Origin of the sequence: Promicromonospora alba, assembly GCF_042654905.1 — a bacterium.
Classification (GTDB): domain Bacteria; phylum Actinomycetota; class Actinomycetes; order Actinomycetales; family Cellulomonadaceae; genus Promicromonospora; species Promicromonospora alba.
This window is the reverse complement of record NZ_JBHSFI010000009.1, coordinates 56,078-112,169: the sequence shown is the minus strand read 5'-3', so window position 1 is coordinate 112,169 and position 56,092 is coordinate 56,078. Positions and strand designations below refer to the sequence as shown.

General features: G+C 71.6%; 51 protein-coding genes (2 of these 51 cut by a window edge). 31 read left to right on the top strand and 20 right to left on the bottom strand.

The annotated features are described in order from the left end of the window. Both ACFO6V_RS25960 and ACFO6V_RS25955 read left to right on the top strand, forming a co-directional pair. Window positions 1-419 carry the end of an ABC transporter substrate-binding protein gene (locus ACFO6V_RS25960; protein WP_377141465.1) on the top strand. 628 nt of this gene lie to the left of the window's left edge, so 419 of the gene's 1,047 nt are visible here — the last part of the coding sequence; its start codon lies beyond the left edge, outside the window; the stop codon is at window positions 417-419. Continuing rightward, on the top strand, window positions 416-1,141 hold the full coding sequence (locus ACFO6V_RS25955; protein WP_377141462.1) for an ABC transporter ATP-binding protein: 726 nt from the start codon (window positions 416-418) through the stop codon (window positions 1,139-1,141). The genes ACFO6V_RS25960 and ACFO6V_RS25955 overlap by 4 nt, the downstream gene beginning before the upstream one ends. 38 nt (window positions 1,142-1,179) lie before the next feature. Here the strand turns inward: ACFO6V_RS25955 and ACFO6V_RS25950 are convergent, their stop codons facing one another. The 5 genes from ACFO6V_RS25950 to ACFO6V_RS25930 form a co-directional block, all read right to left on the bottom strand. Then, window positions 1,180-2,010 (bottom strand): amino acid ABC transporter ATP-binding protein, encoded by an 831-nt coding sequence (locus tag ACFO6V_RS25950; RefSeq protein WP_377141459.1) that lies wholly within the window; start codon window positions 2,008-2,010, stop codon window positions 1,180-1,182. Further along, window positions 1,997-2,656, bottom strand: a complete 660-nt coding sequence (locus tag ACFO6V_RS25945) for an amino acid ABC transporter permease (protein ID WP_377141457.1) — start codon at window positions 2,654-2,656, stop codon at window positions 1,997-1,999. The genes ACFO6V_RS25950 and ACFO6V_RS25945 overlap by 14 nt, the downstream gene beginning before the upstream one ends. A 44-nt stretch (window positions 2,657-2,700) precedes the next feature. Next, window positions 2,701-3,498 carry an amino acid ABC transporter substrate-binding protein gene (locus tag ACFO6V_RS25940; protein ID WP_377141455.1) on the bottom strand — a complete coding sequence of 266 codons (798 nt, stop codon included), beginning with the start codon at window positions 3,496-3,498 and terminating at the stop codon, window positions 2,701-2,703. Window positions 3,499-3,578: 80 nt separating this feature from the next. Continuing rightward, window positions 3,579-4,562 carry an AraC family transcriptional regulator gene (locus tag ACFO6V_RS25935; protein ID WP_377141450.1) on the bottom strand — a complete coding sequence of 328 codons (984 nt, stop codon included), beginning with the start codon at window positions 4,560-4,562 and terminating at the stop codon, window positions 3,579-3,581. Continuing rightward, complete coding sequence (locus ACFO6V_RS25930) at window positions 4,559-5,482, bottom strand: cation diffusion facilitator family transporter (protein WP_377141446.1); 924 nt, start codon at window positions 5,480-5,482, stop codon at window positions 4,559-4,561. Before ACFO6V_RS25930 ends, ACFO6V_RS25935 begins: the two co-directional genes overlap by 4 nt. Window positions 5,483-5,708: 226 nt before the next feature. Here ACFO6V_RS25930 and ACFO6V_RS25925 point away from each other — a divergent pair, with 226 nt between their 5' ends. After that, a complete protein-coding gene (locus ACFO6V_RS25925) occupies window positions 5,709-6,449 on the top strand; it encodes a class I SAM-dependent methyltransferase (protein ID WP_377141443.1) in 741 nt (246 codons plus the stop codon). Window positions 6,450-6,472: 23 nt separating this feature from the next. Here the strand turns inward: ACFO6V_RS25925 and ACFO6V_RS25920 are convergent, their stop codons facing one another. After that, a complete protein-coding gene (locus ACFO6V_RS25920) occupies window positions 6,473-9,949 on the bottom strand; it encodes a S41 family peptidase (protein ID WP_377141440.1) in 3,477 nt (1,158 codons plus the stop codon). A gap of 104 nt (window positions 9,950-10,053) precedes the next feature. On the opposite strand from ACFO6V_RS25920, the gene ACFO6V_RS25915 reads away from it, so the two are divergent. Both ACFO6V_RS25915 and ACFO6V_RS25910 read left to right on the top strand, forming a co-directional pair. Beyond that, a complete protein-coding gene (locus ACFO6V_RS25915; RefSeq protein ID WP_377141437.1) occupies window positions 10,054-11,427 on the top strand; it encodes an O-acetylhomoserine aminocarboxypropyltransferase/cysteine synthase family protein in 1,374 nt (457 codons plus the stop codon). Beyond that, the gene (locus tag ACFO6V_RS25910; RefSeq protein WP_377141434.1) at window positions 11,424-11,906 is read left to right on the top strand and encodes a CoA-binding protein; all 483 of its coding nucleotides are present in this window, start codon (window positions 11,424-11,426) and stop codon (window positions 11,904-11,906) included. Before ACFO6V_RS25915 ends, ACFO6V_RS25910 begins: the two co-directional genes overlap by 4 nt. On the opposite strand, the gene ACFO6V_RS25905 is transcribed toward ACFO6V_RS25910, so the two are convergent. Further along, entirely contained in the window at window positions 11,903-12,532 is a 630-nt protein-coding gene (locus tag ACFO6V_RS25905; RefSeq protein ID WP_377141432.1) for a hypothetical protein, read from the bottom strand. The two genes, ACFO6V_RS25910 and ACFO6V_RS25905, sit on opposite strands and share 4 nt — an antisense overlap. Before the next feature lie 203 nt (window positions 12,533-12,735). Here ACFO6V_RS25905 and ACFO6V_RS25900 point away from each other — a divergent pair, with 203 nt between their 5' ends. After that, the gene (locus ACFO6V_RS25900; protein ID WP_377141430.1) at window positions 12,736-13,380 is read left to right on the top strand and encodes a nucleoside/nucleotide kinase family protein; all 645 of its coding nucleotides are present in this window, start codon (window positions 12,736-12,738) and stop codon (window positions 13,378-13,380) included. A gap of 27 nt (window positions 13,381-13,407) precedes the next feature. On the opposite strand, the gene ACFO6V_RS25895 is transcribed toward ACFO6V_RS25900, so the two are convergent. Continuing rightward, window positions 13,408-14,124 (bottom strand): VOC family protein, encoded by a 717-nt coding sequence (locus tag ACFO6V_RS25895; RefSeq protein ID WP_377141428.1) that lies wholly within the window; start codon window positions 14,122-14,124, stop codon window positions 13,408-13,410. A gap of 193 nt (window positions 14,125-14,317) precedes the next feature. Here ACFO6V_RS25895 and ACFO6V_RS25890 point away from each other — a divergent pair, with 193 nt between their 5' ends. Then, window positions 14,318-15,466, top strand: coding sequence for a hypothetical protein (locus tag ACFO6V_RS25890; RefSeq protein ID WP_377141426.1), 1,149 nt, complete (start codon window positions 14,318-14,320; stop codon window positions 15,464-15,466). On the opposite strand, the gene ACFO6V_RS25885 is transcribed toward ACFO6V_RS25890, so the two are convergent. From ACFO6V_RS25885 to ACFO6V_RS25875, 3 genes are all read right to left on the bottom strand, one after another. Beyond that, on the bottom strand, window positions 15,448-16,509 hold the full coding sequence (locus tag ACFO6V_RS25885; protein WP_377141424.1) for an arsenate-mycothiol transferase ArsC: 1,062 nt from the start codon (window positions 16,507-16,509) through the stop codon (window positions 15,448-15,450). The genes ACFO6V_RS25890 and ACFO6V_RS25885 overlap by 19 nt on opposite strands. A gap of 95 nt (window positions 16,510-16,604) precedes the next feature. After that, on the bottom strand, window positions 16,605-17,666 hold the full coding sequence (locus ACFO6V_RS25880) for a glycoside hydrolase family 5 protein (protein WP_377141422.1): 1,062 nt from the start codon (window positions 17,664-17,666) through the stop codon (window positions 16,605-16,607). Window positions 17,667-17,766: 100 nt separating this feature from the next. Continuing rightward, complete coding sequence (locus ACFO6V_RS25875; RefSeq protein WP_377141419.1) at window positions 17,767-19,155, bottom strand: NAD(P)/FAD-dependent oxidoreductase; 1,389 nt, start codon at window positions 19,153-19,155, stop codon at window positions 17,767-17,769. Between the two features lie 80 nt (window positions 19,156-19,235). Here ACFO6V_RS25875 and ACFO6V_RS25870 point away from each other — a divergent pair, with 80 nt between their 5' ends. From ACFO6V_RS25870 to ACFO6V_RS25860, 3 genes are all read left to right on the top strand, one after another. Further along, window positions 19,236-20,606, top strand: coding sequence for an amino acid permease (locus tag ACFO6V_RS25870; protein ID WP_377141416.1), 1,371 nt, complete (start codon window positions 19,236-19,238; stop codon window positions 20,604-20,606). Window positions 20,607-20,681: 75 nt separating this feature from the next. Further along, window positions 20,682-21,923 carry a metallophosphoesterase family protein gene (locus ACFO6V_RS25865; RefSeq protein ID WP_377141413.1) on the top strand — a complete coding sequence of 414 codons (1,242 nt, stop codon included), beginning with the start codon at window positions 20,682-20,684 and terminating at the stop codon, window positions 21,921-21,923. Window positions 21,924-22,023: 100 nt separating this feature from the next. After that, window positions 22,024-22,752 carry an MOSC domain-containing protein gene (locus ACFO6V_RS25860; RefSeq protein ID WP_377141410.1) on the top strand — a complete coding sequence of 243 codons (729 nt, stop codon included), beginning with the start codon at window positions 22,024-22,026 and terminating at the stop codon, window positions 22,750-22,752. 16 nt (window positions 22,753-22,768) lie between these two features. Here the strand turns inward: ACFO6V_RS25860 and ACFO6V_RS25855 are convergent, their stop codons facing one another. Then, window positions 22,769-23,263, bottom strand: a complete 495-nt coding sequence (locus ACFO6V_RS25855) for a DUF6194 family protein (RefSeq protein WP_377141407.1) — start codon at window positions 23,261-23,263, stop codon at window positions 22,769-22,771. A gap of 42 nt (window positions 23,264-23,305) precedes the next feature. On the opposite strand from ACFO6V_RS25855, the gene ACFO6V_RS25850 reads away from it, so the two are divergent. Then, window positions 23,306-24,169: a MerR family transcriptional regulator gene (locus ACFO6V_RS25850; RefSeq protein WP_377141404.1), complete on the top strand. Its 864-nt coding sequence runs from the start codon at window positions 23,306-23,308 to the stop codon at window positions 24,167-24,169. On the opposite strand, the gene ACFO6V_RS25845 is transcribed toward ACFO6V_RS25850, so the two are convergent. Then, a complete protein-coding gene (locus ACFO6V_RS25845) occupies window positions 24,156-24,647 on the bottom strand; it encodes a PH domain-containing protein (RefSeq protein WP_377141401.1) in 492 nt (163 codons plus the stop codon). The genes ACFO6V_RS25850 and ACFO6V_RS25845 overlap by 14 nt on opposite strands. 15 nt (window positions 24,648-24,662) lie before the next feature. After that, on the bottom strand, window positions 24,663-25,346 hold the full coding sequence (locus tag ACFO6V_RS25840; protein ID WP_377141398.1) for a histidine phosphatase family protein: 684 nt from the start codon (window positions 25,344-25,346) through the stop codon (window positions 24,663-24,665). 229 nt (window positions 25,347-25,575) lie between these two features. Here ACFO6V_RS25840 and ACFO6V_RS25835 point away from each other — a divergent pair, with 229 nt between their 5' ends. The 10 genes from ACFO6V_RS25835 (at window position 25,576) to ACFO6V_RS25790 (ending at window position 36,787) form a co-directional block, all read left to right on the top strand. Beyond that, on the top strand, window positions 25,576-26,616 hold the full coding sequence (locus tag ACFO6V_RS25835) for an AraC family transcriptional regulator (RefSeq protein WP_377141395.1): 1,041 nt from the start codon (window positions 25,576-25,578) through the stop codon (window positions 26,614-26,616). Window positions 26,617-26,680: 64 nt separating this feature from the next. Beyond that, entirely contained in the window at window positions 26,681-28,510 is a 1,830-nt protein-coding gene (locus ACFO6V_RS25830; RefSeq protein WP_377141392.1) for an FAD-dependent oxidoreductase, read from the top strand. Beyond that, window positions 28,503-29,399, top strand: coding sequence for an intradiol ring-cleavage dioxygenase (locus ACFO6V_RS25825; RefSeq protein ID WP_377141390.1), 897 nt, complete (start codon window positions 28,503-28,505; stop codon window positions 29,397-29,399). The genes ACFO6V_RS25830 and ACFO6V_RS25825 overlap by 8 nt, the downstream gene beginning before the upstream one ends. Window positions 29,400-29,523: 124 nt before the next feature. Beyond that, window positions 29,524-30,834 carry an ABC transporter substrate-binding protein gene (locus ACFO6V_RS25820; RefSeq protein WP_377141387.1) on the top strand — a complete coding sequence of 437 codons (1,311 nt, stop codon included), beginning with the start codon at window positions 29,524-29,526 and terminating at the stop codon, window positions 30,832-30,834. Between the two features lie 48 nt (window positions 30,835-30,882). Further along, window positions 30,883-31,692: an ABC transporter ATP-binding protein gene (locus ACFO6V_RS25815; RefSeq protein ID WP_377141384.1), complete on the top strand. Its 810-nt coding sequence runs from the start codon at window positions 30,883-30,885 to the stop codon at window positions 31,690-31,692. Continuing rightward, window positions 31,689-32,405 carry an ABC transporter ATP-binding protein gene (locus ACFO6V_RS25810; protein ID WP_377141381.1) on the top strand — a complete coding sequence of 239 codons (717 nt, stop codon included), beginning with the start codon at window positions 31,689-31,691 and terminating at the stop codon, window positions 32,403-32,405. Before ACFO6V_RS25815 ends, ACFO6V_RS25810 begins: the two co-directional genes overlap by 4 nt. Before the next feature lie 85 nt (window positions 32,406-32,490). Continuing rightward, window positions 32,491-33,390, top strand: a complete 900-nt coding sequence (locus ACFO6V_RS25805) for a branched-chain amino acid ABC transporter permease (protein ID WP_377141378.1) — start codon at window positions 32,491-32,493, stop codon at window positions 33,388-33,390. Next, window positions 33,387-34,472, top strand: coding sequence for a branched-chain amino acid ABC transporter permease (locus tag ACFO6V_RS25800; RefSeq protein ID WP_377141375.1), 1,086 nt, complete (start codon window positions 33,387-33,389; stop codon window positions 34,470-34,472). The genes ACFO6V_RS25805 and ACFO6V_RS25800 overlap by 4 nt, the downstream gene beginning before the upstream one ends. A gap of 163 nt (window positions 34,473-34,635) precedes the next feature. Next, a complete protein-coding gene (locus ACFO6V_RS25795; protein WP_377141372.1) occupies window positions 34,636-34,773 on the top strand; it encodes a hypothetical protein in 138 nt (45 codons plus the stop codon). Window positions 34,774-35,272: 499 nt separating this feature from the next. Beyond that, window positions 35,273-36,787, top strand: a complete 1,515-nt coding sequence (locus ACFO6V_RS25790; RefSeq protein ID WP_377141369.1) for a class-II fumarase/aspartase family protein — start codon at window positions 35,273-35,275, stop codon at window positions 36,785-36,787. A 121-nt stretch (window positions 36,788-36,908) separates the two neighbouring features. On the opposite strand, the gene ACFO6V_RS25785 is transcribed toward ACFO6V_RS25790, so the two are convergent. Continuing rightward, window positions 36,909-37,517 (bottom strand): ribonuclease H family protein, encoded by a 609-nt coding sequence (locus ACFO6V_RS25785; RefSeq protein ID WP_377141366.1) that lies wholly within the window; start codon window positions 37,515-37,517, stop codon window positions 36,909-36,911. A gap of 219 nt (window positions 37,518-37,736) precedes the next feature. Between ACFO6V_RS25785 and ACFO6V_RS25780 the strand changes: the two genes are divergently transcribed. The 4 genes from ACFO6V_RS25780 (at window position 37,737) to ACFO6V_RS25765 (ending at window position 43,243) form a co-directional block, all read left to right on the top strand. Continuing rightward, the gene (locus ACFO6V_RS25780; RefSeq protein WP_377141905.1) at window positions 37,737-38,867 is read left to right on the top strand and encodes a VIT1/CCC1 transporter family protein; all 1,131 of its coding nucleotides are present in this window, start codon (window positions 37,737-37,739) and stop codon (window positions 38,865-38,867) included. A gap of 226 nt (window positions 38,868-39,093) precedes the next feature. Then, window positions 39,094-40,470: a hypothetical protein gene (locus ACFO6V_RS25775; protein WP_377141363.1), complete on the top strand. Its 1,377-nt coding sequence runs from the start codon at window positions 39,094-39,096 to the stop codon at window positions 40,468-40,470. Window positions 40,471-40,551: 81 nt separating this feature from the next. Then, the gene (locus tag ACFO6V_RS25770) at window positions 40,552-41,676 is read left to right on the top strand and encodes an ICP22 family protein (RefSeq protein WP_377141361.1); all 1,125 of its coding nucleotides are present in this window, start codon (window positions 40,552-40,554) and stop codon (window positions 41,674-41,676) included. Between the two features lie 259 nt (window positions 41,677-41,935). Beyond that, complete coding sequence (locus ACFO6V_RS25765; RefSeq protein WP_377141358.1) at window positions 41,936-43,243, top strand: MFS transporter; 1,308 nt, start codon at window positions 41,936-41,938, stop codon at window positions 43,241-43,243. Window positions 43,244-43,331: 88 nt separating this feature from the next. Here the strand turns inward: ACFO6V_RS25765 and ACFO6V_RS25760 are convergent, their stop codons facing one another. The 3 genes from ACFO6V_RS25760 to ACFO6V_RS25750 all read right to left on the bottom strand — a co-directional run bounded on the left by ACFO6V_RS25760 (window position 43,332) and on the right by ACFO6V_RS25750 (window position 46,676). Beyond that, a complete protein-coding gene (locus ACFO6V_RS25760; RefSeq protein WP_377141355.1) occupies window positions 43,332-44,786 on the bottom strand; it encodes a flotillin family protein in 1,455 nt (484 codons plus the stop codon). Window positions 44,787-44,886: 100 nt separating this feature from the next. Further along, the gene (locus ACFO6V_RS25755; RefSeq protein WP_377141352.1) at window positions 44,887-45,348 is read right to left on the bottom strand and encodes an NfeD family protein; all 462 of its coding nucleotides are present in this window, start codon (window positions 45,346-45,348) and stop codon (window positions 44,887-44,889) included. Between the two features lie 98 nt (window positions 45,349-45,446). Further along, entirely contained in the window at window positions 45,447-46,676 is a 1,230-nt protein-coding gene (locus ACFO6V_RS25750; RefSeq protein ID WP_377141349.1) for an MFS transporter, read from the bottom strand. 117 nt (window positions 46,677-46,793) lie between these two features. Here ACFO6V_RS25750 and ACFO6V_RS25745 point away from each other — a divergent pair, with 117 nt between their 5' ends. Together ACFO6V_RS25745 and ACFO6V_RS25740 are read left to right on the top strand one after the other, a co-directional pair. Next, a complete protein-coding gene (locus ACFO6V_RS25745; RefSeq protein WP_377141346.1) occupies window positions 46,794-47,102 on the top strand; it encodes a GNAT family N-acetyltransferase in 309 nt (102 codons plus the stop codon). Window positions 47,103-47,337: 235 nt separating this feature from the next. Next, window positions 47,338-49,038, top strand: a complete 1,701-nt coding sequence (locus ACFO6V_RS25740) for a glycoside hydrolase family 10-like protein (protein WP_377141343.1) — start codon at window positions 47,338-47,340, stop codon at window positions 49,036-49,038. 50 nt (window positions 49,039-49,088) lie between these two features. On the opposite strand, the gene ACFO6V_RS25735 is transcribed toward ACFO6V_RS25740, so the two are convergent. Then, on the bottom strand, window positions 49,089-49,424 hold the full coding sequence (locus ACFO6V_RS25735) for a rhodanese-like domain-containing protein (RefSeq protein ID WP_377141340.1): 336 nt from the start codon (window positions 49,422-49,424) through the stop codon (window positions 49,089-49,091). Between the two features lie 74 nt (window positions 49,425-49,498). On the opposite strand from ACFO6V_RS25735, the gene pgm reads away from it, so the two are divergent. Next, the gene (pgm, locus tag ACFO6V_RS25730) at window positions 49,499-51,190 is read left to right on the top strand and encodes a phosphoglucomutase (alpha-D-glucose-1,6-bisphosphate-dependent) (RefSeq protein WP_377141337.1); all 1,692 of its coding nucleotides are present in this window, start codon (window positions 49,499-49,501) and stop codon (window positions 51,188-51,190) included. A gap of 199 nt (window positions 51,191-51,389) precedes the next feature. Beyond that, entirely contained in the window at window positions 51,390-52,373 is a 984-nt protein-coding gene (locus ACFO6V_RS25725; RefSeq protein ID WP_377141334.1) for a glycoside hydrolase family 6 protein, read from the top strand. A gap of 9 nt (window positions 52,374-52,382) precedes the next feature. On the opposite strand, the gene ACFO6V_RS25720 is transcribed toward ACFO6V_RS25725, so the two are convergent. Then, entirely contained in the window at window positions 52,383-53,078 is a 696-nt protein-coding gene (locus tag ACFO6V_RS25720) for a TetR/AcrR family transcriptional regulator (protein WP_377141331.1), read from the bottom strand. A 125-nt stretch (window positions 53,079-53,203) separates the two neighbouring features. Here ACFO6V_RS25720 and ACFO6V_RS25715 point away from each other — a divergent pair, with 125 nt between their 5' ends. Together ACFO6V_RS25715 and ACFO6V_RS25710 are read left to right on the top strand one after the other, a co-directional pair. After that, entirely contained in the window at window positions 53,204-56,038 is a 2,835-nt protein-coding gene (locus ACFO6V_RS25715) for an MMPL family transporter (RefSeq protein WP_377141328.1), read from the top strand. Beyond that, window positions 56,035-56,092: the beginning of a hypothetical protein gene (locus ACFO6V_RS25710; protein ID WP_377141325.1), read on the top strand. It continues 2,249 nt past the right edge of the window; 58 of the gene's 2,307 nt are visible here — the first part of the coding sequence; it begins with the start codon at window positions 56,035-56,037; its stop codon lies off the right edge, out of view. Before ACFO6V_RS25715 ends, ACFO6V_RS25710 begins: the two co-directional genes overlap by 4 nt.

The following is a 56,092-nucleotide window of genomic DNA, read 5'->3' as shown; positions in this document are numbered from 1 at the left end:
GTGAGATCGACGGCCTCGACGTCGAGACCATCGCGTTCCGCGACCACTTCGACTGCATCCCCGACTGGTACACGCCCCTGGTCGCGACGTCCCGCTCCCTGCTCGACGACGAGCCCGACGTCGCGCGCGGGTTCCTCGCGGCGCTGTCGCGCGGGTACGACGAGGCGGCCTCCGACCCCGACCGTGCGGCACAGGCACTGCTGGAGGCGGCGCCCGAGCTCGACCCGGACCTGGTCGAGGCGAGCGCGCTGTGGCTGGGCCCGCAGTACGCGTCGGGCGACTGGGGCACGCAGCGGGCCGAGGTGTGGGACGGGTTCGTCTCGTTCCTCGAGGAGGAAGGGCTTACGGAGTCCGGGTTCGACACCGAGGCGGCCTGGACCGACGAGTTCCTCCCGGGCGGGGCGGGCGACCAGCCGTGAGCGTGCTCGCCGCACACGGGCTGAGCGTCCGGTTCGGTGACGTCGCCGCTCTCGAGGGCGTGGAGCTGGCGGTGGCCGACGGCGAGTTCGTCGCCGTCGTCGGGCCGTCGGGGTGCGGCAAGTCGACGCTCCTGCGTGCGCTCGGCGGCATGCTGCCGCCGGGCGCGGCGGTCTCCGGCACGCTGCGCGTCCCGAGCCTGCCCGACGGCGGAGCCGCTACCGCCTGGATGCCCCAGCGGGACGGGCTGCTGCCGTGGCGCCGGGCATGGTCCAACGCGCTGCTCGGCGCCCGGATCGCCAGGGTCCCGCGGCCCGACGCCGAGGCGCGCGCCGCCGAGCTCTTCGAGACGTTCGGCCTGAGCGGCTTCGAGCGGGCCTGGCCGCACGAGCTGTCGGGCGGCATGCGGCAGCGGCTCGCGCTGCTGCGGACGTGCCTGGCCGGGCGGCCGGTGCTGCTGCTCGACGAGCCGTTCGGCGCGCTCGACCCGATCACACGGCGGCGGATGAACGAGTGGCTCGCGGGGGTGGGGCTGGCGGGCGCCGCGGTCGGGAGCCCGGCTCCCGGCGTCGGGCAGCGGGCGGTGGTGCTCGTGACGCACGACGTCGACGAGGCGCTCGCCCTGGCCGACCGCGTAGTCGTGCTCAGCGCACGGCCGGGCCGGGTGGTGCTGGACGCGGCCGGCCCGAACCGGGCCGAGGTGCTGGCGGCGCTGGAGTACTGAGGCGCCGGGTCTCGACAGGCTCGACCAGCGCGGTGTGGCTAGTCGAGGGGGTGCAGGATCCGGTCGAGGAAGCGGCGGGTGCGCTCCTCGGCCGGCTGCGAGAAGATCTGCGCGGGTGCACCGCGCTCGACCACCACGCCGCCGTCGAGGAACAGCACCTCGTCCGCGACCTGGCGCGCGAACTGCAGCTCGTGCGTCACCACGACCATGGTCCAGCCCTCGTCCGCGAGTTCCTTCATCACGGTCAGCACCTCGCCCACGAGCTCGGGGTCGAGGGCCGACGTCGGCTCGTCGAACAGCAGGAGGTCCGGTTCGAGCGCCAGCGCGCGCACTATGCCGACGCGCTGCTGCTGCCCGCCGGACAGCTCGTGCGGGTAGGCGTCGCGCTTGTCCGCGAGCCCGACGCGGGCCAAGAGCTCCTCGGCACGGCCGACCGCCGTCGCGCGGGGGATCCGCTTGACCTGCGTCGGGCCTTCGATCACGTTCTCCAGGACCGTGCGGTGCGGGAACAGGTTGTGATGCTGGAACACCATGGCGGACCGGTCGCGCAGGGCCGCGCGGTTCGCCTTCGCCAGGCGGGCGCCGTCGCGCCGGGCACCCCAGCCGCCACCCGATGCGGCGGCCTGGGCGCCGAAGTCGATGGTGGGGCCGCCGTCCAGCTCCAGCAGCCCGGCGTCGGGTGTCTCGAGCCCGTTGAGCGAGCGCAGGACCGTCGTCTTGCCGCTGCCGGACGCGCCGATCAGTGCGACCACCTCGCCGCGCTGGACCTGCAGGTCCACCCCGCGCAGCACGTGGTTGGTGCCGAACGACTTCTGGATGCCGCGGGCGGTCAGGAGGTTCGTGATCGGGGCGTCCTCAGTGAGCGACATACCGGTCCAGCCTCTTCTCGATAGCGTTCTGGCCGGCGGCGAGCACTGTGCAGAACATCCAGTAGATCAGGGCCGCCTCGGCGTAGATCAGCAGGAACTCGTTGGAGGACGCGGCGATCTCCTGTGCCTTGCGGAACATCTCCGTCACCAGGATCACGACGGCCAGCGACGTGTCCTTGACGAGCGAGATGAACGTGTTCGACAGCGGCGGCACCGAGACGCGCGCGGCCTGCGGCAGGATGATCCGGCCCAGCGTCCTGGTGGGCGACATGCCGACCGTCCAGCCCGCCTCCCACTGCCCCTTGGGCACGGACAGGATCGCCGCGCGGATCACCTCGGCCGCGTAGCCACCGACGTTCATGGAGAACGCGATGATCGCGCTGGGCCAGGGTTCGAGCCGGATGCCGAGCTGCGGCAGGCCGTAGAAGATGATGAAGAGCTGCACCAGGAGCGGAGTGCCGCGGATGGCCGACACGTACGCGCGGCCGATCCACGACAGCACCCGGTTCGGTGACAACCGCAGCAGCGCCACGACGAGCGCGAGCACCAGCCCGAACGCGAACGACACGAGGGCGAGCGGGATGGTGCCGATGAGGGCGCCCCGCAGGAGCGGCCAGAACGAGTCGACGGCGAGCTGCCAGTCCATGTATCCCTCTCCCCGCGATCAGCGGAGACGCGTTGCGCGGAGCGTCACTCGGAGACGTCCTCGCCGAAGTACTTCTCGCCCAGCTCCGCGAGGGTGCCGTCGGCGCGCAGATCGTCCAGGGCGCCGTCGATCGCCGTGGCGAGAGCCTCGCGCTCGGGCGTCACGACGAACGCCGACTGCGACTCCTCCTCGGTCTCCGCGGCGACCTTGATGCCCGAGGCGTCCTCGGTGTTCGCGTAGTCGAGGTAGGTCAGGCTGTCGTTGATCGTGGCGTCCACGCGGCCCTCCTCCAGGAGCGCCACGGCCTGCGCCCAGCCCTCGACGGCCTCGACCTGTGCGCCGTTCTCCTTGGCGAGGTCGTTCCAGTTGCTCGTGAGTGACTGGGCGGTGGTCTTGCCGTCGAGGTCGGCGAAGCTCGCGATGTCGTTGTTGTCAGCGGTCACGACGAGCACGCCGGTGGAGACGGTGTACGGCGTCGAGAAGAGGTAGTCGGCCTCGCGCTCCGGGGTGATGGTCACCTGGTTCGCGATCGTGTCGAAGCGGCCCGCGTCGAGGCCCGCGAAGATCGCGTCCCACTGGGTCTCCTGGAACTTGATCTCCACGCCGAGCTTCTCGGCGACGGCCTCGGCGACCTCGACGTCGTACCCGACCAGCTTGTCCGACTCGTCGTGGTAGCTGAACGGCCGGTACGTGCCCTCGGTGGCGACGGTCAGCGTGTCGCCGGACACCAGTCCCAGCTCCTCGCCCGCGCCGCCGGGCTCGCCGGAGCTGCCGCAGCCGGTCAGGGCCAGGAGGGCAGCAGAGGCTGCGACGGCCGTGAGGAGGGTGCGGTTGCGAGACATGGTGGAGGCTCCGTTCGACGGTTGGCACACATCGACATTGCCGATGCGCGCCCCAAAACTAACTGATAGTCGGTGGGATCTCACACACGCTCGCTCCGACGCCACCGGTCGGGGGTGGTCCCGTACCGGCCCTTGAATCGCCGGACCAGGTAGGTGGCGTCACGCAGGCCGGTCCGGGCAGCCACGACACCCAGCGGCAGATCGGTGTCGCGGAGCATCCGGCGCACCTCGGTCATGCGGCGCTCGGTGATCCAGTCGAGCAGCGTGCGACCCGTCCGCTCGCGGACCACGGTGGTCAGGTGTCCGGGTGTGTAGCCCAGCGCCCGCGCGACGTCGGACGCCGACACCGGCTCCCGGAACGTCGCCTCGATCTCGTCGAAGACGCGCGTCACCAGCGGGTCCGGTGCCGCGGGGGCCGACGGCGCCAGCCGGGCCGCCGCGACGAGGATCCGGGTCAGCACGGCCGACGCCGCCTCGCGTGCCCCCAGCCGGCCCGGCTCCGACAGCTCCTCCTCGAGCTCCGTCAGCCACCCGGACCAGCGGGGGCGTTCGGTGTCCGGGACCCTGGCCCCGGCCCCGGCCCCGGCCCCGGCCCCGGCCCCGGCCCCGGCCCCGGCCCCGGCCCCGGCCCCGGCCCCGGCCGCGGCGGGCGGTGGCGCGAGCGCGAACAGCGCGAGGATCGGGTGGTGTGCCCAGGCGAGGGGCGAGACCGATGCGAGCGAGGGGACGGCGTCGGGCATGAACGCGACGCTCCAGGCCCGGCAGTGGTGCAGGTCGGTCAGCGTCGGGGAGCCGATCGCCTGCCCCGGCGGGATGGCGTGCACGTCGCCGTCGTGCAGCGGTGTGGGTCGGCCGCCCAACGCGATGGTGCCCCCGCCCCGCTCGACGTAGACGAGCACGAGGAAGTCGTGCGCGTGCCTGTGGTCCCGCGGGAGGTGCGGGTGATCGACGTCGAAGTCGATCCGGGTGACCTGAACCGGCAGCGTGCCCGGCCGCGTCGGGTGCCGGTACACCGGGGTGCCGTCCGGGCGGACGGTGCGCAGGCGAGCCTCGGCGCGTCTCACCGGTCGTCCGGCACTGCGGGCGTCAGGACCGCGTCGACGATCTGCGGGATGCGCTCGAGCTGCTCCTCGAGGTCACGCAGCCGGACCGCTACGCGCGACTCGGACTCGTCGCCGGGCAGGTCGATGCTGGCGACCAGCAGGATCTGCCGCGGTCCGACGAACTCGAGCCGCAGGCGGCCCACCCGGTGGACACCCGGCAGGGCCTCGATCCGCTCGCGGACCGCCTGATGGATCCGCCCGTCCGCCACCTCGCCGGTCAGGAACCGCCGGTTGCGGTCGAACAGCACCACCGCCACCACGCACAGCAGCACCCCGACGAGGATCGAACCGATCGCGTCGTACCGGCCGTCGCCGGTCACCTGGTGCAACGCCATACCGCCGGCCGCGATGACGAGGCCGACCAGAGCCGCGGCGTCCTCGGCGAGCACCGCGCGCAGCGTCGGGTCAGAGGTCGTCAGCGCATGGTCGAGCAGGTCCCGCCCGAGCGTCCGAGCCTCCTTCCGGGTGCGCCGGTACGCCTGCAGGAACGAGACCCCTTCGAGGCAGAAGGCGACGGCGAGGACTATGTACCCGACCGTGTAGGAGCCGGTCTCGCCCGTGGCATCGAACTCCTGGACGCCGTGATAGACGGACACCACACCGCCGGCGACGAAGAGGCCGAGTGCGGCGAGCATCGACCAGACGTAGGCCTCCCGGCCGTAGCCGAGCGGACGGTCCGTGTCCGGGGCGCGGCTCGACTTCCGCTCGGCGACCAGGAGGAACACCTCGTTGCCGGTGTCTGCCCAGGAGTGGGCGGCCTCCGCCACCATCGACGCCGATCCGGTCAGGACCGCCGCGATCGTCTTGGCCGTCGCCACCGCGAAGTTGGCGGCGAACGCGATCACCACGGTCAGCGCCGAGCCGCCCCTGTTCCGCGCCATGTGCTCCCCCTCCGTCGTGACGCGTTCGACGCTACCGCCGTCCGGGCCGGAGTGCCCGCCCTCCGCGGCAGCCCGATCCGACCGGCGAGACCGAGGATCGTGCTATCGCCACCGACTTCCGTGCTGCTCCCGGTCCGCAGAACATCCGATGCTGGTGTGTGGCGGGACCTGCGCTGTAGGTACCGGCGTCCCACCCGCGTCACCGCCGGACGGAAGGCACTCCCGGATGAACACGACCGTGCAGATCCTCGACCATCGCACCCCCGAGGAGCGTGAGCGCGAGTTCTTGCCCGGCATGGGCAAGCCGTGGCTGCTCCCGTTCTACGACCTGTTCTCGCGCCGCGTCGGAGCACGCGCGCTGCACGAGCGTGCGGTCGCGCTCGCGGACGTCACCCCCGGCCAGTCCGTGCTCGACGTCGGCTGCGGCACCGCGAACCTGGCGCTCACCGTGCTACGTGCGCAGCCGGCCGCGCGCGTCACCGGCCTCGACCCCGACGCGGGTGCGCTGCGCGTCGCCGCTCGCAAGGCGACCCGCCGCCGGGTGCCGATCACGCTCGTACAGGGCTTCGCCGACCGGCTCCCGAACGGGGACGGGTCGCTCGACCACATCGTGTCGGCGCTCGCGCTGCACCATGTGCCCGAGGAGGGCCGAGCGCTGTTCGCCCGCGAGGCCCTTCGGGCGCTCGGACCGGGCGGGAAGGTGACGATCGTGGACTTCGGGGGCGCGGGCGGGGCGGGTAGCTCGGACGGCTCGGACCACAGCGGGCACGAGCACGGTGGGCACGGGCACGGTGGGCACGACCGGCGCGGGCACGGCCACCGTGGTGGGCACGACAGGCCGCGCGGGCATGGAGCGGCCGACCTGGTGCGCCTCCTCACGGACGCCGGGTTCACCGACGTCCGTGAGGTGGAGCACGTGGAGCACCGCTTCGGGCCGATCGCGTTCGTCCAGGCGACGCGGCCCTGACCAGCGGAGGGCCGGCGTGCGGGTCAGCGGCGGCGGACCTGCGGCTCCGGCATCGCGGGCGGGGCAGCGGCGGGACGCTCCGCGAGCCGGCGGAACGCCTCGGCCATACCGGCCTCGAGCTGCGGGTCGACGTCGGAGAAGTAGTCCGCCGGCGTGTGCCGCACCTCGATGTCGGGGTCGACGCCGTGGTTCTCGACGTCGAAACCCTTGCCCTCGAGCCAGAAGGCGTACCGCGGCTGGGTGATCCCCGTGCCGTCCACCAGGTCGAAGCGACCGTCGATGCCGACCACGCCGCCCCAGGTCCGGACGCCGACCACCGGTCCGACGTCGAGCGCCTGCGCGGCCGCGTTCACTATGTCGCCGTCGGATCCGGCGTACTCGTTGGTGACCAGCACTACCGGCCCGCGCGGCGCGCGTTCCGGGTAGGAGCTGGGACGGTCGTAGTGCCGGTTCAGGCCCCAGCCGGCGACGCGCGCGGCGAGGCGTGCGATCACGAGCTGCGACGTGTGGCCACCGCCGTTGAACCGCACGTCCACGACTATGCCCTCGCAGTCGGTGGCGAGACGGAGGTCGCGGTGCAGCTGCGCCCAGCCAGTGCTCATCATGTCCGGGACGTGCACGTACCCGAGGCGGCCGCCGGACTTCTCGGCGACGTACTCGCGGCGCGACCGTACCCAGTCCTGGTAGCGCAGGTCGGCCTCGTTCGCGAGGGGCACGACGACGACACGACGGTCGGCGTTCCTCGCCGGGTTGCCTTCCGACGCAGCGCCGTCCGAAGCAGCGCCGTCCGGCTCGACGGCGGGTCGGCGCAGGGTCAGCTCGACCGGGATCTCGGCCGCTCCGACCAGGTTCGCCGACGGCCCTGCCGTCGGGTCCACCGGCCGCCCGTCGACCGCGACGATCAGGTCGCCGGGCTGGGCGTCGACCCCGGCGGCGCGCAGCGGCGACCGCGCGCCCGGGTCCGACGACTCGCTCGGCAGGACACGGTCGATCCGCCAGCCGTCGGCGGTCCGGGAGAGGTCCGCGCCGAGCAGGCCGAGCTTGCGGGACGTGTCGCCCGGCTCGTGCGGCTTGCGCACGTACGCGTGCGACGTGTTGAGCTCGGCGACGGTCTCCCAGAGCACGTCCACGAGGTCGTCCTGCGTGGCGACCCGGTCGACCAGCTGGCGCCAGCGCGCCACCACACCGTCCCAGTCGACGCCGTTCATGTCCGCCCGCCAGTAGTGGTCACGCATGATGCGGGCGTTCTCGTCGAACATCTGGCGCCACTGTGCGCGGGGGTCCACCTCGTAGCGGACGCGCGAGAGGTCGATGTCGAACGCACTGGGGTCGTCGTCGCCCGGCTTGCTCGTCGCGGATTGCGTGCTGAGCCCGTACCCGGTACGGATCACCACCCGCTCGCCGTCGCCCGACACCGCGTAGGCGCCGACCTTCTCCGCGACGTCCGTGGCCTTGCGTGCGTCGAACGACCAGAACTGCAGCACGTTGGGGACCGGGTCGGATTCCGAGCCCGCGTGGCGCGAGCCGAGCACACCGGCGTCGTCGGTCTCGTGGATCCAGAGCACCCCACCCTTGGCGGCGAGCAGGTCGCGATAGCGGCCCGACACGACCGGGAACGGCACCACGCGCTCCTCGGCGCCGTCGAAGTCGATGTCGGGCGAGGCGTTCTCGGACTTGTGCTTCTTGTCGGTCGCCTCGCCGGCGTCGCCCGGCTGGTCGCCGTCCTTACCGGTGTCCTTGTCGTGGTCCTTTTCATCGGACTTGTCGTCCGGCTTGGCCAGGCGCCATCCGTCGGCGCTGGGGCCGAACGGCGCGGGCTCGGTGGCAGCCAGCGGGATCAGCCACGGCCGGGTGGCGGCGCTGAACGAGAGGGCGAACTCGTGGGAGTCGTAGGACGGGTCGAACGTGCGGTCCGAGAGGAACACCACGTACTTGCCGTCATCGCTGAACGCGGGGGAGAAGTCGTGGAACCGGCCGGACGTCAGCGCCGTCGCCGCGGGGTTCTCGGCGTGCAGGTCCGCGACGAGGAGCTGGTGGTGGTCACCCTCGCTGCCCGTGGGGCTCGACCAGACGAGGTACCGCCCGTCCGGGGAGAACGTCGGCGACGCGGCCTCTCCGTTGCCCGACCGGCCGAGCGGGGTGATCGTGCCGGGTTCGACCCGGTCGGCGTTGTCGCTGCCGTCGCTGTCTGGGCCGTCCACGGCGGGCATGGCGACCAGGCTGATGCGACCGTCGTGCGAGATGGCAGCCACCTTGTCTCCCGCCGGGCTCGCGGCGAGGTGCAGCACCCGGCCGAGCTCGCCGGCCGCGAAGCGCTGGGGCTCGACGTCCGGGCTGTCGGTGGAGGCACCGGGCAGGGCGTGGACCTCGAGCGCGTCCTCCCTGCTCTCGCCGTGCGCGGTGCTGCGGGGTGCGTCCGTCACGACTACCGCGCGCCCGGTGCCGCCGAGCAGCACGGGCTCCCGCACACGGACCGACGGGTCGGCCACGAGCGCCCGGGCCGGACCCGCGCGATGGGTCACCCAGTACGCGGTGCCGAGCCAGCCGACGACGCTCGCGTCGCCGGTGCTGTCCACGGCCAGGCCGTCGACGTTGGCGTGGCTCGATTCCGGGTCGGCCCAGTACGGCTGCGGCAGCGCGCCGGTGAGCGTGATGTCGAGTCGGCGCGGGGTGCCGTCGAGGCCGTCGAGCAGCCAGAGGTCGCCGCGGCTGTGCCAGACGATGCGTGAGCCGTCCGACGTGGCGTCGCGGACGTAGCCCTCCGCTTCCGACTGTGTCGTGAGCTGTCGCGGTTCCGGGGTCTCCGTGCCGGTCGCGAGGCCGTCGAGCACCCACAGGTTCGCCTGCTCGTCGGCGTGGTCCGGGAACGTGGCCCCGCGGTCCGACGTGAACACCAGCGCGTCGCCGATCCAGTGCGGGTCGTAGATACCGGCCTCGTCGTCGGGCAGCGGGCGCTCCCAGTCGCCCGAACCACGGTCGATCCAGAGCACCGAGGCCGTGCCGCCCCGGTACCGCTTCCAGTAGGCGGGGGTCCGGTAGCCGGCGGAGACGAGGGCCGTCGTGCGCCTGCCGTTCGGGCCCTGGTGCTCGGCCACGCCCCACGACGGCCCGTAGCGCGGGGTCTCGACGGTGCCGTCGAGACCCACCGCGCGCACCACGGTCAGCGAGCGCTCGTGCGCTCCGGCGTTGGAGGCGACGAGCACGCGCCCGGCGTCGTCCCAGCCGAGCACCATGGTGGTGGTCCCGCCGAGCCAGGTGAGGCGCCGCGTGGCGCCGTCGGCGAGCTCGACCACGTAGGCCTCGGGGTGGCCGTCCTTGTGCGACACGTAGGCGAGACGGGTGCCGTCGGGGGAGAAGCGCGGGGTGGTCGCGGGGGCGTGATCGCTGGTCAGACGCCACGCACGGCCGCCGGAGACCGGGGCCAGCCAGACGTCGTCGTCGGCTACGAAGGCCACCTGGTCGCCATGGACATGAGGGAAGCGGAGATAGGGCTGGGTCACCGGTTCAACGTACTCGCGCGGTCCGACACCCGTCATCGGAAATCGCTCAGGGCAGTAGCGGGTGCTGATCCGCGGGCGGCTCGTGGGCCACTACGGTGAGGACGATGACCGAGCACACCTTCGGGTTCCGCACGCGGGCCCTGCACGCGGGGGGCATCCCCGACGCGGCGACCGGGGCACGAGCGGTGCCCATCTACCAGACCACGTCGTTCGTGTTCCGGGACACCGAGGACGCCGCGAACCTCTTCGCGCTGCAGAAGTACGGCAACATCTACTCGCGCATCGGCAACCCCACCGTCGCGGCGCTCGAGGAGCGCATCGCGTCGCTGGAGGGCGGCATCGGTGCCGTGGCTACGGCGTCGGGCATGTCCGCCGAGTTCATCACGTTCGCCGCGCTCGTCGGGGCGGGCGACCACGTCGTCGCGTCCGCGCAGCTGTACGGCGGGACCGTGACGCAGCTCGACGTGACGCTACGCCGATTCGGGGTAGTGACCACGTTCGTGCCGGGCACCGACCCCGCCGACTACGCGGCCGCGATCACGCCCGAGACGAAGGTGCTGTACACCGAGGTCGTCGCGAACCCGTCGGGCGAGGTCGCCGACCTCGAAGGGCTCGCCGAGGTGGCCCACGCCGCCGGCATCCCGCTCGTCGTGGACGCGACGCTCGCGACGCCCTACCTCGTGCGCCCGATCGAGCACGGCGCCGACATAGTGATCCACTCCGCGACGAAGTTCCTCGGCGGGCACGGCACCACGCTGGGCGGTGTGGTCGTGGAGTCCGGCCGGTTCAACTGGGGCAACGGGAAGTTCCCGCAGATGACCGAGCCCGTCCCGTCCTACGGGAACGTGAGCTGGTGGGCGAACTTCGGCGAGTACGGGTTCCTCACCAAGCTGCGGTCCGAGCAGCTGCGGGACATCGGTCCCGCGCTCTCGGCGCAGTCCGCGTTCCAGCTGCTGCAGGGGGTCGAGACGCTGCCGTACCGCCTGGACGCGCATCTGGCGAACGCCCGGGCCGTCGCCGAGTGGCTCGACACCGACCCGAGGGTCTCGTACGTGCTCTGGGCAGGTCTTCCGTCGCACCCGCACCACGAGCGGGCGCAGAAGTACCTGCCGCTCGGGCCGGGTTCGGTCTTCGCGTTCGGCCTGCGGGTCCCAGCGGCAACCGGCCTGCCCGACGGCGTGAGCGTGCCCGATGGCGTGAGCGTGCCCGACGCCGGTGGTGCGCCCGACGGCAGGGATGCGGGACGGCGGTTCATCGAGGCGCTGCAGCTGGCGTCGCACCTGGCGAACGTCGGTGACTCGCGCACCCTGGTGATCCATCCGGCGTCGACGACGCACCAGCAGCTGAGCGGCGAGCAGCTCGAGGCGGCGGGCGTGCCCGAGGATCTCATCCGCATCTCCGTAGGGCTGGAGGACGTCGAGGACATCCTCTGGGACCTCGACCAGGCCCTGACCAAGGCGACGGGAGCGAACCGATGAGCGAGACCTGGCAGGGCCCGAGCCTGCAGGACCGCATGCGGATCCTGCGTACGACCACCTCGGTCGCGATCGTCGGGGCGTCGGAGAACCCTGCGCGCGCGAGCTATTTCGTGGCGTCATACCTGCTCTCCTCCTCTTCGTACGACGTGTACTTCGTGAACCCGCGGGCGACCGAGATCCACGGCCACCCCGTGTACCCGAGCCTGGCCGACCTGCCCGTGGTGCCCGACCTCGTCGACGTCTTCCGGCGCCACGACGACCTGCCGAGCGTGCTGGACGAGACGGTGGCCGTCGGTGCCAAGACGCTCTGGCTGCAGCTCGGCCTGTGGCACGAGGACGTGGCACGCGGGGCTAAGGCCGCCGGGCTGGACGTCGTGATGAACCGGTGCCTCAAGATCGAGCACGCGCGATTCCACGGTGGGCTGCACCTGGCAGGGTTCGACACCGGCGTGATCAGCTCCCGGCGCGCGGACCACTAGAGCCGGACCCCGCCGTCCTGGGCGTGCGGCGTACGCGACGGACCCCACCGCAGACGCCACCAGCTGCCGGACTCCCGCACGTCCACGCTGTCCGCGGCGATCTCGTCGGGCTCGGGCCAGCGGGGTCGGGCACCGTCACGCCCCAGCCGGTCGGCCAGCCACGCCCAGAGCGCGGGATGCCGCGCGGCGCGCGCGTCGGCGTCGGTGCGGTCGCCCTCGAACCGCACGTAGACCGCAGCGACGCTGACGCCCTCGTCGGGTGTCCCGTAGCCGCCGACCCACACCCGTGCCTTGATCCGCCGCGGCTCACTGGTGATGGCGTGCGTGACCTGGTCGAGCGTGGGCCCGCCGCAGAAGCTGCGGGCCAGGGCCTGGGGCGGGAACGTGGTGCGGATCAGGTGCGCGTCGATCGGGTCGCCGAGCAGGGTGGCGAAGCTGCCGCCGTCGGCGAGCCCGGCCCACGGCACGAGGTTGTCCACCACCCGGAACGCGGGGGACCGCAGCAACCAGCCTGGTGCGTCCTCGTGAGCCGTGGTGGTCCCGAGCGCCTGACGGCGGTCGCGGTCCTGTCGGCGTGCGCTCAGGTCGATGACCGGTGCGTCCTGGACTTCCCGTGCTCCTGGCATGTGTCCCCCTGCTGGACGGCCTGCGGTCGGTGGTGCTCGGCACCTGTCTCGGCACGATCCTCGACCGGCAGGGAACGTCCGGGAGGCAGTCATCCGCAATCTGTGGACGAAGGGCCGCAAAGGCCACCTGTGGTCGGGCTCGTCCGCTTGGAAACCCGTCAGGAGGGTCTCCAGAGTGCCGGACGCCATAGAGTCAGACCTCGATGAGCACACGCGTAGAACCGGTCAGCGAGACGCTTCTCGTCGAGCGGGTCGTCCAGCTCGTCCTCGCGCGCGGAGAAGGCACGGGCGATCAGGACGCTGACGGGGCGCCGCTCCGTCTGCTCGTCGACGGGCACCCGTCCACGCAACCCGAGCTGCTGGCCGATGCGCTGGTCGTGCCGCTGGAGGCCGCCGGCCGTCCCGTGGCGCGGGTCAGCGTCAGAGACTTTCTCCGTCCACGGTCCCTCCGGCTCGAACGGGGGCGCGAGGACTCCGACAGCCTGCTCCACGACTGGATCGACGTCGGCGCGCTGAACCGTGAGGTGCTCACCCGTGTCGTCGACCGGCGGGAATACCTGCCCAGCCTGCGCGACCCCGCCACCGACCGCGCCACCCGGGTCGGCTACTCGTCCGCCGCCCCCGGGACCGTCGTCGTGCTCGACGGGGCGCTCACGGTCGGACGCGGGCTCGACGTCGACCTCGTCGTACATCTCGCGCTCAAGCCGGCGACGCTCCGCCGTCGGACACCGCCCGCCGAGGCCTGGACCATCCCCGCCTACGAGCGCTACGCCGAGGAGACCGAGGGCGCACCGGACCTGGTGGTCCGGGTCGACCACCCGGACCACCCGGCCCTCGTGCACACCTGAGTCGGTGCACACCTGAGTCGGTGCGAGTCAGTGCACCAGGCAGAACGGGTGGCCCGCCGGGTCTGCGAACACCCGGAACCCTTCCTCGTGGCTGGGAAGACGCGTCGCACCCAGGGCAAGGACCGCTGCCTCGCCGGCGTCGAGGTCGGGCACCTCGATGTCGAGGTGGAGCTGCTGCGGGTACGCGGGATCGGGCCACCGCGGCGCGTTGTACCCCTCCACCGACTGGAAGAGCAGCGGCTTCGGACCGCCCAGCATGGCGACCCCCTCGCCGTCGTAGGTGACCGGCTCGCCCACCACGCCCGACCAGAACTGGGCGAGCTGCGACGCGTCAGGGCAGTCGAAGGTCGCGCCCATGACGGTGATGCCCTCCGCCTCCTCCTTGAGACAGATGTCGAACGGGTGCCCCGCCGGGTCGGCGAGAGTGAACCACTGCTCGCCCTCCCGCAGCACGGTGGCCCCGAGCTCCACCGCGCGGGCGCTCGCGGACGCCAGGTCCGACGCGTAGAGGTCGAGGTGCGCCTGCTGCGGGTGCTCCTGGCCCGGCCACTGCGGCGCCACGTGGTCGGGCGCCAGCTGGAACGCGATGCCCCAGCGGTCAGGGGTCACGACGGTGATCCAGTCGTCGTCCGCCTTCGACACGGTGCCGGCCGTCAGCGCCTTCCAGAAGTCCGCCTCGGCAGTGAGGTTCGGGACGTCCAGGACGACGGAGTCCAGGGTGCCGACTCCGTCAGGAGCGGGCACGGCAGAAGTTGATGCGGTCATTGACTCAGCCCTTCAAGAGGTCGTCTCGCGGAGAGTGCTTCGCCCCTCCACCATGCACCGAGCCACTGACACTCCCCAGCGGACCGACCCTCCCCAGGGTTATCCACAGGCGTCGTCCACAGACCTGTGAATAGGTTGGCGGTCCCCGCGTGGCCACCTGCACACTTGCCCGGTGCACGACACCATCTCCCTCGCCGAGCAGGCCCTCGCCGCAGCACGGGAGCTGCCGGCAGCAAGCCTCCACCTCGTGGACCCGGTAGATCTCGGCGGCTCCGAGCGTTCACGCGTGCTGCGCTGCAGGGTCGAGCTTGACCCCCGCACGCGCGCCGAGCGCTCCGGCGCGGCCGCCGACCTCCCGGCCACGGTGATCATCAAACACTTCCTGTCCGACGCCGGTGGGTTCACGCGCGAGAGCGTCGGCCTCGACCTGTGCCGGCGCACGCCGAGCCTGCTCGCCCGGGACGAGGAGCATCACCTGATCGTGATGTCCGACCTCGGCACCCTGCCCACCCTTGCCGACCTGCTCCTCGGCGACGACCACGACGCGGCCTGGGCGGGTGCGCGGACCTGGGCGCGAGCGCTCGGGGAGACCGCGGGCGCCTCCCGCGACCAGGTCACGGAGGCCGAGCACCGCCTTGTCGGCGTCGAGCGGTGGGACGCCGACGCCGACCTGCGCAACGGCGTCGACCGTCTGCTCGAGGCCGCCGCGGCAGCCGCAGCAGGGTCCGGGACCGCAGCACCGACGAGGGCCGCCATCGAGGCCGAGCTCGCCGCCGCCCTCCACCTCCGCACGCCGGGCCGATCCGCCATCGTCTCGCCCACCGACACCTGTCCCGACAACGCGGTGCTCGGACCGGACGGCTGGTCGTTCCTCGACCTGGAGGGCACCGACGTGGAACACGCAGCGTTCGCGGCGGCGTACGCGATGCTGCCCTTCGCCACCTGCTGGTGCGTGTTCGACCCGCCACCAGGTCTCACCGACATGCTGCTCACCGAGTTCTCGGCGGGCCTGGCCGAGCATGCTCCCGACGTCGTCGCCGAGCCGGGCTGGAGCCGCGCCGTCCGGCAGGCGTGTGCGCTCTACGTGGTGCTCGTCACCGGGTGGCTGTGGCTGAGCACCGTCGAGGGGCGCCCGTACGTGGGCCCGGCGGGTCTGGCGCCGTCGTACCGGCAGCTCATGGTGTCCCGCTGGCGCTGGGGAGCGCTCAACCTGCGTGACGACTTCCCGCAGCTCGCGGCGGCCATGGGCGCTGCCGCCGGCTGGGCGCTCGAGACCTGGGGTCCCGAGGTCGAGATGACCGGCTACCGGGCCTTCCGCTGACCCTTCACGCCCAGCACGGTCGCGACGGTAGACCACGGTCGCCGGGCCGCGCGCGGCAGCCAGCCGCGCGGTATCCACGCCGGTGAGCCGTCGAGCGATCCGGCCTCGTCCGCGGCGTCGATCTCCGCGAGCAGCACCCGGACCCGGGCGGTGATGTCGTCGACTATCCGCTCGACCTCCTCGATCGGTCGGCCTGCGGGATCGTCGAGCGGCCAGTCGAGGTAGCGGCGTCCCGGGTAGACGGGGCAGGAGTCACCGCAGCCCATCGTGACGATGACGCCGGAGGCGCGCACTATGTCGTCCGTGAGCTCACGCGGGAACTCGATGAGCCCGTCGAGGCCGCGGCGGGCCAGCACCGTCTCCGTCATCGGGTCGGGCTCGGCCACCGGCCTCGTCCCAGCGGTACGCACGCGGATGCGGTCACCCGCGAGGCGTCGGGTGACCGCCGCCGCGATCTGGGACCGCCCGGTGTTGTGGACGCAGACGAAGAGCACGTCCCGCGGGGAACCGTGCGTCACCTCGGTCATCGCGGCGAGGCGGTCGGTCGCGAGCCACGCGGCCAGCGCGGGCAGGTGCCCGGACGACCCGATCCGGCGGCTCAGCGAGGAGTAGCACTCGCGGACGAGCCGATCCACGGTTCCCGCGCCCGCGTTCGCGGCGAAGTCGGCGGTCAGGGTCTCCACCACCCGGTCGAGCAGCGCCTCGTGGTCGTGCGCGTCGAGCGCGGCTTCGCCCGGGTGCCGGGGCGCCGCGAGGGCCGCCGCGCCGAACCGCGCGATCCCTCGCGACGACACCCGGTACGACGGCACCGGCCCCACGACGGCGACCAGGCCGACCGCGACCAGTGCGTCGAGATCCTGCTCCACGTCCGCGACGGCCGGTGCGTCGACAGCGTCTCGCGGTGCGTCGGCCGCGGCGTACTGCGCCAGGTCTTCGGCGGTTGCGCGGCCCGCCGGATGCGTGAGCACGCGGGCAAGCAGGCGCAACCGTTCGGGGTTCGCCATCGTCAGCTTCTGCGCGGAGCGCAGCTCGTCCGGGGTCATGTCTCTCCTTGGCGCGGTGCGGCCGGGCGCCAGGAGCGAGGCTACCTCGCGGCTTCGCTGAGCAGAGCACCCAGCCTGTCGACCCCGTCGAGGCCTCAGGACGAGGCGTCCGCGAACACCCGCGCCCGCACCGACGTCTCCGCGAGCCCGTCCGGCCCGGTGATGACCCGGTTGCCCCACGAGGTGCGCTGCGCGGGATCGAAGCCGGTCACCATGTCCAGGTACTCGACCCCGCCGCCGTTGCCGCTCCAGGACCACGCGAACCAGCCGATCCCCTGCGACCTGGTGTACGACATGATCGTGTCCTCGTCGGGGTTGCCGTCGGAGTGGTCGTGCCCGAACTCGCCCACGATGATCGGCAGGCCCTGGCTCGTGAAGGCGTCGAGGTAGGACGTGACCTCGGCGGCCGTGTCGTACACGCCGTACATGTGCACGGAGAACACGGTGTTGCCGTCCGGGTCGGCCGCGAGGACGTCCGCTGCGGAGTCCCGCATGATGCCCTGCCAGTCCTGGCCCCAGGACGGCGCGTCCACGACGATCGTGTGCTCGAACCCGGCGTCGCGCAGCCGATGGATCGCGGCGGAGGTATCGGGGGCCCAGTTCGCGTTGACCGCTGCGTTGTTGCCGTAGGGCTCGTTGCCGATGTTGATGAGCACACGGTCCTCGGTGCCCCGCAGCGTGGGCAGCAGCGAGATCCAGTAGCTGGCGGCGGTGTCGAGGGTGCTCGCGGCGACCTCCTCGCCGTAGCCCGTCGTGTCGTGGTCCTCCAGGACGCAGATCAGCCGGTTTCCTTCGCACAGGCTGACGACGTTCGCAACGTCGGCCGGTTCGTTGCGGTTCCAGCGGGTCCCGTCGCTGAGGACCACCCGTACCGAGTTGGCGCCGGCCTCGGCGATGTCGGCGAACGAGCCGGTCTCCGAGGCGTACCAGGTGTGGGCGTGGCTGACGCCGCGGAGCAGCAGGGGCGAGCCGTCGCTCTCGACGAGCTGCCCGCCGGAGACGTGGATGCCGACGGCGTCCGCCCCGCCGGCGTCGGCGCCGCCGTCGGGGGACGCGGACGGCGCGGCGCCTGCCGACTGGGCGAGCAGCGGGACGAGCAGCAGGCTGAACATCGCGGCCGTTGCGGTACCGGAGATGGTCGCGCGGGTGGGTCTCATGTTGCCTCCCCTTCGAGGTGTACATCGATGACAACCCTCGAAGGGTCTCCCGCGCGCCCGCGGGAGAAACAGGAAGCGAAACGCTTAAGCCGGGCCGGGTTCAGGCCTCGGGAACCGGCGGCGTCCCCGGCTTGGGCGGCCGTACCGTCGGCACGTCGCCCACGATCGGGATCGGACGCCGGTGGAACGGGAACCCGTACCGCGTCGCCAGGCCCGCGAGCGTCGTGACGCGGTTGCGCGGGCCGACCAGCGACATGATGTGCACGAACAGCCAGACCAGCCACGCCATGCCCTTGGTGATCCGCAGGGACTTGCCGCCCGGCAGGTTGATCTCGGCGATCGCGGCGCGCCGGCCGATCACCGCCATCGTGCCCTTGTCGACGTAGCGGAGCTGCTGCAGGGGCCGGTCCTCGAGGAGTGCCTTGATGTTGCGGCCGACCACTGTGCCGCCCTGGATCGCGGGCTGGGCCAGCTGCGGCAGATCCGACGGAGAGACCGCTATGTCGCCCGCCGCGAAGACGCCGGGCAACCCCTCGACCTGCATGTCCTCGCCGACCTTGATGCGGCCGTACTCGTCCTGCGGCAGGCCCCAGTCGGCGACCTCCTCGTGCGGGTGCACACCCGCGGACCAGACGGTGAGGTCGGCGTGGATGCGCTTGCCGTCGGTGAGGACCACCGCGTCCCGCTCGACGGCGGCGACGCCCGCGCCCAGGTGCAGCGAGACCCCGCGCCGGGACAGCTCCTTGGCAGCGTAGGTGCGCAGCTTGGGCGCGAACGCCTTGAGGATCTCGCCGCCGCGCTGCACGATCTTGACCTCGAACGCGTCGCCGTGGATCTCGGGGTAGGCGGGTGCCAGTCCGGCGGTCCGCAGCTCGGCGAGCGCGCCGGCCACCTCGACTCCGGTGGCGCCGCCGCCCACGACGACGACCCGCAGACCGTCGTCGAGCCGCTTGGACTTCGCCGCCTTCTCCAGGCGGATGAAGAGGTTGTCGCGAATCCGCAATGCCTGCGACCGCGAGTACATCGGGAACGCGAACTCCTTGGCGCCCGGCGTCCCGAAGAAGTTCGTGGTCACGCCCGCCGTCACCACGAGGTAGTCGTAGCTGACCCAGTGGTCGTTCAGGAGGCGGATCTTCTTCGCCTGGTGATCCGCCTCCACGAGGTGCTCGTGGACCACGTGCACGTTCTTCTGCTTGAGCCGCATCCCGCGCAGGAAGTAGGTGACGTCGCCGGCGTTCAACCCGCCCGTGGCCACCTGGTAGAGCAGCGGCTGGAACGTGTTGTAGACCCGGCGGTCGATCAGCGTGATCCGCACCGGCGCGTCCTGCAGCGCCTTCACGACGGCCATGCCGGCGAATCCGCCGCCGACCACCACCACGTGGGGCAGCGGTTCCGGGTGCCCTTCCAGGGGTGTCTCGAGGCCGTAGTCCTCGTTCTCGACGGAGCGGGCCTCACCAGTGTGCACGGGGGTATGTGCGGAGTCGGTCACGCCCCAAAGTCTCTCACCGGATGAGCCACTCACATCCGCTGTGGACCGGCACCCGGTCGCTCGGGTTACCGTGGTCGGTCGTGAGCACCACCGACGACCTGCGCCAGCAGCTGGCCCACGGACTACGACCCCGGCACCTGACGATGATGGGCCTGGGTTCCGCCATCGGAGCCGGTCTGTTCCTCGGCTCCGGCCTCGGCATCGCCGCCGCCGGGCCCGCCGTCCTCCTCAGCTACGCGATAGCGGGCGCCATCGTGGTGCTCGTCATGCGGATGCTCGCGGAGATGGCCTCGGCGCTCCCGTCGAGCGGGTCCTTCTCGGTCTACGCGGAGGCCGCGCTCGGCCGCTGGGCCGGGTTCCTGCTGGGCTGGCTGTACTGGTTCACCATCGTCATGGTGCTCGGCGTCGAGGTGACCGGCGTGGCCGGGATCGTGCACGGCTGGTGGCCCGCCGTCCCGCAGTGGGCGGTCGCCGCCGTCATCGTCGCGGTGTTCGGCGCGATCAACCTCGTCGGCGTGCGCCAGTTCGGCGAGGCCGAGTTCTGGTTCGCGACCATCAAGGTCGCGGCGATCGTCGGGTTCCTGATCCTGGGCGTGCTCATCGTGACCGGCGTCGTGCCGGTGGCGGGCAGTGCCCTGGGGGACTGGGCAGCGCACGGGGGCTTCGCACCCGCGGGCCTGCCCGGTATCGCGGCCGGCCTGCTCACCGTGGTGTTCGCGTTCGGGGGCATCGAGATCGTCACGATCGCGGCGGCCGAGGCTCGGGACCCGCAGTCCGCGGTGGCGACCGCCACCCGCACGATCCTCTGGCGCATCCTGTTCTTCTACGTGGGCTCCGTCGCGATCATGGTCGCCCTGATCCCCTGGACCGACGCCGCTCGCCTCGAGTCGCCGTTCGTGTCCGTGCTCGAGATGGCCGGGTTCGACGGCGCCGCCCGGCTCATGGAGGTAGTGGTGGTGCTCGCCCTCCTGAGCGCCTTCAACGCGAACGTCTACGCGACGTCGCGCATGCTGTTCTCGCTCGGTGGTCGCGGGGACGCGCCGGCGGTCGCCACCCGGGTGTCGCGTCGCGAGGTGCCGTGGGTGGCGGTGCTCGTCTCGGTGTTCTTCGGCGTCGTCGCGGTGCTGCTCAACTACCTGCTGCCCGAGTCGCTGCTCGGGGTACTCCTCAACGCCGTCGGCTCGGCGCTGCTCGTGGTGTGGCTCCTGATCGTGGTCTCGCAGCTGCGGCTGCGACCGCAGCTGGAGGCCGCGGCCGCCGAACGTGGCGAGAAGCTGCGCCTACGTGCCTGGGGCTACCCGTGGCTCTCCTGGGTCACGCTCGTGGCGCTCGTCGCGGTGGTGGGCCTCATGCTGTCGGACGCCGCCGCCCGGCCGCAGATCGCCGCGACCGCGGGCCTGGTCGTCGTGATCCTGGCGGTCTACGCGATCGCACGGGCCGCGCGGCGGTAGGCGTTCAGCAGACCGTCACCGGGGGTCCATCCGCCGGTCGGGCGGTCGCCAGCCCGGCCCCCGATCGTCGTCGGCATGAGCGAGAAGACTGCCGGCGAGATGCCGAGCGAGATCAACCCGGCCGACAGCGGCACCGCGGAGAGCGGGGCGTCCGCCGTCGACCGCCGGACGTTCCTGTCCCTGAGCAGCCTCGGCGCGGCCGGCGTCGCAACCGCCGCGACCGTCGCGGCGTCCGCGCCCGCCGCCGCGACGGAGCTCGGCAGGCACCCGCAGCGCGGGCTGCGGTTCGGCCGGGACGGCAAGTTCAAGATCGTCCAGTTCAACGACACGCAGGACGACGAGAAGGTCGACCGCCGCACCCTCGAGCTGATGCGCGCCGTGCTCGACGACGAGCGGCCCGACCTTGTGATCCTCAACGGCGACAACATCACGGGCGGCTGCGACACCCCGCTCGAGATGCACCAGGCGATGAACAACGTGGTGCAGCCGATGGAGGAGCGGGCGGTGCCGTGGGCCATCACCTTCGGCAACCACGACGAGGACTCGACGCCGAAGAGCGGCGTCGACGAGACGGACATGCTGGCCTTCTACCGGTCCTACCGGTACAACGTGAACGGCCCGACGGCGCGCGGCGTCACCGGCCAGGGCAACTCGAACCTGCTGATCGACGGCACGAACGGGCGCCCGGCGTTCAACGTCTGGCTGCTCGACTCCGGGCGCTACGCCCCCGAGCTGCTCGCCGGCCAGGACTTCGAGGGGTACCCCCACTGGGACTGGCTGCGCATGGACCAGGTCAAGTGGTACTACGACACGTCGGTGCAGATCGAGCGCAAGGTCGGGCACGTCGTCCCGGCGCTGATGTTCATCCACATCCCGCTGTGGGAGTACCGGTTCATGTGGTTCGGCTCGGTCGACGGCCGCACCGACGCCGACCACGAGCGGGGCAAGGCCCGGCACCGCATCGAGGGCGAGCGGAACGAGGAGGAGTGCCCCGGGCCGTTCAACTCGGGCATGTTCTCGGCGATCCAGCAGCGCGGCGACGTGCGCGGCGTGTTCTGCGGTCACGACCACGTGAACACCTACTCGGGTGACTACTACGGCGTGCTGCTCGGGTACGCGGGGAACACCGGGTTCGGCACGTACGGCCTGTCGGGCCCGGAGCGCAACCGCCTGCGCGGCGCGCGCGTCTACGACCTCGACGAGTCGGCGGACGGCGTCCTGACCGGCACGCGCATGCGGTTCGCCGGTGAGTTCGGCATCGACCTCACCGCGAACGACCAGTGGATGGAGCCGCTCCCGCTGCCGAAGGGCAAGTGACGCACGACCCTCCCACGTGTCAGACGCTCAGGACACCCCGGTGACCTGAGCGTCTGACACGTGCGAAAGAGGGGTTTCCGGGGGATGGGAGCATGTGCGCATGGTTGAGCTCCTCGCGGTCTGCCGCGTCCACGTCCTGCTTCCTGACACCGGCACCGTGGGAGTCACTGCCATCGACAAGCGTCCGGTCGAGGGCCGCGTCAAGGTCCGGCCGTACGGCCTGTACGCGGACCTCCAGGCGGACCGCGCCAACCACGGCGGCCTCGACCAGGCCGTCTACGCGTACGCGCAGGAGGACGCCGACTTCTGGTCCGCCGAGCTGGGCCGCGACGTCACGCCCGGGCTGTTCGGCGAGAACCTGCGCGTGCGGGGGCTGGACGTGAACCGAGCCGTGATCGGGGAACGCTGGCGGGTCGGCTCGTCACTGCTCGAGGTGACGCACCCACGTGTGCCCTGCCAGACCTTCGGCCGCCGGCTGGGCGAGCAGCGCTGGGTGCGCCGGTTCACGCAGGCGAACCGCACGGGCGCCTACCTGCGCGTGATCGAGAACGGTGAGATCGGCGCGGGTGACACCGTCGACGTCGTGCACACGCCCGTGCACGGGGTGACTGTCGCGGACTGGTTCGCCGCGAGCTACGGCCTGGCCCGCCAGGACGCCGACGACGCCGCGGGCGCCGCGGGCGCCGCCGACGACCGGGGCGCACCCGACCCGGACGCCCTGGAGAAGCTGGCGCTGCGCCTCCTGGACGCGCACACGCTCGGCGAGATCCGGCTCAGCGCCGGCATGCTCCGCCGCACCACGCAGGCAACGACCATCCCGGTCGACTGACCCGGCTCGTTCGGGGTCAGTGGCGGCGGGCGTAGCGGGTGCGGGCGGCGTCGTGCGCCTTGCGGAGGAGGCGCAGGACCATGTCGGCCGTCGCCGGTCCAGGGTTGACGACGGCGATCCAGCCGGCCGACCCGTAGACCGGGTGCGGCAGCACGACGTCGGGCGTGGCCGGGTCGATCACGGAAGCCTCGGCGCCGTCGAGCCCGGTTTCGGCGTCGGCCTGGCCCGCGGTGAGCTCGCGGAACGTCGCCCGGTCGACATGGATGTTCACACGCCAGCGCCCGGCCGGGTCGAGGTCGGAGGAACCGTCGTCGGGGTAGTTCTTGGTGACGACCGTGCCGTAGGGCTGGACGGTCCGCGGCATCTGGCCGTCCGGCGCGTAGTAGAAGAAGGCGTCGCCCCAGGCCAGCTCAGGGAAGTCGGCGTCACCGGCGGCGGGCGCCACGACGAGCGAGCCGTCGAGATCCCGCACGGTGTCGATGATCTGGTCGATACTCAGGTGGGTGCTCATGGTTCAAGCATCACCTTCAAGTGCTTATGTGGGGTTGGTCGGATGACGCGAGGGGACCGGTCACCACTGCGGACCGCCGACGTCGCACGCGAGTCCGGATACTCGGTGCAGCAGGTCCGGGACCTGGAACGGCTCGGCGTCATCCCGCCTGCCGTCAGGGCGGCCAACGGGTACCGGGCCTACACGGCGACGCACGTCCGGGCGCTGCGTGCCTACCGCGGGCTCGCGAGCGCCGCCGGGCCCGTGGACGCACGGCGCCTGCTCGCCGCGACGTTCGACGGCACGTCCGCCGGGGCGCAGGGCGATCCGACAGAGCCGGGGACGCGCCTCGCCGATGCCGCTGCCGCGATCGGCGCGGTGCACGTCCGGCTCGCACGTGAGCGGGACGAGGCGCTGCGCGCACGGGAGGCGCTCCGTGCCATCCAGGCGGAAGCCGCGGCGGCAGTGGCATCGGACGCCGACCCCACAGTCGCCGCGCCCGACAGGGCCGGCGACACCATGACGATCACCGAGCTCGCCGCCGCGCTCGGCGTGCGCACGTCCACGCTCCGGTTCTGGGAGCAGGAGGGGCTGGCTGTCCCCGACCGCGTGACGACCCTGCGTGCTCGCCAGTACGGGACCGGAGCGATCCAGGAGGCCCGCATCGTCGCGGCCCTCCGCAGCAGCGGGTACGGCATCCCGGCCGTGCGGGACGTCGTCGCGACGCTGCGTCAGATGGACGGCGTCGCCGAAGGACAGGTCGACGGCGTCACCGAAGGCGCGGCCCAGGCGGAGCGGATACTGGACCGGCGTCTCGACCAGATCGCCGCCCGCACGGTCGCTCTGCTCCGCGCGGGCGCCGACCTGGCAGCGGTCCTCGACGATCCGGAACAGCAGGAGGCGAGGCCCCGAGTCAGTCGTCGCTGAGCTGCTTGCCCTGGCGCACCAGGTCCTGCAGCGCGCGCTGCACCTTCTCGACGTCGGGCACGTCGTCGAGCACCATGCCCGGCTGGTCGGTGCCGTCGGAGATCACGAGGGTGCCGCAGCCCCAGAACCGGTCGCTGAGCTGCTTCTCGAACGTCACGTTGTTGATCCGGTAGAGCGGGATGTCCCGGCCGGTCTGCGTGAGGATGCCGGTGCGTAGCGCGACGCGCTGGTTGGTGATGATGTAGCGCGTGGTGCGCCAGCGCAGGAACGGTGCGGCGGCGGCGGCCAGGCCGAGCACGACCAGAGCGAGCGTCGCGAACCCGAGCACCATGCCGTCCACCGGCAGCGGCACCACCCACAGCGCGACGAGGGCGGCGATCAGCACCACGAGCAGCAAGATGGGCTTGATGACCTTCTTCGGGTGGGTCCGGAGCTGCATCACGATGGTCTCGCCTTCGGCGAGGTGCTCTTCCCTCATTCCGCGAATACTGCCCTACTGGGCTGCCAGGTTCCATCCTTCTACGGTGCGCAGGCTGTGCCCGTACCCCAGCAGGCAGACGGCGGCGGTCCCCAGCTCGAACCGGGCCCCGAGCCGCGGGTCGACGCCGAGCCAGACCGTGGCGAGCACCCGGAGCAGGTGCCCGTGCGCCACGAGCAGCACGTCACCGCCGCCGTCCTCGGCCCGGGCGGCGAGCGTCTCCTCCGCTCTCGCCACCACGCGTGCCGCCCGGGTCGCGACGTCCTCCAGCGTCTCCCCTGGCCGCCCGTCGCCGTGCTCGGCCGACGGCGGCAGGATGCGCACGCCGTCGTCGAAGATGAGGAACTCCCGCCCCAGCTCCGCGGAGACGTCGTGCGAGGTGCGGCCGTCGACGGGGCCGTAGTCCCACTCGGCGAGGTCCTCGTCGACGACGGCGCCCGCGTAGCCCGCCAGCTCCGCCGTCCGCCGTGCCCGGAGCAGCGGGGACGTGTACACGGCGGCGAACTCGTAGTCCGCGAGGGCGCCCCCGGCGTACCGTGCCTGTTTCTCGCCGGCCGCGGTGAGCGGGATGTCGGTGCGTCCCGTGTGCTGTCCGCTCGCGCTCCACTCGGTCTCGCCGTGCCGCAGGAGCACGAGCTGCGGGTCGCGGGAGGGCTTCAGGGGCTGCGGCCGTGCCTCGGTGCGGGATGCGTCAGACATAGGTGGAGCATCCCGCGCCTGACGGCCGCCCGCACGTGCGGCTCGCCGGGGCGCCGCGACCCGCCCCCGTGGCTCGAGCTCGTCGGGACCGGCCTTCCGTTGGTCGGGCTTGTCGAGACCCGCCCAGTCCAGAGACGCCTCTGACCTGCCCGAACACGCCAGACCAACACGCCGGGGGATCACCGGGAATCCTGGTGTACCCGCACTCACCGGACCTACTGTGAGCACCGTGACCCGAGGCATACCGGCGTCGCACGGCGCCGTGGACCGCTTCTCCACACGAGGCCTGCCCGCAACGCGGCGGATCGAGCTCTGGGAGAGGCACAACGCGCACGCCCTGGTGGCACTGCAGTGCCGCATGCTCGACGAGTCAGCGCTCGAGGCCGCCGAGGCGAACCTCCAGCTGGACCGGCTGCACCTGGCGCACGTGGTGGCCAACCCGCACGCCGTCGAACGCACCGCACGCACGGCCCGCGCCCGCCCGACCGAGTCGGTGGCCCTGTACTTCACGCTCGCGGGCGAGGCGATCTTCGCCGACGACCACGGCACCCGGACGCTGCGCCCCGGCCAGCTCCTCGTGTGCGACGCCGACCGGCCGTTCCTGCGCGGCTTCGCGCACGGGTTGGAGGAGCTGGCGGTCAAGGTGCCCTACGACGTGCTCCGGTCGGCGGGCGCCACCATGCCGCGCGCCGCCAGGGTGATCGACTTCCGCACGGGAGCCGGCTCGGGCGGCAGGTCGGCACAGGCCTGGGAAGCGGACGCCTATGCGGCGGCCCTGGCCGCACTGGTCGCGCGCGCCGTGGGCTCCCAGGGGAACGGATCGGCGGACGAGGACGCGCTGCTCGAGCTGGTCGCCGCGGTGCTGACCGAGCCGGACACCGCCGACACGCCGCCCGCGACCAGGACGCCGACGACGGGCGCCCACTTCGCCGCCGCCGAGCAGTACGTGCGGCAGTGGCTGCGTGACCCCACGCTGTCCGCGCGCCGCATCGCCGACGGGATAGGACTCAGCGAACGGCAGCTCTCGCGCGTGTTCGCCGAGTGCGGCACGAGCGTGCCGCGGTTCGTCGCCCGCCGTCGCGTGGAGATGGCGGCCCGCATGCTGCGCATGCCGTCCTACGCCGAGCAGACGGTCGAGGCCATCGGACTGCGCTGCGGCTTCTCGTCGGCCGCCCAGTTCTCGCGCGTGTTCCGGGAGCAGTCGGGTATGTCGCCGTCAGAGGCCCGCCGGTACACGGGGCCGTCCCACACCCTCCCCATCGGCTCTTGAGGATTTCCGCCGACTTTCGTGGTCATCCCTTTTCCCTGGTGGGAGGCCACGGCAGCCTGTGCGCATGCCTGAGTTCGACGACGGTCTGACCGAGACCGCACCGCCCAGCAGCCCCGCCGGCGCCACGCCCACCGACGTCGTCGTCGATACCGACGTGCTGGTCGTCGGCTCGGGGCCGGCGGGCGCTTCCGCCGCCCTGTTCCTGTCCAGCCTGGGGATCAGCAACATCATGATCACCAAGTACCGCTGGACGGCGAACACCCCGCGCGCGCACATCACGAACCAGCGGACGATGGAGATCTTCCGCGACCTCGGCATCGAGGACCAGGTCCTCGCGGACGCCACACCCCACGAGCTGGTGGGCGACACGGTCTTCTGCACGACGATCGCGGGCGAGGAGATCGGCCGCATCCTCACCTGGGAGACCCATCCCGCCCGGGAGGCGGACGCGCGGCTCGCCTCGCCGTCGCTCACCGTGGACATCCCGCAGACCTACCTCGAGCCGATCCTGGTCAAGAACGCGACCCAGCGCGGAACGCAGTCGCGGTTCTCCACGGAGTACCTGAGCCACACCCAGGACGCCGACGGCGTCAGCACCCGGGTGCTCGACCGCGTCACCGGCACCGAGTACACGATCCGGTCGAAGTACCTGATCGGCGGCGACGGCGCCCGCTCCCAGGTGGCCGCCGACATCGGCCTGCCCATGGAGGGCGCGATGGACATCGCGGGCTCCATGAACATCACGTTCAAGGCGGACCTCACGCACCTCGTGGGCCACCGCCCGTCGGTCCTGTACTGGGTGCTGCAGCCCGGGTCCGACGTCGGCGGCATCGGGGCGGGCCTGGTCCGCATGGTCCGGCCGTGGAACGAGTGGCTCATCGTGTGGGGCTACGACATCACGGGCGAGCCGCCGCAGCTCGACGACGCCGCGGCCGCCGACATCGTGCGCCAGCTCGTCGGCGTCGACGACCTGGACGTCGAGATCACCGGCTACTCCCTGTGGGGCAACAACCAGATGTACGCGACGCACCTGCAGCAGGGCCGCGTCTTCTGTGCGGGCGACGCCGTGCACCGGCACCCGCCGAGCAACGGCCTGGGCTCCAACACGTCGGTCCAGGACTCCTACAACCTGGCGTGGAAGATCGCCGCGGTGCTGAACGGCCAGGCGGCGCCGTCGCTGCTGGACACGTACTCGGCCGAGCGTGCCCCCGTGGCCGAGCAGATCGTGCTGCGCGCCAACAAGTCGGGTGGCGAGTTCCGGTTCATGGAGGTGCTCGGGGTCCTGGACGCCGAGACGCCCGAGGCGATGCAGGCCGCGATCGACGAGCGCAAGGCGAACACCCCGGCCGGCGCGGCCAAGCGTGCCGCGCTCGTGGAGGCGATGGACCTCAAGCACTACGAGTTCAACGCGCACGGCGTGGACATGGGGCAGTTCTACGAGTCGGCAGCGATCGTGCCCGACGGTTCTCCCCAGCCTGTGGACGAGCGCGACCCCGAGCTCTACTACAAGCAGTCCACGGTCCCGGGCGCACGGTTCCCGCACGTGTGGGTGGCGGACCCGGACGGCCACAAGCGCTCCACGCACGACCTGGTCCCGTACGGGCAGTTCACGCTCGTGACCGGCATCGCGGGCGAGGCCTGGGCCGACGCCGCGGCGAAGGTCGCCGACGAGCTCGGCGTACCCCTCGGCGCCGTGGTCATCGGGCCGGGCCGCGAGGTCATCGACACCTACTACGACTGGGCGAAGATGCGCGGCGTCGAGGAGTCGGGCGCGATCCTGGTCCGGCCCGACTCGCACGTGGCGTGGCGCGCGCAGACCCTCGCGGACGACCCGGCGCGTGCGCTGGGCGACGCGCTCAAGGCGGTGCTCGGGCGGAGCGAGCACGATGACTGAGCAGGCCGAGGAGCAGGCGGCCCGGGAGCAGGCCACCCGGGAGCAGGAGCTCACCGATCGGGTGGCGGCGTCCTTCGACGGCGCCGACGACGAGCGGCTGAGGACCGTCCTGCAGGCTCTCACCCGGCACCTGCACGCGTTCCTGCGCGAGGTGCGCCTCACCGAGGACGAGTGGAACAAGGGCATCGAGTTCCTCACGGCCGCCGGGCACATCACCGACGACAAGCGGCAGGAGTTCATCCTGCTGTCCGACGTGCTGGGCGCCTCCATGCAGACGATCGCCATCAACAACGAGGCCTACGCGAACGCCACGGAGGCAACGGTCTTCGGCCCGTTCTTCGTGGACGACGCCCCGCGGATCGAGAACGGTGGGGACATCGCCGGCGGCGCAACGGGGCAGCCCTGCTGGGTCGAGGGCACCGTCACCGACACGTCCGGCAGACCGGTGCCAGGGGCCCGGATCGAGGTGTGGGAGGCCGACGAGGACGGGTTCTACGACGTCCAGTACGGCGACGAGCGCACCGCGGGCCGCGCACACCTCTACTCGGACGACGACGGCGGCTACCGGTTCTGGGGCATCACGCCGACGCCGTACCCGATCCCGCACGACGGGCCGGTGGGCGCGCTCCTCGCGGCGTCGGGCCGGTCGCCCATGCGCGCGGCGCACCTGCACTTCATGGTGACCGCGCCGGAGCTGCGCACCCTGGTGACCCACATCTTCGTGCGCGGCGACGAGCAGCTCGCCTCGGACTCGGTGTTCGGGGTCAAGGACTCGCTGGTCATGGACTTCGAGGAGCTGCCGGCCGGCACGCCGACGCCGGACGGGCGCGCCGTAGAGGGCACGTGGTCCCGCACCCGGTTCGACATGGTGCTCGCCCCCCGCGAGTAACCCGCACGACCTGCACCACTCGCGCTACTTGCACCACCTGCACGTCGTGTCAGACCCACAGGTCACCCCGGTGACCCGTGCGTCTGACAACTACCGGCTCGACTACAGAGATGGAGTGACGACGATGGTTCGCAACGGACGGGTCCGGACGGTCAGGGCGACAGCGGCCTGGGCGTCGACGGCGGTGCTCGCGGGAACGCTCGCGGGCTGCGGCGGCGTCGGAGGCGGGACGATCGGCGGTGACGGCGGGGACGACGACGTGCTGAAGATCGGCTTCGTCTCGACCGAGACGGGTCCGTCGGCGCCGTTCGGCGAGGCCAACACCTACGTGATCGAGGCGATGGAGCAGTGGTTCGCGGACAACCCGGTCACCGTCGACGGGGCGGAGCACACGGTCGAGATCATCGTGAAGGACTCGCAGTCCAGCTCGGCGCGCGCTGGTGAGGTCGCCGCGGAGCTGATCAACACCGACGGCGTCGACCTGGTGCTCACCTCGTCCACGCCGGACATCACCAACCCCGTCTCGGAGCAGTGCGAGGCCAACTCGGTCCCGTGCATCTCGACGGTCGCACCCTGGCAGCCCTTCGCGATCCGCGAGGGCGACCAGCCGGCCGACCTCAGGTACAGCTATCACGCGTTCTGGGGTCTGGAGGACGTCTCGGCGGTCTACGCGGACATCTGGAGCCAGGTCGACACCAACTCCAAGGCGGCGGGCCTGTTCCCGAACGACCCGGACGGCCAGGCATGGAGCGCCAACTTCCCCGCCCTCACCGCGGACACGGGAGTCACCATCGACGACCCGGGCCTGTACCCGAACGGCACCCAGGACTTCTCGGCGCAGCTCTCGGCGTTCAAGGGCCACGACATCCTCGTCGGCGTGCCGATCCCGCCGGACTTCACCACCTTCTGGCAGCAGGCCGGGCAGCAGGGCTACCAGCCGAAGGTCGCGACGATCGGCAAGGCGCTGCTCTTCCCCTCGGCGGTCGAGGCGCTGGGCAACGCGGGCGACGGCCTCACCTCCGAGGTGTGGTGGCACCCGACCGCGCCGTTCTCCTCCTCCCTGACCGGGCAGACGGCGCAGGAGCTGGCGGACCAGTACGAGGCCGACACGGGCAAGCAGTGGACGCAGCCGCTCGGCTTCGCGGAGGCCCTGTTCGAGATCACCGTCGCCGCCGTGGAGGAGGCCGGGTCCACCGAGCCCGACGCGATCACCGAGGCCCTGTCGACGCTCGAGGTCTCCACGGTGGTCGGCGACATCGCCTGGGGCGTCGACGACACGGTCCCGCCGTACGTCGCCAAGACGCCGCTGGTCGGCGGCCAGTGGCGGCTGGACGACGGAGATGACGAGGGCGAGCACCCGTACGAGCTCGTGGTGGTCTCCAACAAGCTGGCCTCGCAGATCCCGACGGGCGGCACGGTAGAGCCGCTCCAGTAACCCGCCCGCCCCGCTGGTCGAGCCTGTCGAGACCCCGAAAGGAGTGCGATGCCCCTCCTCGAGGTGTCGGCCGTCGCCAAACGCTTCGGCCGCGTGGTCACCGCCCGCGACGTGTCCTTCGACGTCGCCGCGGGCGAGGCGCTCGGCCTCGTCGGCCCGAACGGCGCGGGCAAGACCACGCTCCTCGACATCGTCGCGGGCACACAGCGGGCCGACGCCGGGACGGTGGTCCTCGACGGGCACGACGTCACCCGGCTCGGTGCCGCGGCCCGCGCCGACCGGGGGATCGCCAGGTCGTACCAGGTGCCGCGACCCTTCGGCGGCCTGACCGTGTACGAGAACGTGCTGGTCGGGGCATCGTTCGCGGGGCGGCGGCATTCCGGAAGAGGGCCGGCACGAGACCCGCACGCGCAGGCCTGGCATGCGCTCGAGGTGACGGACATGACCGAGGCGGCCAACACGCCGTCGGGCAGCCTGCGCCTGCTGGACCGCAAACGGCTGGAGGTCGCACGAGCGCTCGCGACGGGTCCGCGCCTCCTCCTGCTGGACGAGATAGCCGGCGGTCTCACCGACCGCGAGCTGCCGCAGGTCGTGCGCCTCGTGCGCCGCCTGCGGGACGACGGCGTGGCGATCGTCTGGATTGAGCACGTCCTGCACGCGCTGCTCGACGTCGTCGACCGGCTGATGTGCCTGGCCGGAGGCGAGGTGATCGCGCAGGGCGACCCGCACGAGGTGATCCGCAGCCCCCAGGTGATCGAGGTCTACCTGGGCTCGACGGTCGACACGGCCGTGGACCCAGCGGCGGATCCCGCGTCGAACCCGGCGTCGAGCCCGGAGCCCACCGAGGGGACCGCATGAACGTCCTGGAGGCGACCGGCCTGGAGGTCCGGTACGGCGACCTGCTCGCGGTGGACGGCGTATCCCTGACCCTGGCCGAGGGAGAGACCCTCGCGGTGCTCGGCGCCAACGGCGCGGGAAAGTCCACGCTGCTGGCGGCGCTCGCGGGGACGCACCCGCCGACGTCGGGCAGCGTGCTGCTCGACGGCGAGCCGGTCACCCGGGTGCCCGCCTACCGGCGCGTCCGCCGCGGGATCGCGCTGGTCCCCGAGGGGCGACGCATCTTCGGCTCGCTCACCGTCGAGGAGAACCTGCTCATGGGCCGCTACCCGAAGCGTCCCGGACCGTGGGACCTGCGCGCCGTGTACGACATGTTCCCGCAGGTGGCCGAGATGCGGGACCGACGGGGCGGGGTGCTGTCCGGCGGCCAGCAGCAGGCGGTGGCGATCGGCAGGGCACTGCTGGCGAACCCGCGGGTCCTGCTGCTCGACGAGGTATCCCTCGGGCTGGCGCCCACCGTCGTGACCCAGCTCTACGACGCCGTCCGACGGATCACCGCGGCGGGCACCACAGCACTTGTCGTCGAGCAGGACCTGGATCAGGCGCTGCGCGTGGCCGACCGGGTCCAGTGCCTCCTCGGCGGCCGCACGGTCCTGGAGGCTCCGGCCGCGGGCCTGGACCGCGAGGCTGTGGCAGACGCCTACTTCGGCATCACCCGCGGCTCGCCGACGTAGAACCCCAGCGACGGAGAACCCCGGCGACGTAGAACCAGCGCGAGAGAACCGCACGGAGACAGGACCGAGCGAAACGGGAGGCCCGATGGACTGGCTCAACGCAGGTGTGCAGGGTGTCCTGCTCGGCGGGCAGTACGCCCTGCTGGCCTGTGGCCTGTCGCTGATCTTCGGCGTGATGCGCATCGTCAACCTGGCGCACGGCGTGCTCGCAGTGCTCGCCGCATACCTCTCGCTGGTCCTGGTGCAGCAGGGGCTGCCGCTGTGGCTCGCGGTCGTCGTGGTGGTCCCGGTGTTCGCCGCGCTCGGCTACGCCGTGCAGCGCGGCCTGTTCAACCCGGCGCTCGCGCAGGTCGGCAGGGACTCGGCAGGCGGGCCGCGCGGGGCGGGCGAGCTCGCGCCGCTGCTCGTGTCGTTCGGCGTCGCCGTAGCGCTCACCAACCTGCTCCAGGAGGTCTTCAGCGCCGACACCCGCAAGATTCCCACCGGCGATCTCGCGTCGGCGGGGCTGCCCGTCGGCGGTCTCTCGGTGGGGGTCCTACCGCTGATCACCCTGGCCGTCGCGGTGGCGGTCATCGTCGCGGTCCAGCTCTTCCTGGCCCGCACCACCACCGGCCGTGCCATGCGCGCCGTCGCCGACGACGCCGAGGCCGCCGCCATGTCGGGCGTCGACCCGAAGCACCTGTACGCGGTGGCGACCGCACTCGCCTTCGCCACGCTGGCGCTCGCGGGCGTGTTCGTCGGCATGAGCACCCAGTTCTCGCCCGGCTACGGAGACCTCGTGCTGCTGTTCGCGTTCGAGGCGGTGATCATCGGCGGCCTCGGCTCGTTGTGGGGCACCCTCGCGGGCGGCATGGTCCTGGGCCTGGCCCAGACGATCGGCGCGCAGATCGACCCGCAGTCCGGGGTGCTCGCCGGGCACCTGGTCTTCCTCGCCGTCCTCGTGGTCCGGCCGGGCGGCCTGATGCCGAGGAGCGTGCAGGCATGAGCGACCCCGCCGCCGACGCGTCGAGCGTCCCGCCAGGATCGGCGCCAGCGAGCCCGCCGTCGGGCATCCCCACGGTCACCCGGGGCGGTCGCGGATCCCTGGTCGGCGGCGGGGTCCTGCTGCTCGTCGTCGTGCTGCTCGCCGTGGTCGTGCCCTACGTGGTGACCCTCGGCGTGCTGTCGAGCCTCGTCATGCTGTTCGCCTTCGTGATACTCGGTACCACCTGGAACCTGCTCGCCGGATACGGCGGCATGGTGAGCGTCGGCCAGCAGGCCTACGTCGGCGTGGGCGGCTACGCCCTGATCCAGCTCGCGGACGCCGTCGGCGCGCCGCCGTGGCTGGCCGTGCCGGCCGCCGGCCTGATCGGCGCCGCGATCGCCCTGCCGACGAGCTATCTGGTGTTCCGTCTGGCGGGCGGTTACTTCGCCATCGGCACGTGGGTGGTCGCAGAGGTGTTCCGCCTGGTCACGATGCGGATCGACGGCCTCGGCGGCGGGGCGGGGCTGTCGCTGAGCGCCTTCCGCGGCACCGACCGGGTGGAGCGCGTGGCGTTCGTCTACTGGTTCGCGCTGGCGCTCATGGTCGCCGTCGTGCTCGGGACGTACCTGCTGATGCGCTCTCGCGTGGGACTCGGGCTCACCGCGATCCGCGACGACCGCGTCGCGGCGAGCAGCCTCGGTGTGGCCGTGGACCGCGGACGCCGCCTCGTGTACGTCGCGGGCTCGGCCGGGGCAGCGCTCGCCGGAGCCCTGATCGCGCTGAGCACCCTCGGTGTCACGCCGGGATCGATCTACTCCGTGAGCTGGACCGCCGCGATGATCTTCATCGTGGTGGTCGGCGGTATCGGGACCATCGAGGGGCCGCTCGTCGGGGCCGTCCTCTACTGGGCGTTGCAGCAGGTCCTGGCGCCGCTCGGCACCTGGTACCTGGTAGTGCTCGGCGGCGTGGCGGTGGCGGTGGTCCTCCTGGCGCCCCGCGGCCTCTGGGGCCTGGTCGCCGGCGGCTACCAGCTCTTCCCGACCACTCACCGCATCCACCGCGTCGCTGCGGGCGCGCCCGTCGTGCCTAGAACGGGCAGGTAGCCGCAACGATCGCGCCCGCACAGAAGTTGCGACGGCGCGGTGAGGGCGATGTCACAGCTTCTTCGGTCGACGCCGCGACTCGGTATCAACGAAACTGGTAGACCCGCACACCAGCGGAGAACCACGTGCACCGTAGCTTGTACGCCTGCACCGGAGGAGGACCATGACGGACGCCGACGACGCTCAGTACCACTCCATCGCCAACCCTCGCCGGATCACGCTCCTGCATCGGAGCGTCAGCGACACATATGCGTCGCAACGCGAGGACCGCGAAGCCCCCGACGAAGCCGCTGCGAGCTGACTACAGCACGTACGCGCTGAACACCTGGCGCTCGACAGTGAGCCCGGCCGCACGCCCCCTCTTGGCGGGTGCGGCCGGGCTCTCTGCGTCTGCCGTCCACCATGCGAGACAAAGGCCACTGCGGCCAAAGTTCACCCGCTGCCCTCGGATCGGCGCCCAGACCTGGCGGTCTGGGCGGCTGCGGCGGGAACCAATCCTGTGACGGACCTCACTGACGTTACATTCCTGAAACAATTCCGGTAGCCTTGACAAGCATCTTCTTCCACAATTCGGTACAGCAGGTCGATGCGACACGCAGGTGGGTACAGCGAGTTCGGCACGGCAAGTCATGCGGGCAAGGTCCCGCGGCGTCGGTACGACGTGGAGCAGGAACTCGCCGCCGGCGCAGCCCCACGAGGGGCAGGCCGGCCAGAGAACGTCCAGATACGTACGGCGACAAAACTGAGTGGGGAAACCAGGGATGAACGACGAATCGATTCGACACTTTACTGACGGACGCGTGCCCGACGCCGGGATCGCGCACCTCTTCAGCGTCGAGAACCGATTCCAGGCACGGCTCGACGTCGAAGCCGCACTCGCACTGGCCGAGGCCGAGGTAGGCCTCATCCCTGAGCCCGCCGGTGAGGCGATCGCGCAGGCCGCGCAGATCGAGAAGCTGGACCTCGTCCGCGTGGCCGCCGAGACGATGTCCGCGAGCCACCCCCTGATGCCGCTCATCGAGGAGTTCGCCCGTGTGGTCGGGCGTGAGCACGGCGGCTGGGTGCACTGGGGCGCCACCACGCAGAACATCACGCAGACGGCTGACGTGCTGGTGCTGCGCGACGCGCACCGGGCGCTCAAGGACCTGCTGGCCAAGGTGCTGCGCGGGATGTCGAAGCTGGCGGAGGCCAGTGCCGCGGTGCCGATGGCGGGCCGCACGCACAGCCAGCACGCCGTCCCGATCACCTTCGGCTTCAAGGTGGCGGTCTGGATCGACGAGCTGACGGCCCACACCGACCGCCTGGAGCGCCTCGAGGACCGGCTGTTCCGCGTTCTCATGGGTGGCGCCGTCGGCACGTTCGCGTCGTTCGGGCCCGCCGGGCGCGAGGTCGAGCGCCGGGTCGCCAACCACCTCGGGCTGGGCACCATGCCGGTTCCGTCGCGGGCGATCAACGACGGCATCGTCGAGCTCGTTCTCGTGCTCGGCCAGGTGGCCGGGACCGCGGGCAAGATCGGCAAGGACATCTACTCGATGATGCAGCCGGAGTTCGGCGAGGCGTTCGAGCCCATCCCCGACGGCACCGTCGGCAGCTCGACCATGCCGCACAAGCGCAACCCGCAGCTCGCCCTCGACCTCCTGTCGATGAGCGCCCAGCTGCGCGCGCTCGCGGCGCCGGCGCTCGAGTCGATGCAGCACGACCACGAGGCGAACGGTGGCATGACCGACCTCCTGGAGGAGACAGTCAAGCGTGCGACGGTTCTCGGCGGCGACATCCTGACCCGGCTCGACGTCATCCTCGACGGGCTGGAGCTGGACGAGCAGCGGATGCGCGCCAACCTCGCGCTGAGCGAGGGCCTCATCGGCTCCGAGTCGCTCATGATGGAGCTCGGCGAGCGCATCGGCCGGCAGAAGGCGCACGAGGTCGTGTACGAGGTCGCGCAGGAGTCGGCATGCGGCGACGCGCAGTTCCTCGACCTGCTGGTCCGGAACGCGACGGTCAGCGCCTACTTCGACAGGGACGAGATCCGGCGTCTGATCGACCCGCGCGCGTACCTTGGCGAGAGCGTCGCCATCGCGCACGAGATGGCGCAGCACGCGCGCGCCGTCGCCGACCGGCTCGAGTTCAGCGCCCGCACGGCCAAGCCCGTCCCGTACTTCCTGCGTGAGACGGCCACGAAGGACGGCGGCGACGCCGACCCGGTCGCCACGGACACCGGCATCCACATCGACGCGGACTCGGACATCGACCGGGACACCGAGCGGATGGCCCCCGTCGCTCGAACCCCTGAGGACCTCATGCTCGTCGGCCTCTGATCTTCCCCGGCAACTCAGAACGAGGGCCTGCGGCCCTGACTCGACGTACCAGGTACACCGAGTCAGGGCCGCAGGCCCTTGTCGTCTGTTCGCGAATGCAGGGCCTGCGAACAAGAGTCCGTCAGAAGAGAGTTCCCGACTCCCACGCCCGCCCGGCGCTCGTCCCGACCGGGGCCGGCGGCGTCACCCGGACAGGAACCTCCGGCGGCTCGGCGGTGAAGCCGGCGCGGCGCAGCTCGGCGTCGGGAATCATCCCGGCGTCCGGTACGAGCATCTCGCCGACGCCGCCCCGCCCCGCGTCCCACTCCTCGGCGGCGAAGCCGGCGAGCTGGTCGACGCGGTCGTTGTACGGGTTGCCCACGTGTCCCCGTACCCAGTGGAACCGGACCGGGCCCGTGCGTTCCGTGACGGCGCGGTCGATGCCCTGCACCAGGTCGAGGTTCGGGACCGGGACGCCGGACGGGGAGCGCCAGTCGTTGCGCTTCCATCCTTCGGACCACTCGGACACTGATCGGATGGCGTACTGCGAGCCGGACTCCACGAGCAAGGGCTCGTCACCAGGGTGCGCCTCGATGGCTCGTAGCAGGGCCGATAGCGCTGCGACCTGGTCGTTTCCCCGGGCAGCGCCGCCCGAGTCGAACTGACCGCCCGCGTGGTTGATCCACGCCCATCCGATCGCGCCGCCGGGTGCGGCCGACCCGTGCGTGCTGACGATGATCACGGCGTCCATTGTGCCTCCTTCTGCCCGAGAACCCGTACGGCAGGCCGGGTGACGGCACGTTCGGACCCGGCCGCGCACAGAGTTCGGCGGAGCGAAAATCGCGCACCGGAGCCACGAAACCCGCGCCGGGTGATCCGTGGGCATGATGACGTAGTGCCTCATGTACCGTCCGACCCGGCCCGACGCCCGTCCGCCAGCTCTCCGACGCCCGCCGAGCGTGCGCAGGAGCTGCACCCGTCCCGCCGTCGGACCCGCGCCGACATCCGGCGGTGGCGCCGGCTGCTCGCGGACGAACGAGCCGAGGCCGCGGTCTATCGCGACCTCGCCGGGCGGCGCACCGGCGAGGAGCGCGAGATCCTGCTCGCGCTCGCGCGCGCGGAGAAGAGACACGAGTCGCACTGGCTCGACCTCCTGGGTCCCGACGTCGGCGCGCCCGTACGCGGGGACCTGCGCACGCGCGGGCTCGGGTTCCTCGCGCGCCGCTTCGGCGGCGTCTTCGTGCTCGCGCTCGCGCAGCGCGCCGAGGCCAGGTCGTCGTACGCGCACGACGCCGACGCCACGGTGACCATGGCCGCCGACGAGCAGATCCACGAGGAAGTGGTGCGCGCGCTGGCCACCAGAGGCCGGAACCGGCTCTCGGGCACGTTCCGCGCCGCGGTGTTCGGGGCGAACGACGGGCTCGTGTCGAACCTCGCGCTGGTGCTCGGCATCGGCGCGTCCGGTGTGGCGACGAGCACCGTGCTGCTGTCCGGGCTCGCCGGCCTCCTCGCGGGCGCGCTCTCGATGGGCGCGGGGGAGTTCGTGTCGGTGCGCTCGCAGCGCGAGCTGCTCGAGGCGTCGTCGCCGTCGGCCGAGGCCGACGCGGCACTGCCCCACCTCGACGTCGACGCGAACGAGCTGGCGCTCGTGTACCGCGCCCGGGGGATGAACACCGAGGACGCGACGGCGCACGCCGACGCGGTGCTCGCCAGGCTCGCGGTCACACCGATGGAGCAGCACGGAGCGCTCCTGCGGGTGCAGGAGGCGCCGGCCGACGAGCGTTCGGCGGACTCCGCGGCCGACGTGGACGATCTCGAGACACACGGGACGGCGTGGGGTGCGGCACTCTCGTCCTTCTGCTTCTTCGCGTCGGGCGCGGTGGTTCCGGTGCTGCCGTATCTGCTCGGCCTCGACGGCCTCGCGGCAGTGGTCGTCGCCACGGCCCTGGTCGGGCTCGCGCTGCTGGTGACGGGCGCCGTCGTCGGGCTGCTGTCGGGTACCTCGCCGCTCACGCGCGCGCTGCGCCAGATCGCCATCGGCCTCGGAGCGGCGGGTGTCACCTATGTGCTCGGCCTCGTCTTCGGGGCCACTGTGGGGTGATTCGAGAGTTCACCCACAGGGCCCCTCTAGCGTGTTCCAATAGTGTGGATAAGCACGGGAAGGGCGAGATGGCGCGCCTCTCCTGACATGTCGCAGTTCCTAAGCACAAAACTCGCGATCCGCAAACCGCAGGTCTGCAGTTGCCGATATCTGGAACCCCCACCAGATTGAATGTGTATGCATCTCTGACAGCGGCCCCGCCAAGGGCCGGAGAGCCGGGAGACCGATGTCGAAGGACGCGCTGACGAGCACGGGGGATCACCTCCGTCGTGCTGTCGCGCGCGCCGTCGGAACCGTCGCCCTCGGTGCCGCGGGCCTCGCGCTCGGCGTCACGCTCGCGGCCCCTTCGAGCGCCGCTGAGCGCGGCCCGCTCGACGGCGTCCTCAGCGACACGGTCGAGGCGACGACGCAGACCGTCACGCGAACCACAGACCTGCTCGGGCTGACCGGGACCGCGGCCGGCCAGGCCACGGCGGACAGCCCCTCGGCGGCAACGGAGCCGCCCGCGCCGGAGCCGACGGCTCCCGCGCCGAGCCCGGCCGCCGAGCAGCCTGTGCCCGCGCCCGCGTCCGCCGCCGAGCCTGCGCCAGAAGAGGCGCCCGCCGCCGAGGCAGAGCCGGCTGTCCCGGCGCCGAAGCCGGCACCCGAACCTGCCAAGACGGTGGCCGAGCCGGTCACCAGTACCGTCCAGGGCACGGTCGAGAAGGTCACCGGTGGCCTGCTGGAACCGCTGACCGAGCCCGTCCGCGAGGCGGTGACGAAGCCGCTGGGCGATGCAGTCACGCAGGTCACCAAGCCGGTCGGCGAGGTCGTCAAGCCGGTGACCGAGTCGCTCGCTCCCGTCACCGGCGGCCTGCTGACGCCCGTCGTCGACCTGGTCTCCCCGGTCACCGACGTCGTGGGCGGCGTGACCACTCCGATCGTGGGGGCGCTCGAGCCCGTCACCGCCCCCGTCACGGATCTTCTCGACCCGGTCCTGACGCCGGTCGTCGAGGTAGTCGCTCCGATCGTCGAGCCGGTGGCGCCGATCGTCGAGCCCCTGGTTCCCATCGTCGAGCCGCTGGCTCCGATCGTGGAGCCGACTGTTCCGGTGCCCGGTGTTCTGGTCCCGGAGCCTCCCGTCGTCCAGCCCTCGCGGCCGGACGGTCCAAGCACGGTGGTCCCGGCGGAGCAGGCCGAGGGCACCGAGTCGACGTACCCGGGGTCGCTGCAGGCTCCCGGTGACGTCGCAGTCGTGGTCTGGACCTCTGCCGGGGTCCAGCACGCGATGCTCGACCTGATGCAGGTGAGCGCCCCCGTGGGCGCCGCCGCATCGGCCGTGGCGCTCAGCGCCGCGACGGAGGACGTCGTCCACTCGGGCGGCGCCGGCCTCCTCGGTGCGGAGCTCCCGTTCGGCGCCGGTGGCGTCGGCAACGCGGTGGCCGCGGGTGCCGCAGGCCTCCTCGGCGGCGGTGCACCCCAGCTCAAGGTGCCGGGCGGCGAACTCCTCGCGGTGCTCTCCGCCCTGCTGGTCTTCCGGGCCCGCTCCTGGCGCGTAGCGACCGACGAGGCGCGCGCGAAGCTTTCGAGCAGCTACACGGACATCCCTGTCTCTCCTGCCTGACCTGGCTGGGCCGCGCCTTCGCGTGCGGCACCGCCCGACGGTGCATCTGCCGTCGGCTCCACGCCAGGCTAGGGGAGACCCATGGACAAGAACTTCCGACGCGTGCTCTACACGGCACTTGTCGCAGGCGGCCTCATGGTCGTCGGCGCTTCCTCCGCGCACGCCGCCGAGGAAGGTCTGCCGGATCCAGTCACTCAGGGAGCTGTCGACCCGGTAGAGGAAGAGCCCGCCGCGCGCGGTGACCTCGACGCGGTCGGGAGCGCCCCGGCAAGTACGGGAGCCGACGCCGCGGACGCCGGTGCCGCCACCGAGGACAAGGGCCTGGTGGGCAACCTCGTCGGCCGCGAGGGCATCATCGGATCGCTCCTGGAGGCCGACGTCGCCGGGGTTGTCGACGGGGCGCTGGGCGAGGACGGCTTGGTCGACGACCTGCTCACGGGTGGAGTTGACGAGCCTGGGACCGAGGAGCCGGGTACGGAGGAGCCCGGGACCGAGGAGCCGGGAACTGAGGAGCCGGGCACGGAGGAGCCGGGAACTGAGGAGCCGGGCACGGAGGAGCCGGGAACTGAGGAGCCGGGCACGGAGGAGCCGGGAACTGAGGAGCCGGGCACGGAGGAGCCGGGCACGGAGGAGCCGGGCACGGAAGAGCCCGGAACCGAGGAGCCTGGAACCGACGGACCTGGAACCGACCGCCCCGGTACGGGTGGCTCGGGTACGGGTCGACCGGGTAGCGGCGGTGGTGACGAGAGTGGGCCGCACACCGAGCGGCCCGGCAACGGCTGGCACGGGACCGACGGCCCCGACGTCCACACACCGGCTGCCGGAAACGGCCAGATGACCGGCAGCGTCACGCTCCCGGGCGAGTACGGCACCAGCGTCGGTGCCGGCTCGACGTCCAGCGCTGACAAGGACGACGACACGGCCGGGTCGGACACGAGCCGGGACAACTCCGGCGAGGGTGTCGACATCGGCTGGGGCGACAAGTCCGGCCCCGCCCCGAAGGCCTACGAGGGAAGCTACCTCGTCGGCGGCCTGGGCGAGGACCTGAACGTCACCGCAGAGCCCGAGGCGGAGGTGGAGGCGGCACCGGTCATGGTGCCTGACGACACCCTCCCTGAGCCGGGCCACATGATCACGGGGCAGCTCTCGCTGATCTCGCTCCTTCTGGGGCTGGGGATCGCGGCGCTCCGAACGCGTCGCCGGTGAGGCGTGGCTGGTCCACGTTTCACCGGTTGACAACGATCCGGGCGCGGTCAGCGTTCATGAGCCATCACGGTGACTCATGACCGAGGGCCGATCAACACCCGGGTCGGCAGGTTCGTAGGGTCGGGGCGCCGCTGGGGGGCGCCCCGGCCCGCGGACCAGGACTGCACAGAGCGGGAGCTCAGGACATCGGGGGGTGTCTTGAGCGCCCGCTCTGCCGTCTGCGCGACGCCGTCCGCGCGAGGCTTAGTATCGGAGCACCATGCGCCATCTGCTCGCCGACACCACACCGTTGAAGGTGTCGGCCGACTACCGGCGGCTCTGGTTCGGGCTCTCGGTCTCGAACATCGGCACGCAGGTGACCATCGTCGCGGTGGGCCTGCAGATCTACGCCCTGACCGGATCGACGCTCGCCGTCGGTCTGCTGGGCCTGTTCTCGCTCGTCCCGCTCGTGGTGCTCGGTCTGTACGGCGGGGCACTCGTGGACCACTACGACCGGCGCAAGGTGTCGCTCCTGTCGTCGCTCGTGCTGTGGGTCGTCGTCGCAGGCATCGCCGGGCAGGCGTGGCTCGAGGTGGAGTCGGTGCACCTGCTGTACGGGCTGGTCGCGGTGCAGAGCGCGGCCTTCGCCATCAACAACCCTGCTCGTTCGGCCATCATCCCGCGGCTGCTCCCCAAGGAGCTCATGCCGGCGGCCAACGCGCTGATGACGCTCTCCTGGAACGTCGCGCTGACCGGCGGGCCGCTGATCGGCGCACTGCTGGTCTCCCAGCTCGGCTACGCCTGGGCGTACACGCTCGACATGGTGCTGTTCCTCGCGGCGCTCTGGGCCGTGTTCCGGCTGCCGCCCGTGCCGCCCGAGGGCACGGAGCCCGCCGGCACGCTGAGCGGCAGGGGCCGGATGGGCGTCGTCGGGCTGCGCTCGGTGCTGGACGGCCTGCGCTACCTCGCGACCCAGCCCAACGTGCGCACGACCTTCCTCGTCGACATCTGCGCGATGGTCCTGTCGTTCCCGCGGGTCCTGTGGCCCGCTGCCGGCGTCATCTATCTCGGCGGCGGCGAGACGACCACCGGCCTGCTCGCCGCGGCCTTCGCTGCCGGCGGCATCCTCGCGGGGGTGTTCTCCGGCGGGCTGACACGCATCCGCAGGCAGGGGCAGGTGATCATCTGGGCCATCACCGCATGGGCGGTGTCGATCGCCGCCTTCGGGCTGGTCCTCGTGCTCGTGGGACGAGGCTCGCCGGACGGGCCGATCGTCTGGGCGGTCGTCGCGGCAGGGGTCGCGCTGGCCCTCGCCGGCGGGTCCGACAGCGTCTCGTCGGTGTTCCGGCAGAGCATCCTGCAGACCGCGACGCCCGACCACATGCGCGGGCGGCTGCAGGGGGTGTTCATCGTGGTGGTGGCCGGCGGACCGCGCCTCGGGGAGATGGTCCTCGGCGCCGAGGCCACGTGGTTCGGCGAGGGCTGGGCGGCCGTAGTCGGCGGCCTGACCTGCCTGGCACTCCTCTGGCTGATCGTCCGCCTGACGCCCCGCTTCTGGCGCTACGACGCCCGCCACCCAGAACCCTGACCCACCACATGCGCTGAGTGCTGGGTATTTGTGGGATTGAAGCGTTCGATCCCACAAATACCCAGCACTCAACTGTTAGGTCGGTGGGTCAGCTCTTCTCGGCGGGGCTGCCGTTGGCGGGGGCCGCCGCCAGGTTCGAGATGAGCTGGTGGATGTCCACGCCCGTCAGCTGCTTGATGACACCCTGGCCCTCACCGAGCACCGACGCCACGTTCTTCGTGATCGCGGAGGCACCGTCCGTGGAGATGACGGTCATGCCCTGGATCGAGGAGATCGGCTCGGCGGCGGCGCGGACGATGTCGGGCAGACGCTCGATGAGCTCCTGCACGAGTGCGGCCTCACCGTACTTGCGCAGCGCCTCGGCCTTGGCGTCGATGGAGGTGGCCTCGGCGAGGCCCTGTGCCTCGATGGCGATGGCGCGCGCCCGGCCCTCGGCCTCGACACCGGCGGCCAGCGCGACCTGCTTGTCGCGCTCGGCCTCACCGGCGCGGCGCACCGACTCGGCGGACGCCTCGGCGTCCTGCAGCGCGGCCGTCTTGTTCGCCTCGGCGATGGTGGTGCGCTTAAACGCCTCGGCCTCCGTGGCCGCGTTGTTGGCGTCACGACGGGCGTTGGCGCCCTGGACCTCCGCGTAGGCCTGGGCCTCGGCGGGCTTGCGGACCTCGATGTCGAGCCGCTCCTGCTCCACGCGCGCCTTCTCGGCCATGGCCTCGCGCTCCTGCTGGGCCACGAGCCGGTCCTGCTCGGCGCGGGCGAGCTGGCCGGCGGCGTCGGCCTCGGCGTTGGCCCGGTCCGTCTCGGCCTTGATGGTGGCCTTCTTGAGGTCGAGGGCCTTCTTACGCACGGCGATCTGCTCGGCCGCCTCGATCACGGCGAACTCCGCGGCGCGGTTGGCCTCCGCCTCGGACACCTCGGCGAGCTGACGGGCGTTGGCGGCCTCGGCGCGACCGAGGTTCGCGAGGTAGTCCGATCCCGGGGTCGAGATGTCGGAGATGTTCAGCAGGTCGACCTGGAGACCCTGCTCGGAGAGATCGGTCTTGGTGGACTGCACCACGCGGTCCGACAGACCCTTGCGGTCCGAGATGATCTGCTCGATCGTCATGTCGCCGACGATCGACCGGAGGGAGCCCTCGAGGGACTCCTTGATGATCTCGGTCAGCAGGTGCTGCTGGGACAGGAAGCGCTGGGCCGCCCGCCGGACGCCCTCCTCGTCACCCCGCACCTTGAAGTTGATCGACGCCTTGATGGCGATCTTGATGCGGTTCTTGTCGACGCCCTCGACGGTGATGCCGATCTGGCGCTGCTCCAGGGAGATCGCGAAGCCCTGCTGCAGCACCGGCCACACGAACGCCCTGCCGCCGACGACGACGCGCTGGCTCGCCATCTGCGCCTCGGACTTGCCCGCGCCGCGGCCCACGATGATCAGGGCCTCGTTCGGCGGCACGCGCCGGATGCGGCTCGCGATGAACGCGAGGACGAGGAAGATCGCGAGCACACCTGCCACTACGGCGATGATGCCAGCTAGCTGACCGGTCATTTCCATGTTGCTCCTGGGGGTGCGTCGGCCAGGCCCGTAGGCGGTCCCGGCCGGGTATGTGGTTGTGCAGGGATTAAGGCGGCGGACGGCGGGTGCGCGGCGCGGCTCAGCGCACCGGCTCGACCTTGACGCGCGCACCGTGCTGCTCGACGACGACGATCCGCGTGCCCTGCTCGATGGGCTCGTCGGAGAACGCGAGCCGGGTCTCGAGCTCGGTGGCGGCGTCGAGGGACACCTCGCCGTGGCCGCGGTCGACGTCGGACGTGACGGAGCCCTGGGTGCCCACGAGGGAGACGGGCGTGCCGTCGTCGCCGGCCTTGAGGCGCTTGAGCAGCACGTTGACGAGGACGATCACCAGGATGCCGACCACGAGCCCGGCCGGGTAGGCGACCCACGGCTCCAGTCCGGACGACAGCACCACCATGCCGGTCGCGCCGAACAGCATCCCGCCGGCGCCCAGCGCGGTGCCCGAGAGGGCGCCGTCGGCCAGGTCGATGAAGTCACCGAGCAGGAGCGAGGCGACCGCCAGCGCGAGCCCGAGAAGACCGATGATGATGAAGACGAGCATCCCGGGTCCGTTCGTGAAGATTTGGAAAAGTCGGATGCAACGTATCAGGGGGACCGTTGCGGCCGGGCGTCGAACGGGGTGAAGTACCGCCGAGCTCCTCAGCCTCGCTGTCTCGCTGCCGACTGCCGCCGGAGCGTTCGGCTCGCGGCGAGGGTCAGGAGCGTCGCGAACCAGCCCGCGCCGACGGTGACGAGGAAGCCCGCGGCCGCCCCTGCGTCGTCCACACGCGCTCCGGCGATCGAAGCGCCCAGCGAGGTGCCGATGCCGATCGAGGTGCCCACCCAGGTCAGCGCTTCGGTGAGCTGGTGCCTACCGACCATGTCCTGCACCAGCCCGTTGCCGGTGATGATGGTCGGCGCGATAGCGAGGCCGGCCACGAACATCGCGGCGGCCAGCGTCCACAGCGAGTGCGCCAGGAGGACCAGGGACACGCCCAGGCCGAGCGCGGCCATGCCGATCACGAACCGGCGCGCCGCTGGGCTGGTGAAGTGCCGAGCGCCGTAGGCAAGCCCGGCGACCAACGAACCCAGCGCGAAGACCGCCAGCACGACCCCGGACAGGCCCTTGCTGCCCAGCTCCTCGGCGAACGCCACCGTGGTGACCTCCACGGAGCCGAAGATCACGCCCATGGCCACGAAGATCAGCACCATCACGGGCATGCCGGGGATCAGGACGACCGGGCGGTGCCGTTCCTCGGCATCGGGCACCACGACCGGCGGCTCCGTGGCGCGCTGCATCAGGAACAGCAGGCCGCCCACCAGTGCCGCCACCCCGGCGAGCACCAGAGCCGACGGCGCCGCGACCGCCGTCGCGAGCGTCGTGGCGAGCACCGGGCCGACTATGTAGACCAGGTCGTCGATCGAGGACTCCAGCGAGTACGCGGTATGCAGACGGCGCGGGTCGTCGAGTGCATGGTTCCAGCGCGCCCGGACCATCGAGCCGTACGAACCCTGGGTGCCGCCGGCGAGCGCGGCGAACGGCCACAGCACCCATTCGGGCGCGCCGAGCACGGCGGCCGTGATGAGGCCGCCCAGGCCGATCACCGACACGACGAGTGCGGGCAGCAGGACCGTCCGCTGACCGCGCCGGTCGACCCAGCGCGCGATCTGCGGGGCGAGGAACGCCTGCGCCAGCCCCAGGACCGCCGCGACCCGGCCCGCCATGGCGTAGCTGTCGTACAGCCCCTGCACCATCAGGACGGCACCGATCCCGACCATCGACATCGGCAGGCGAGCGAGCGCTCCGGCCGCGGAGAACCTGAGCGTTCCGGGCGTGCGGAGCACCGCTGCGTAGGGGTTGGAGCGGGGCGAGGCAGCGGTCTGTGGCACGGATCGAGTGTCCCATCGACCACTGACACTGGTCCGGCTGTTTCTCGTGGGCAGCCAGTTTCCGCCGAGCGACGAACAGGGTGGCAGACGGCGGCCCCGATGGCACACGATTGCTCCATGACCGATGAACCGCTGGTGACAGTCGCCGACAACCCCGAGAAGTCCCGTTTCGAGGTGAGCGTGGACGGAGCTCTGGCCGGCTTCGCCGCCTACGAGATCGATCGCGGTGCCGTCGTCTTCGTGCACACCGAGGTGTTCGAGGAGTACGAGGGCCGCGGCTTCGCCGGGCAGCTCGCGAAGGCCTCGCTCGGCATGGTGCGCGAGGCGGGCGGGAAGGTCGTCGCGCTGTGCCCCTACATCCGCTCCTACGTGAAGAAGCACGCACCCGGGTACGACGACCTGCTGCTGCAGCCTGTGTCGGACTGAGGCACGCGGTCGCGCCTGCGAGCGGCGAAAGTAAGTTTCACAATCTCGATCACGCTGCAAACTTCACATCCGACGCGACATGTGCGAGAGTTTCCTCACGGCGCCGCCCGGTGGCATTGTTCGTCACCTCAGTGTTTCCCGGATCGGCGCCGGCCAACTTAGCAGGACGACGAGACAACACAACACGACGCACCACGGCACCAACCCCCAGCAGCCATTACCGGAGGTCAAGTACGTGAGGCACCCCGCCCGCCGCGAGGCGACACCGATGCCCGCCTATGCGCGCACCACGTCGCTTCCGCCGGCAAAGCTGTCGGGGGTGATGTCGGGGATCGGTCGCCGTGAGTTCCTCACGATGGCGGCGGCGGGCACGGCGGCAGCCGCGATCAGCGTCACCATCGCGGCGCTCGACCCGGCCACGGCGCTCGGCGCTCCCGCGCTGACGGGCAACGCCACGCCGGAGCCGTCGTCGGCCCTGAGCCTGAAGCGCGAGCTGCGCGCCATGTGGATCGCCTCGGTGGCCAACATCGACTGGCCTTCGGCGAGCGGGCTCTCCGCTGCTGCCCAGAAGGACGAGTTCCTGCACTGGCTCGACGTCGCTGAGGAGAACCGGCTGAACGCCGTGTTCGTGCAGGTGCGGCCCACGGCCGACGCGTTCTACGACAGCCCGTACGAGCCGTGGTCGCAGTACCTCACCGGTACGCAGGGCCAGGACCCGGGCTACGACCCGCTCGCGTTCATGGTCGAGGAGGCGCACAAGCGCAACATCGAGCTGCACGCCTGGTTCAACCCGTACCGGGTGTCGATGCAGACCGACCCGGCGCAGCTGGTCGCGGACCACCCGGCGCGGCAGCACCCGGACTGGGTGTGGGCGTACGGCGGCAAGCTCTACTTCGACCCGGGCGTCCCCGAGGCGCAGGAGCATATTCAGCGCGCGATCCTGCATGCGGTCGAGAATTACGACATCGACGGCGTCCACTTCGACGACTACTTCTACCCGTACCCGGTGGCCGGCCAGACGCTGCCCGACGCCGGGACGTACGAGCAGTACGGCAAGGACTTCGACTCCGTCGAGGACTGGCGCCGCGCGAACGTGGACCGCTTCGTCGAGACCATGAGCGGCCGGATCAAGGAGGCCAAGCCCTGGGTGAAGTTCGGGATCAGCCCGTTCGGCATCTGGCGGAACGCCGGCACCGACCCGCTGGGTTCGGACACCGGGGGCTCCCAGTCGTATGACGACCAGTTCGCCGACACCCGCAAGTGGGTGCTCGAGGGCTGGCTCGACTACGTCAACCCGCAGATCTACTGGCAGATCGGGCTCGCGGTCGCCGACTACGCGGCTCTTGTCCCGTGGTGGGCAGAGGTCGCCGCGCAGTCCGGCACGCAGCTCTACATCGGCGAGGGCCTGTACAAGATGACGAGCGGGGTCTTCACGGACCCGGCCGAGATGACCAACCACATCGACCTGTGCCGCGAGGTCAGCCGGGACGTCGGGCCGATCCACGGCAACGTCTACTACTCGGCCAAGCACGTGCCGCTCGACGCACAGGGCGGGATGTCGAAGGTCGTCGCGGACCACTACCGGCGCCCGGCTCTCGTGCCGCCGATGCCGCACCTGCCGGCGGAGGCCGTCGTCGCCCCGGTGCTCGGGAACGTGCGCAGGGTGCGCGACGGCGTCCGGATCCATCTGGCGGACATCGGCACCAGGTCCGCCAGGGCTACGTCGTTCGCGGTGTACCGCGTGACCGGATCCGTCGGCTCCGTGGACATCGACGACCCGGCGCACCTCGTCGGGACGTTTCGCTCAGCCGGCGGGCGCGTCCAGTCGTGGCTCGACACGTCGGCCGCATCCGGTACCGACTACACCTATGTCGTCACGGCGCTGGACCGGGTCTGGAACGAGACCGGGCCGAGCCGGCCACGCGGCACCCGATAGGCGTCGTCCCGCCGAGCAGGCCCCGTCCCGGACTCCAGGCGAGCCGGGTCTCAGCGCTCGACAGGTAGCCCGACGCCCTGCCACGCGACGATGCCGCCGTCGAGGTTGGTCGCCTCGAAGCCCACCGCTTCGTTGAGCCACTGCGTGGCACGTGCGGAGCGTCCGCCGGAGTGGCACATGACCAGGACCTGCGAGTCGGCGTCCAGCTCGCCGTACCGCGCGGGCAGGTCGCCCAGCGGGATGTGCACGGCGCCGGGGGCATGGCCGGCGTCCCACTCGTCCTGCTCGCGGACGTCCAGGAGCACGGACCCGTCGGGCACGGGAGAGGTCGGGTCGAGCTCGGTGGGGTGGACCGAGGGAACCTCGGGCAGCATCGGCTGGAACATGGCTCCAGCCTACGACGGTGCCGCCGGCGCTCCGGCGGCGACGGACCTGCCCGGTACCTGGCAGTATCGGCTGCATGGATGCGCGTGCCGGAACTCCCGCCCAGCCCAGCGACCTCATCGACGTCGACCAGGTGGTGGGCGCCTACTACGACCTCTCGCCGGACCCGGACGACCCTGGGCAGCAGGTGGCGTTCGGTACCTCGGGCCACCGCGGGTCGAGCCTGGACCACGCCTTCAACGAGGCGCACATCGTGGCGATCACGGCCGCGATCGTGGAGTACCGACGTGCTCAGGGCACCGACGGGCCCCTGTTCATCGGCCGCGACACGCATGCGCTGTCCCAGCCGGCCTGGCAGACGGCGCTGGAGGTGCTCGCAGCCGCCGACGTCGACGTCATGGTCGATGCGCGCGACTCCTGGACGCCGACCCCCGCCGTCAGCCAGTCGATCCTGCTGCACAACCAGACGCGGTTCGCCGAGGGGACGCCGGGCCTGGCGGCCGCCGGTGCCGGTCTCGCGGACGGGATAGTGGTGACGCCGTCGCACAACCCGCCCCGGGACGGCGGGTTCAAGTACAACCCGCCGCACGGCGGGCCCGCCGGCTCCGACGCGACCGGGTGGATCGCGGACCGGGCCAACGAGATCCTGCGCACCGGCGTCGGGCAGGTGAAGCGCGTGTCCTTGGAGACGGCACTCGCCTCCGAGCTGACTCACCGACACGACTACCTGTCGTCGTACGTGGACGACCTGGCGAGCGTGCTGGACCTGGACATCATCCGTGCGTCCGGCGTGCGTATCGGCGCCGATCCGCTGGGCGGGGCCTCGGTCGAGTACTGGGGCGCGATCGCCGAACGGTACGACCTCGACCTGACGGTCGTGAACCCGCAGGTCGACCCCCGCTGGGCGTTCATGACGCTCGACTGGGACGGCAAGATCCGGATGGACTGCAGCTCGCCCTACGCGATGGCGTCGCTGGTGGAGAAGATGAGCGGGACCGGCGTCGGCGGACAGGTGCCGTTCGACATCGCCACCGGGAACGATGCCGACTCGGACCGGCACGGCATCGTCACGGCCGACGGCCTCATGAACCCCAACCACTTCCTCGCGGTGGCCATCGAGTACCTCTACGGCGGAAACCGGCCGAGCTGGCCCAGCGGCGCGGCGATCGGCAAGACCCTCGTGTCGTCCGCGCTGATCGACCGGGTGGCGGGCGGGCTGAATCGCCGTCTCGTGGAGGTGCCGGTCGGCTTCAAGTGGTTCGTCCCGGGCCTGCTCTCCGGGGAGGTCGGGTTCGGCGGCGAGGAGTCCGCCGGCGCCTCGTTCCTGCGCAAGGACGGCCGGGTATGGTCCACGGACAAGGACGGGCTCCTGCTCGCGCTGCTCGCCTCGGAGATCCTGGCGGCCACCGGCAAGTCGCCGTCCGAGCATCACGCGTCGCAGGTCGAGCGCTACGGGGAGAGCTGGTACGCCCGGGTCGACGCCGCCGCCACGCGCGAGCAGAAGGCCCGGCTCGGCGCGCTGTCGCCGTCGGACGTCACCTCCACCACGCTGGCCGGGCAGGAGATCACGGCGAAGCTCACCGAGGCGCCCGGCAACGGCGCGAAGATCGGCGGGCTCAAGGTCACGACGGCAGACGCCTGGTTCGCCGCGCGGCCGAGCGGCACCGAGGACGTGTACAAGATCTATGCGGAGTCGTTCGTGTCCGCCGAGCACCTCGCCGAGGTGCAGGAGGCCGCGAAGACGCTGGTGGACGAAGCCCTCGCCTGACCTCGCCTCTTCGATGGCCGAGGCCGCTTCGGTGGTCGAGCCCTCCTCGGTGGTCGAGCTTGTCGAGACCCAGGTCCCGCCAAGCTCGACCACCGCCTAAACGATTCGCGTGCTACCGGGACAACCCGGTGCTTCCTAGCGTCACAGGGGTACACCTCGGCCGGACGGCCGGGCTGAACCCGACCGAACGGAGAGCGCCATGTCTCGCGTACGACGTCGTACCCGAACGGCGGCCCTGGCCGCTGCCCTCGCCCTCATGACAGCCGGCACCATCGCGGCATCGCAGAGCGCCACGGCCGGCGTGACCAGCCTCGGTGTGACCAGTCTCGGGGCATCCCCCGCGGCGACGGACCTCTACGTGGACCCCACCACCCAGGCGTACGCCGCGTGGCAGGCGGCGAGCGGGACGAACAGGGATCTGCTGGCCAAGATCGCCCTGACGCCGCAGTCGTACTGGATCGGCGACTGGGCGGGCGCCGACCAGACCCGCCAGCAGGTCGCGGACTACACGGGCCGCGCGGCGGCCGCCGGGCAGACCGGCGTCCTCACCGTGTACGCCATCCCGGGCCGCGACTGCGGCAACCACTCGGGCGGTGGCGTGCCCGAGAGCGAGTACGCGCGGTGGGTGGACACGGTGGCGTCCGGGATCGTGGGCAACCCGGTAGTGGTCCTCGAACCGGACGCGCTGGCTCAGCTCGGCGACTGCGACGGTCAGGGTGACCGCGTCGGCTACCTGCGGTACGCGGCGGCATCGCTGGCGGACGCTGGTGCGCGCGTCTACATCGACGCGGGGCACTCCGGGTGGCTGAGCCCGAGCGAGGCCGCGCGGCGGCTGCAGCTCATCGGTTTCACGGACGCCGTCGGCTTCGCGCTCAACACGTCGAACTACCAGACGACGGCGAACACCCAGGCCTACGCCGAGCAGGTGTCGTCGCAGGTGGGCGGGCGTCCCTACGTGATCGACACGTCGCGCAACGGCAACGGCTCCAACGGCGAGTGGTGCAACCCGCGCGGTCGTGCCCTGGGCGAGCGGCCCCGTTTCGTGGAGGACGGCACCGCTCTCGATGCGCTGCTGTGGGTCAAGCTGCCGGGCGAGTCGGACGGCGCGTGCAACGGCGGCCCCGCGGCCGGGCAGTGGTGGCAGGAGATCGCACTGGAGCTCGCGGCGAACGCCCACTGGTGAGCACCGCGCTCAGTCGGCGGTCGTCACCAGGAGGTTGACGAGCTCGGTCAGGACGGCGGTGTCGGGTGCGGCATCGCCGTCCTCCGGCGTGGGGTACGCGGCCACGGCGGCGCGGGCCGACGACTCGTAGATGCTGAGCAAGAGATCCACGGCCGTGCGCTCGCCGACCTTGAACCGCAGGCCGCAGCTGTCCAGGATCCGGCTGATCGCCGCACCCAGCTCCGCGCGGAGCCTCTCCTCCTGGGCGAGGAACGGCCGGCCGACCGCGGGGTCCCGCATCGCCAGCAGCTCCAGCTCGGCGCGCATCAGCGCCCACTGTCGTGCGTCACCCGGGTCCGTGACCACGACCGAGAGGATGCTGCGGATCGCGTCGTAGTCCACGGCGCCGTCGCGGACGAGATCCGGCTCCAGATCCTTGCCCACGGTATCCAGCGAGGTGAGCTGCCTGCGCATCGCCCGCTCGGCGAGCGCGAGGAACAGCTCCTCCTTGCTGCTGAAGTTCGAGTAGAAGGCGCCCCGGGTGAACCCGGCGGCCTCGCAGACGGCCTCGATGGACGCGCCACGGATGCCGTGCCGTGCGAAGACGGTGAAGGCGGCGTCGAGCAGGCGCTCGCGGGTCCGTTCGCGACGGGGAGTCAGGGCCGCCGCGAACGCACGCTCGACGGGCGACCCGGGGCCGACGTCGCTGGCGCGCTCAGATGTCACAGAAGCTCCTTGGGGTGTCAAGTGACCAGTCTATCAATACATCCGTGTATTGGATGCACTCATGTATCGGATACAGTGGTGCATCGAACCGCCTCCTTCGTTCCACCTCTGCCCCTGGAGCCTGCGTGTCCTCCGTTCTCTATTCACTCGGCCGATGGGCCGTCCGCGCTCGTCGGCTCGTCGTCGCGGGATGGGTCGTTGTGCTCCTCCTCGTGGGCGGCGCGGCCGGCCTGCTCCAGCAGGGCCTCGACAACGCGGTGACCATCCCGGGTACCGAGTCGCAGGAGGCGCTCGACCGCCTCGCGACGACGTTCCCCCAGGTCAGCGGCGCCTCCGCACAGGTGATAGTGGTCGCGCCCGAGGGCGGGTCCATCAAGGACGAGCCGATGCGCGCGGCCATCACCGACGGCGTCGAGGCGCTCGAGGACGTCTCGCAGGTCGAGGTGGTCACCTCGCCGTACGACAAGCAGATGCCGGCGTCGATCTCCGAGGACGAGCAGGCCACGCTCCTCACGATCCAGCTCGACGGTGACCAGGGGTCCATCACCGACGCGACCAAGGATGCGTTGCACGAAGAGGCCGACGCGCTCGCGCAGGCCCTGCCTGACGGCGCGGAGGCGCACCTGGGTGGGCAGCTGTTCTCGTCGGAGCTCCCCAAGATGACGCTTACCGAGGGCATCGGCCTGCTGGTCGCGCTCGTGGTGCTGGTGCTGACGCTCGGCTCCCTCGTGGCCGCGGGCCTGCCGCTGCTCAACGCGCTGCTCGGCGTCGTCATCTCGATGGGGCTGCTGTTCGCGGCTACCGCGCTCGGCCCGATCAACTCGACGACGCCGCTCCTGGCCGTGATGCTCGGCCTGGCGGTCGGTATCGACTACGCGCTGTTCATCGTGTCCCGGCACCGAGAACAGCTCGGCAGGGGGCTCGGGGTCGACGAGTCGATAGCCCGGGCGACCGGGACCGCGGGTTCCGCGGTCGTGTTCGCGGGCCTCACCGTGATGATCGCGCTGGTCGGCCTCGGTGTGGCGGGTATCCCGTTCCTCACCACCATGGGCGTCGCGGCGGCCGTGACGGTGGGCATCACCGTGCTGGTGTCCCTCACGCTGCTGCCGGCGCTGCTCGGGTTCGCGGGGGAGCGGCTGCGGCCCAAGCCCTCGCGCCGGGCCCGGCGGGCTGCCGCCAAGGCAGCCGCTGCCGCCGTCGCGGCAGGCGACGAGCCGGAGGTCACCCGCCGCCGTGCGGACGTCATGACCGCGCCGGAGCAGAAGCCGAACCGCTTCTTCGCCGGCTGGGTCCGGCTCGTGACCAAGGTCCCGGCGCTGACCGTCGTGCTGGTCATCGTCGCCATGGGGGCGCTCAGCTTCCCAGCGACGGACCTGCGCCTCGCGCTCCCGGACGCGGGCGTGATGGCCAAGGAGGACCCGGCGCGCGTGACGTACGACCTGGTCTCCGAGCACTTCGGTGACGGCTTCAACGGACCGCTGATCGTCACCGGCTCCATCGTGACCAGCACCGACCCGGTAGCGTTGATGGACGACATCGGGGCAGAGATCGAGGACCTGCCGGGCGTGGCCGATGTGCCGCTGTCGACGCCGAACCAGACCGCGGACACCGGCATCATCCAGGTGATCCCCGAGGGCGGCCCGACGTCCGCCGCGACCGAGGACCTGGTGCGCGAGATCCGCGCGCAGCACGACCACTTCCTCGACGAGTACGGCGTGGACCTCTCCGTCACCGGCTTCACGGCGGTCGGCATCGACGTGTCGGACAAGCTCGGTAACGCCCTGCTGCCGTTCGCCCTGGTGGTCGTCGGCCTGTCGCTGATCCTGCTGACCATGGTGTTCCGCTCGATCGCGGTGCCCCTCAAGGCGACCATCGGCTACCTGTTCTCCGTGGGCGCCGCGTTCGGTGTCGTCTCGCTCGTGTTCGAGCACGGCGTCTTCGCGGAGGCGCTCAACGTGACCCGCTCCGGGCCGGTCATCAGCTTCATGCCGATCGTGCTCATGGGCATCCTGTTCGGGCTTGCCATGGACTACGAGGTCTTCCTCGTGTCCCGCATGCGCGAGGACTACGTGCACGGCGGCAGTGCCAAGCACGCGATCACCACCGGGTTCCAGAGCTCGGCGAAGGTCGTCACCGCCGCGGCGATCATCATGATCGCGGTCTTCGTGGCGTTCGTCCCGCACGGTGACATGAACATCAAGCCGATCGCCCTGGGCCTCGCCGTCGGTGTGGCCGTTGACGCGTTCGTCGTGCGCATGATCTTCGTCCCGGCGGTCCTCGCGCTGCTGGGAGAGAAGGCCTGGTACATGCCGAAGTGGCTCGACCGGGTGCTGCCGTCGTTCGACGTCGAGGGTGAGGGCCTGGCCCGCGAGCTGTCGCTCGCGGACTGGCCCGAGCCGGGTGCTACCTACGCGGTCGCCACCGGAGACCTCGAGGTCAGTAGCCGGTCCGGCCTGATCGTCGGCCCGGTGAGCGTCCGGGTGCCCGACGGCGGCACGCTGCTCGTCCGCGGTGACGCCACCGCGCCGGTCAGCGCCTTCCTGCTCGCGGTGTCCGGCCGGCTCCGCGTGACCGGGGGCGTGGCGAAGACCGCCGGGCTGGTGCTGCCCGAGCGAGCGTCGTCGGTGCGGCACAACGTGGCGGTCATCGATTCGGCCGCCGAGGGCGGACACCCCGCCGAGGCGGTCCGCCGGGCTCTGCGGGACAAGCCCCGAGTGCTCGTCGTGGATGCCACCGAGACGGTGGGCGACCTGACGGCGCGGGCCGAGCTGGCGCAGGCGGTGGCCGGCGCGCAGCGTGCGGGCGTCGCGGTGCTGCTCGGCTCGACGGGATCAGCGGCGACCGACCTCGCGCCGTCCGGCACCCCGGTGCTGGACGTCAGTGCGACCGCGCGCGCCGATTCCTTCAGTACAGAACGTGACCAGCCGATCAACGTGACAGAGCAGGAGGTGCGGGCATGAGCACCGCAACGAGATGGCTGCGGCCCGAGCCGTTCCGCAACCCGTGGCGCGCAG

What these genes read in the sequence shown, in the direction of transcription:
- ACFO6V_RS25785 (WP_377141366.1), bottom strand. Translation starts at nt 37,517, where the DNA reads ATGGACGCCGTGATCATCGTCAGCACGCACGGGTCGGCCGCACCCGGC.
- ACFO6V_RS25830 (WP_377141392.1), top strand. Translation starts at nt 26,681, where the DNA reads ATGCCTGAGTTCGACGACGGTCTGACCGAGACCGCACCGCCCAGCAGC.
- ACFO6V_RS25865 (WP_377141413.1), top strand. Translation starts at nt 20,682, where the DNA reads ATGAGCGAGAAGACTGCCGGCGAGATGCCGAGCGAGATCAACCCGGCC.
- ACFO6V_RS25930 (WP_377141446.1), bottom strand. Translation starts at nt 5,482, where the DNA reads ATGGCGCGGAACAGGGGCGGCTCGGCGCTGACCGTGGTGATCGCGTTC.
- ACFO6V_RS25825 (WP_377141390.1), top strand. Translation starts at nt 28,503, where the DNA reads ATGACTGAGCAGGCCGAGGAGCAGGCGGCCCGGGAGCAGGCCACCCGG.
- ACFO6V_RS25885 (WP_377141424.1), bottom strand. Translation starts at nt 16,509, where the DNA reads ATGACCCCGGACGAGCTGCGCTCCGCGCAGAAGCTGACGATGGCGAAC.
- ACFO6V_RS25765 (WP_377141358.1), top strand. Translation starts at nt 41,936, where the DNA reads ATGCGCCATCTGCTCGCCGACACCACACCGTTGAAGGTGTCGGCCGAC.
- ACFO6V_RS25905 (WP_377141432.1), bottom strand. Translation starts at nt 12,532, where the DNA reads ATGCCAGGAGCACGGGAAGTCCAGGACGCACCGGTCATCGACCTGAGC.
- ACFO6V_RS25855 (WP_377141407.1), bottom strand. Translation starts at nt 23,263, where the DNA reads ATGAGCACCCACCTGAGTATCGACCAGATCATCGACACCGTGCGGGAT.
- ACFO6V_RS25925 (WP_377141443.1), top strand. Translation starts at nt 5,709, where the DNA reads ATGAACACGACCGTGCAGATCCTCGACCATCGCACCCCCGAGGAGCGT.
- ACFO6V_RS25815 (WP_377141384.1), top strand. Translation starts at nt 30,883, where the DNA reads ATGCCCCTCCTCGAGGTGTCGGCCGTCGCCAAACGCTTCGGCCGCGTG.
- ACFO6V_RS25725 (WP_377141334.1), top strand. Translation starts at nt 51,390, where the DNA reads ATGTCTCGCGTACGACGTCGTACCCGAACGGCGGCCCTGGCCGCTGCC.
- pgm (WP_377141337.1), top strand. Translation starts at nt 49,499, where the DNA reads ATGGATGCGCGTGCCGGAACTCCCGCCCAGCCCAGCGACCTCATCGAC.
- ACFO6V_RS25880 (WP_377141422.1), bottom strand. Translation starts at nt 17,666, where the DNA reads ATGAGACCCACCCGCGCGACCATCTCCGGTACCGCAACGGCCGCGATG.
- ACFO6V_RS25845 (WP_377141401.1), bottom strand. Translation starts at nt 24,647, where the DNA reads ATGAGGGAAGAGCACCTCGCCGAAGGCGAGACCATCGTGATGCAGCTC.
- ACFO6V_RS25910 (WP_377141434.1), top strand. Translation starts at nt 11,424, where the DNA reads ATGAGCGAGACCTGGCAGGGCCCGAGCCTGCAGGACCGCATGCGGATC.
- ACFO6V_RS25800 (WP_377141375.1), top strand. Translation starts at nt 33,387, where the DNA reads ATGAGCGACCCCGCCGCCGACGCGTCGAGCGTCCCGCCAGGATCGGCG.
- ACFO6V_RS25745 (WP_377141346.1), top strand. Translation starts at nt 46,794, where the DNA reads ATGACCGATGAACCGCTGGTGACAGTCGCCGACAACCCCGAGAAGTCC.
- ACFO6V_RS25775 (WP_377141363.1), top strand. Translation starts at nt 39,094, where the DNA reads ATGTCGAAGGACGCGCTGACGAGCACGGGGGATCACCTCCGTCGTGCT.
- ACFO6V_RS25760 (WP_377141355.1), bottom strand. Translation starts at nt 44,786, where the DNA reads ATGGAAATGACCGGTCAGCTAGCTGGCATCATCGCCGTAGTGGCAGGT.
- ACFO6V_RS25795 (WP_377141372.1), top strand. Translation starts at nt 34,636, where the DNA reads ATGACGGACGCCGACGACGCTCAGTACCACTCCATCGCCAACCCTCGC.
- ACFO6V_RS25755 (WP_377141352.1), bottom strand. Translation starts at nt 45,348, where the DNA reads ATGCTCGTCTTCATCATCATCGGTCTTCTCGGGCTCGCGCTGGCGGTC.
- ACFO6V_RS25900 (WP_377141430.1), top strand. Translation starts at nt 12,736, where the DNA reads ATGAGCACACGCGTAGAACCGGTCAGCGAGACGCTTCTCGTCGAGCGG.
- ACFO6V_RS25810 (WP_377141381.1), top strand. Translation starts at nt 31,689, where the DNA reads ATGAACGTCCTGGAGGCGACCGGCCTGGAGGTCCGGTACGGCGACCTG.
- ACFO6V_RS25860 (WP_377141410.1), top strand. Translation starts at nt 22,024, where the DNA reads ATGGTTGAGCTCCTCGCGGTCTGCCGCGTCCACGTCCTGCTTCCTGAC.
- ACFO6V_RS25915 (WP_377141437.1), top strand. Translation starts at nt 10,054, where the DNA reads ATGACCGAGCACACCTTCGGGTTCCGCACGCGGGCCCTGCACGCGGGG.
- ACFO6V_RS25770 (WP_377141361.1), top strand. Translation starts at nt 40,552, where the DNA reads ATGGACAAGAACTTCCGACGCGTGCTCTACACGGCACTTGTCGCAGGC.
- ACFO6V_RS25735 (WP_377141340.1), bottom strand. Translation starts at nt 49,424, where the DNA reads ATGTTCCAGCCGATGCTGCCCGAGGTTCCCTCGGTCCACCCCACCGAG.
- ACFO6V_RS25950 (WP_377141459.1), bottom strand. Translation starts at nt 2,010, where the DNA reads ATGTCGCTCACTGAGGACGCCCCGATCACGAACCTCCTGACCGCCCGC.
- ACFO6V_RS25945 (WP_377141457.1), bottom strand. Translation starts at nt 2,656, where the DNA reads ATGGACTGGCAGCTCGCCGTCGACTCGTTCTGGCCGCTCCTGCGGGGC.
- ACFO6V_RS25850 (WP_377141404.1), top strand. Translation starts at nt 23,306, where the DNA reads ATGACGCGAGGGGACCGGTCACCACTGCGGACCGCCGACGTCGCACGC.
- ACFO6V_RS25940 (WP_377141455.1), bottom strand. Translation starts at nt 3,498, where the DNA reads ATGTCTCGCAACCGCACCCTCCTCACGGCCGTCGCAGCCTCTGCTGCC.
- ACFO6V_RS25840 (WP_377141398.1), bottom strand. Translation starts at nt 25,346, where the DNA reads ATGTCTGACGCATCCCGCACCGAGGCACGGCCGCAGCCCCTGAAGCCC.
- ACFO6V_RS25820 (WP_377141387.1), top strand. Translation starts at nt 29,524, where the DNA reads ATGGTTCGCAACGGACGGGTCCGGACGGTCAGGGCGACAGCGGCCTGG.
- ACFO6V_RS25805 (WP_377141378.1), top strand. Translation starts at nt 32,491, where the DNA reads ATGGACTGGCTCAACGCAGGTGTGCAGGGTGTCCTGCTCGGCGGGCAG.